Source organism: Teichococcus aestuarii (assembly GCF_003116135.1).
Lineage (GTDB): Bacteria > Pseudomonadota > Alphaproteobacteria > Acetobacterales > Acetobacteraceae > Pseudoroseomonas > Pseudoroseomonas aestuarii.
Window position 1 is genome coordinate 1 of the sequence record NZ_PDOA01000020.1, and the last position, 56,233, is coordinate 56,233.

Here is a 56,233-nt window from a genome sequence, read left to right on the forward strand (position 1 = left end):
TCGCCGATGAGTTCGACGACCTGGAGGCCATGGTGCAGGCCCCCGGCGATGCCTTCCGCCTGAGCGCCGGCGCGCTGCGCGAGGCGATGGACGAGGACCGCGACCTGCGGCATCTGCTGCTGCGCTATGCCCTGGTCCATCACGGGCAGGTGGCGCGGAGCGGAGCCTGCAACGGGCGCCACCATACCGAGGATCGCCTCGCCCGCTGGCTGCTGATGGCGCATGACCGGGCTGAGGGGGACGAGTTCCCCATGACGCATGAGTTCCTGTCGATGATGCTGGGGGTGCGGCGGGCCGGCGTGACCGTGGCGGCCCGCGTGCTGCAGAAGGCGCAGTTCATCCGCTACGAGCGCGGCTGCATGGAGGTGACGGACCGGCCGGGCCTCGAGAGCGCAAGCTGCGAATGCTACGGCATCCAGCGCCGTGCGCTTGACCGCCTGTTTGGCGGCAGCAAGATGCCCTATCGACGCTGAGCCAGCCGACCGGGCTATGGCTTTGATGCCCTGGACAGCGTTCTACCCGGCAGCAGAGGGCGGTACTGCCATACTCGCCTTCTGGTGATTGCCGTACGCTTGCGTACAGACAATGCGGCCTCTGCTCACATAGCTAAGCCATCGTCTGCAGTGGCCCCGGCGCAGACGGCTGAGAGAGGCCCGTGCTCTTGCCGACACCGCGTCGCAGGAGCCTGTCATAGGACCCTCAGCCCCCCCCGCGCCCCGCAACCGCCTGCTCGCCGCCCTGCCGCCGGACAGCCTCGCCCGCCTCTGGCCGAAGCTGGAGCGGGTGGAGATGCAGCTCCGCCAGGTGCTGCACAAGCCGGAAGTGGCCATCGAGAATGTCTATTTCCCGGAAAGCGGGTGGTGCTCCATGCTCGCCTATATGGAGCATGGAGAGGCGATGGAGGTCGGGCATATCGGGTTCGAAGGGGTGATCGGACTGCCGGTCGTGCTGGCCGACGAGTCCGATGACCTGGAGGCCATGGTGCAGGCCCCCGGCGATGCCTTCCGCCTGAGCGCCTGAGCGCCTGAGCGCCGGCGCGCTGCGCGAGGCGATGGACGAGGACCGCGACCTGCGGCATCTGCTGCTGCGCTACGCCCTGGTCCTTCACGGGCAGGTGGCGCGGACCGGAGCCTGCAACGGCCGGCACGGGATCAACGAGCGCCTCGCCCGCTGGCTGCTGATGGCACATGACCGGGCTGAGGGGGACGAGTTCCCCATGACGCATGAGTTCCTGTCGCTGATGCTGGGGGTGCGGCGGGCCGGCGTGACCGTGGCGGCCCGCATGCTGCAGAAGGCGCAGTTCATCCGCTACGAGCGCGGCCGCATGGAGGTGACGGACCGGCCGGGCCTCGAAGGCGCGGGTTGCGAATGCTACGGCATTCAGCGCCGTGCGCTTGAGCGGCTGTTTGGCAGGAGCAAGCTTCCTGGCCAGCACTGAGCCGTCCATAGAGCCAGGCCGGTACGCTGGGCGCAGTGGGCTCGTCAGGCTGCTGGCCAAGGCTTGCCGCGGCTGGCGGCCATGCGCCCGTTTCGGCCGCTGAGACGGCTCAGCGAGGTTCCGGAAAGCGGACAGGCCGGGAGCCCGCCTGCCTCAGGCTCGCTATCCGAGGTTACGCGACTCGTGAACAGCCGCCAGGCGGACTCTCACGCGCGGCATCCGGCCGATGCCGTCTCCTGCACCGGCGGCAATCCGAAGAAGCAACGCCACTCGCGCGTGGATTGCGGGACGCTCTCGCATCCGGCCAGGAAGGGCGCATGGCCGGGCGATGCGCCATCAGCCGGCACCAGGCGCCGCATCGGGGCCGCAGTGCGACAGCCCAGGCCTCCGCCACCATGTCCTCTTCGCCGAGGCTGACCCCGCACGCCGCCATCCGCTGTACCGCGCCTATCTCCGGCCCTGGCTCGACCGCCCGAACCTGACCGTGCTGACGGGCGCCCTCGTGCATCGCGTCGTGTTCGACGGGCGCCGGGCGACCGGCGTGGAAGTCCTTCACGCCGGGCAGGTCGTGACGGTGGGCGCCAGCTCGGAGGTGGTGCTGTCGCTCGGGGCGATCCAGACGCCGAAGGTGCTGATGCATTCCGGCATCGGCGACCGCGCAGAACTGGGGCGGCACGGCATTCCGGTGCTGCAGCACCTGGCCGGCGTCGGCCGGAACTTCCAGGACCATGTCGCCTTCGGCTGCACCTGGGAATACGCCGAGCCGATCGCGCCCCGGAGCAGCGGCAGCGAGGCCACCCTGTACTGGAAGAGCCGGCCCGCCCTCGATGCGCCGGACCTGCTGTTCTGCCAGGTCGGGTTTCCCGTCCCGAGCGACCGGACCGCGGCGCGCGGCGTGCCGGCGCATGGATGGACGATGTTCGCGGGCCTCGCGCAGCCAGCCAGCCGCGGCCGCCTCCGCCTGCGGAGCGTGGATCCCCTGGCGCCTCTCGCCGTCGAGGCGGGCTTCCTGTCCGATCCGGCGGACATGACGACCGCGAGGGCCTGCGTCGAGCTCTGCCGCGCTCTGGGCAACGCGCCGGCCTTCCGGCCTTTCGTGCGAGGCGAGGCCATGCCCGGCCCTCTGAAGGGCGACGCGCTCGACCTCTACATCCGCGACGCCGCCGTCACCTACTGGCACCAGAGCTGCACAGCCAGGATGGGACGGGACAAGATGTCGGTCGTGGACGCCACGCTCAAGGCCTATGGCGTGGACGGGCTCCGGGTGGCGGACGCCTCGATCATGCCGCGCGTCACGACCGGGAACACCCAGGCGCCCTGCGCCATCATCGGCGAGCGGGCTGCCGGGATGATCCGGCAGGAGCACGGCGCGTAGCTGTTCCTGGCACGCCGGGGCCCCGGGCATCGCGGCGGTTCCAATGGAAGCATCCGGGGCATCCACCCCGGGGCCGCTGGCCCTGTCCATCGAGACAACTCCCGGGCGGTTCGACAGCGTCGTCAGGCCGCGTGTTCGTCATCGAGGGCCGCGGTTGGCCATGCCCGGCGACCGGCCCGGGTCTCGCGCTCTTCGGGAGGGCGCGCGTCCAGGGCCCCACGGCCGGTTGCGCCCTGCTGGGCCAGGCCCGGGGCGCCGCCCCCGTGCGGCGGGCGGGGCTACACCGTCGGGATGGTTCCGCCGTCGATGACGTAGTCCGCACCGTGAATGGCCGAGGCCCGGTCGGAGGCGAGGAAGGCGATCAGCTCCGCCACCTCCTCGGGCCTTGCGGGGCGGCCGAGAGGGATGCCGCCAAGCGCCTCCAGGATGCCCTGACGCGCGGCGTCCGGCGTTCCTCCGCTGCTGGCCGCGAGCCGCTGCACCAGCGCATCCGCCGCTTCCGTATAGATCCAGCCGGGCGAGACGACGTTGACCCGCACCCCCTTCGGCCCGACCTCTTTCGAGAGAGCCTTGCTGTAGGTCGTCAGGGCGGCCTTCGCGGCGGCATAGGCGGTCGTGGAATCGTGCAATGGCAGCCGGCGCTGGATGGAGGCGACGTGGATCACCGCGCCCGAGCCGCGCGCGGCCATCTGCGGCAGGAGCAGCCGGTCGAGCCGCACCGCCGGCATCAGGTTCAGGTCGAGCTCGGCGCGCCAATGCTCCTCGGTCAGGGCCGCGAAGCCCCCGCCTGGTGCCCGGGAGCCGCCGAGAACGTGCACCAGCACGTCGACGCCGCCGAGGCGCTCCATGGCTGCTTCCGCGAGCACATGCGCTCCGTCCGGGCTTGTGAGATCGGCTTCGACGAAGTCGGCGCCCGTGAGATCCTCGGGCCGGCGTCTCGCCGCCGTCATCACGCGGGCCCCCGCATCCAGGAAGCGCTGGACGGTCGCCCGGCCGGTGCCCTTGCTGCCCGCGGTGATGAGAACGCGGCGTCCCTCGAACTCGGCAGGATGGCTGTAGGGCGGCATCAGGCGATCTCCAGCCCGGCAATCGCATCGTGCCGGAGCAGGAAGCTGAGGGTGAAGCGGATCGGGCTGCCAGGGAAATCCCCTGCGGTCAGGCCCTCCACGAGGATGCGGCCATCGCGTTCGCGCCATGTCTCCGGCGTGAAGACGGCGCGGCTGGCGATCGTCGCCGACTGGATCCAGGTCCTGATCTCGTCTCGGCCCGTATGGTGCCCGCCATCGTCGCGCACCACCGCGTCCCGGGCGAATGGCGCCGCCATGCCGTCTGCGTCGAGCCGGGCGTTGGCCGCGACATAGGCTGCAATGGGTGCCGGCAGTTCGTTGGTCATGGCATGACTCCGGAGATGTGTTGCCCTGGCCTGAAGCTGTTTCTAAGCTGCCCGAATGGCAAGAACGGACGAAAAAGTAAGGGACTTACCCCGAAGTAAGCGTGTGGAATACACGGCCGAAACGGCTGCGCAGGGCGTGCAGAACGTGATCAGGGTACTCGAGGGGCGCTGGAAGCTCGTGATCCTGTTTCAGCTCTTCGGCGGACAGGTGCGACGCTTCTCCGATCTCGAGCGGGCCATTCCCGGCGTGTCGCAGAAAATGCTGATCCAGCAGCTGCGTCAGTTGGAGGGCGACGGTGTTGTCGCACGCATCGTCCATCATCAGGTGCCCCCGAAGGTGGAGTACCACCTGACCGCGTGGGGACAGGCGCTATGCCCGGCGCTTGATGCACTGCTGATGTGGGCGGAAAGCACACCCTCCGGGCTTCGCTCGCGGCCTGTCGAGACAGTGCAGTCCGATTAGCGGGGTGCTCAAAAACACCGTCACTCCACATTGGCTTGTAAAGCGCCGCCTGGGCTTGCTTCGGAAAGGTGGAGGGGAGGGTTCCTGATGAGGCAAGAGGAACCCCATGACGCAGCAGAGACGGTTCACGAAGAAATCTGAGACGAGGCAATCCGCCTGGTCCAGACGAGCGGGCGGAGTCGGAACTCGTCTGGCGCACCATGTCTGAAACACGTCAGGATGCCGGCAGGCCGTCGGCCGCCACATCGATGGCCTCTACAGCCTGTCAGGCGCCATGCCGCGCTCGACTTCGCAGGCTTGGCTCAGTTCGAGAAGATGGACGCCAGGTTGATCCAACGCTCCTCCATCAGACGGGAGCAAGTCCAACTCCATCCTGGCAGGATCTGCACGGTTCGCCGGAATGGCGGCCGCTTCGAACGGGGAGCCAGACTGCGGCGCCGAAACCCATCCTTCGCTGCCCCGTTGTCCTACCGCCGCCTCCGAAAGAGGCAGGTCAGGCCATGGCCGCTTCACCGGGCCCGGCCGGATAAGAGGAGGCTCCGCCGTGGTTGCCATAACCAGCCCAAGATCCCCGAGGCCGCTTCACCCGCTGCATGCGATCCTGCTTGCCTTTCCGCTTCCCCTGTTTCTCGGCGCGCTGCTCAGCGACTTCGCCTATCGGGCAAGCTTCCAGATCCAGTGGGCCAATTTCTCCTCCTGGCTCATCGCGGGAGGCCTTCTCGTCGGCGGCTTTGCTCTGCTCTGGGCGCTGGTGGACCTGATACGGAGCGGCGCCGGACGCAGGAGGCGGGCGGCCATCTATTTCATCGTGCTGCTGGCGATGTGGGTGCTGGGCTTCATCAACGCGCTCGTTCACGCGAAGGACGCCTTCGCGATCATGCCGGAGGCGCTCTACCTTTCCGCCATCGCGACGATCCTCGCGCTTGTTGCGGCCTGGATGGGCTATTCCGGCTACCAGTCCCGGGAGGCAGTGTGATGCGCGCGATCTTGCTGATGGGTGTTGCGGCACTGGCCCTCTCCGCCTGCGATGGCGAGGGCAACTCTGGTCCGCAGCAGCGCGGCCCCAATCCGGAACTTCCGGAACCGAATCGCGGCCTGCTGCCCGACATGACGATCCCCCGGCCGACCTCCTGGGGCGATGACCGCCCGGCCGTGCCACAGGGCTACACGATCCAGGCCATCGCCACGGATCTCAGGATCCCGCGCCAGACCCTCATCCTGCCCAATGGCGATATCCTGGTCACGGAGGGAACCGGTGGCCAGGGCGCGCCTCGGCTCAACCCTAAGGCCTTCATCGCAAACATTATCAAGGGCTGGGGCAAGACGTCGGTGCCAGGCGGCAACCGGCTGACGCTGCTACGCGACGCCGATGGCGACGGCACCTACGAGAGCCGGGGCATCTTCGCGGAAAATCTGAACGGGCCTTATGGCCTCGCCCTGGTCAATGGCTCCCTCTACGTCGCCAACCAGGATGCGCTGGTGCGCTTCAGCTACCGCGACGGCCAGACCGAGGCGAGCGGGCCACCGGTGCATGTCGCGGATCTGCCCTCGGCAATCAACCACCACTGGACGAAGGCGATGACCGCCAGCGCCGATGGCCGCTTCCTCTATGTCGGCATCGGCTCCAACAGCAACATCACCGAGCGCGGCATGGAAGCCGAGGTCGGGCGGGCGATGGTGTGGCAGATCGATGCGCAGACGGGCGCGCACAGACCTTACGCCACCGGCCTCCGCAACCCCACGGCGCTCACGATTCAGCCGGGCACGGGCCAGCTCTGGGCGGTGGTGAACGAACGCGACGAGATCGGCCCCGACCTCGTGCCGGACTACCTGACCTCGGTCCGCGAGGGCGGCTTCTATGGCTGGCCCTACAGCTACTGGGGGCAGAACGTCGATATGCGGGTGCAGCCGCAGGACCCGGAAAAGGTCGCCGCGGCGATCCGCCCCGATTACAGCCTGGGCGCACATGTGGCCGCGCTGGGCGTCGCCTTCTCGAACCCCGCCATGGGCGAGGCCTTCGCGGACGGAGTCTTCGTCGGCGAGCATGGCAGCTGGAACCGCAATGTGCCCACCGGCTACAGGGTTGTTTTCGTACCCTTCCGTGATGGACAGCCGGCAGGTGCCCCGGTCGACTTCGTGTCCGGCTTCCTGAACGGCGAGGGCCAGGCGCGTGGCCGCCCGGTGGGTGTCTCGGTGGACCCGCGCGGCGCCCTGATCGTTGCCGACGATCTCTCGAACACGGTGTGGAGGATCACGCCAAGCCGCTGAGCCTGTCGCCCGGGGGATCGCCTCCGGGCGCTGAGCCAGCCCCGCTCCGGCACGCCTGGGCTTGCGCCATCTGCCATGCCGCGTGATGGCCGAAGCTGAGCCAACACTCACACATCCGCCGCGATGGCCGCCAGGTCTGCCAGCAGCTTCGCCACGGCATCCGGCTGCTCCTGCTGCACCCAATGACCCGCGCTAGGAATCAGGTGCAGGTCACGAAAATCAGCGCACGCGTCCTCTTGCATACGGGGCAGGGCAAGGGGAGTCTGGTGGATGCCCCAGTCGCTGGCGCCAGCGATGAAGATGGTTGGCACCTCGATCCGCCGGCCGCTGAACAGGGTAAGATCGGCGGCGTTCGCACCGCTCGTGCCGCAGCGATAGGATTGCAGCCCACCGGCGAAGCCCGTGCGGGAATACTCGGCGACATAAACGGCCAGCTCGGCATCTGTGAGCCAGGGCGCCCCGGTGGCCGGCATGTGCGGAGCCACTGCCTCAGGCATTGTCGCATGCAAGGGCATGACGTAGTAGTCCGGCAGCTTCGCCAACTCCTCCGCCGTCCAGCCGGCCAGCGGGAAGGGTCTGTTGCCGGGCCAGTCCGCACTCTTGTGGTGATAGTAGGCGCGCAGGAAAGCCTGTAGCCCCTGCCGCGGGTGATCCATATCTCCCGCTGCGCGACGCTCAGAATAATACCACTGGTAGTGCTTGCGCGGCACTTCCAGCCGGGCCAGGTCAGCGCTGATGTCTTGCCCTGAGGGTGCCCCGAAGCGTGGGGGACCGGCGAAGGGCGCGCTCATGAGTGCCAGGCGCCGGAAGACGTCCGGACGAATCAGCGCGGACCAGGCTGCGACCGGGGAACCATAGTCGTGGCCGACCAGCGCATGGACCTCCTTCAGCCCCAGCGCCTGGACCAAAGCCAGTTGGTCGCGCACCATGTTCAGCATCAGGAAAGGCGTCAGCGGCTCATCGTAGCCTGCGCTCCAGCCCGTGGTGCGGCCATATCCCCGGAGGTCTGGAGCGATGACGTGAAAGCCGGCATCAGCCAGGGCCGGCATCACCTTGCGCCATGAGAAGGCGAGCTCGGGAAAGCCATGCAGCAGCAGCATTGCGGGCTGTCCAGCCTTTCCGGCTTCCAGCACGTGTACGGAGAGCCCATTGACCCCGGGCAGGATGCGGCTGCGGATGCCGGCGGGCAGCAAGGCAGGATCGAAGGGTGTCACGCGGCATGGTCTCCATTGCTGGGGCTGGAGCATGATCCGACCTGACTGATCCGGACAGGGGTTTTCCGGGCGGCTGGAAACCTGATCCACCGCTCTTGGCGGTGCGTGCCGCAGAAGCGGTCCCACAGCGCAGGCCGCGTCGTGATGGCCTGATCCATCACAGGATCTCCGGCTATCCCTCGGCATCGTCCATTCCGCCACCAGGGCGGGCGCCACCCAGGCCGCAAAGCGCTGCGGGGCGCGCCAGAGGTGCAGCGGCACCCGCAGGATGTGTGGATAGGTCATGGAGCGGGCCGTCATCCAGCACCGGAGCCTGTGTATCGTACCGGGATATCCGCGCAGTATCGCCCCCGGGCGCCGGTCCGGCAGGGCGGCCCCGGCAACGGGCCTCTCGGCTACGGCGTTGTGCTCCGCAGAGCATGCAAGGAGCGACCATCATGAGCGGTTTATTCCCCGGGCAATCCGGCGGCGGTTCCATCGGTGGCCTCGGCGGCGGGGTCAAGGCCGCCGCGATGGCGCTGCTCATCCAGCAGTTGCTCAGGCACGCCCAGGGCGGGGGAGCACAGGCCGGCGGCCTGCACGGCGGCAGCCACGCCGCTCCGATGGGCGGCGGGCTGGGCGGTCTGCTCGGCGGGTTGCTCGGGAGCGGAGGCGCCCCGATGGCTGGCGGCGGTGGCCTTGGCGGAATCCTGGGCGGGCTTCTCGGCGGAGGGGCGCCGGCGACAGGTGGCACCGGCGGCGGGCTGGGCGGGATGGCCGGCCATGGCGCGGGCGGCGGGCTCGGCGGCCTGCTGGGCGGGCTGGGTGGCCTGCTCGGGAGCCTGCGGAGCCAGGGCCTCGACCGGCAGGTGGACTCCTGGGTGTCGCGCGACACGAACCAGCCGGTCTCGCCGCGGGACCTCGAGGGCAGCTTCGACCCCCGGGAGCTGGACGAGGCGGCGCAGCACGCCGGTACCGATCGCGCCGCCATCCTCGCCGAACTGAGCAACATCCTGCCGCACATGGTCGATCGGGCCACTCCCCAGGGCAACCTTCCCCAGCGCGAGGAGGAGCTGGGCCAGGGAGGCCTGGGCGGGCTGCTCGGAAACCTGATGGGCGGCGGGGGAAGCCACCGGTAGGGCGTTCCACTCTCGGGCCGGAAGCCGGGAGCACGATTGCCGCAGCCGGTGCTGTCCGCTGGTGCGGCAATTCCCCCGGCCCGGCCAGGGGGGATGGGGGAGGCTGGAGCGTCATGCGCGGGAAGGCGAGGCTCCCTCCACAGCAGCCCTTCCCGCCGGAGGCTCGGGAGGCGCCGGAACAGGCCCAAACCAGAGGATCGAAGTGACGTCTCCGGAGGCATGAGGGCTCAGCGGATGCCGGCCCGCATGAAGGACTGCACGAACTGCCGCTGGAACAGGAGGAAGGCGAGCAGCAGTGGCGCCGAGGTCAACAGCGTCGCCGCGCTGATGATGGCCCAGTCGATGCCCTGGTCGGTGGAGGCGAAGACGGCGAGGCCCACGGTCAGCGGCCGCGTCTCCACCGTGTTGGTGATGACCAGCGGCCAGAGGAAGTTGTTCCAGTGATAGGAGACGGAGGTAAGGCCGTAGGCCAGGTAGGTCGGGCGCGCCAGCGGCACATAGACCTTCCAGAGGATGCCGAAGGTGCCGCAGCCCTCGATGCGCGCCGCGTCCTCCAGCTCCTTCGGCACCTGCTTGAAGGTCTGTCGCAGCAGGAAGATGCCGAAGGCGGAGGCGACATAGGGCAGGCCGATGCCCACCACCGTGTCCACCAGGCCCAGCGCCCGCATGGTGCGGTAATTCTCGACGATCAGCATGTCCGGCATGATCATGAGCTGCACCAGCACGATGGCGAACAGCACGCCGGCCCAGCGCGAGCTGCTGCGGGCGAAGACGAACGCCGCCAGCGTGCCCAGCACGAACTGGCAGCCCGTGACGAAGGTGACCAGCAGAACGCTGTTCAGCATGTAGCGCGGAAAGGGCGCGGCGTTCCAGGCGGCCGTGAAATTGTCCAGCGTCAGCGGCGCGAACAGCTCGAAGCGCGTGGCGTAGCCGGTAGGGTGGATGGCGGCCCAGAGTGCGTAGAGCAGCGGCGCCGCCCAGGCCAGCGCCAGCGTCCAGGCCGCCAGCGTTTCCAGCCACAGCCCGAGGCGCAGGCGCGGCTGCGCCGCTGCGGTGGGCGTCAATGTCGTGGCGCTCATCGGTAATGCGTCCGCCGGCCAAGAAGGGTGAACTGCGCCAGGGCCACCAGCGCCAGGATCAGCAGCAGCACCATGGTCAGCGCCGATGCCTGCGCGGTGTCCCAGAAGCGGAAGCCCACCTCGTAGATGTAGGTCAGCAGCAGGGCGGTGGCATTGTCCGGCCCGCCATGCGTCATGACGATGATGTGGTCCACCAGCCGGAAGCCGTTGATGAGCGCGTTCACCGCGATGAACAGCGTGGTGGGGCCGAGCAGCGGCAGCGTCACGCGGCGGAACACCGTGAAGCGGGACGCGCCTTCCACCGATGCCGCCTCGTACAGCACGGGCGGGATGGCCTGCAGCGCGGCCAGGTAGAAGATCATGAAGAACCCGGCTTCCTTCCAGACTGCGATGGCCATCATCGCGCCCAGCGCCGTCTCCTGGCTGCCGATCCAGTTGGTGGGGCCCCAGCCGAACAGGAAGCCGGTGATGCGGTCCACCAGCCCGTAATCCGGCGTGTAGAAGAACAGCCACAGATTGGCGACCGCGATCATCGGCAGCACGGTCGGCGTGAAGTAGGCCACGCGGAGGGCGGCGCGGCCGGCGATGCGGCCGTTCACCCACAGCGCCATGGCCAGCGCCAGCCCGATGGAGAGCGGCACCGTGCCCAGCGCGTAGAGCAGGTTGTTGGACAGCGCCTGCCAGAACACCGGGTCGTCGGCCAGCGCCGCGTAGTTCTCCACGCCCACGAAGCGCGCGGGGCGCGCGCCGCGCGGGGTGGAGAACAGCGAGTGCCAGAGGGTCGCCACCACGGGATAGTGCGTGAAGGCGACCAGCAGCAGCATGGCCGGGCCCAGCATCAGCCAGGCGTGAAGAGTCGCGCGTCCGCGCATGGGCCCGGGCCGCCTCAGCCGCGATAGGCGCGCAGGATGCGATCGGCCTCCGCCTGCGCCTGCGCCATGGCGGGCACGGGCTGGGCGCGGCCGGTCAGCACGGCCTGCAGGCCGTCGTTCAGGGCCTTGGTCACGCGCTGGTTCTCATGCGTGGACAGCTCGGCCACCGCGTGCGGCAGCTGGTCGCGCGCCACGGCGGCGGCGGGGAAGCCGGCCACGTATTCCTTCATCTTCGGGGTCTCCCACGCGGCGGGGCTGGTGGCGACATAGCCCGTGTCGATGCCCCACTGCGCCGCGCGCTCCGGTTCGGTCAGGAAGCGGGCGAACTTCACCGCCGCCTCGCGCTGCGCCGGGCTGGCGGATTTGAAGACGTAGAGGTTGCCGCCGCCCGTCGGGCTGCCGCGGCGCCGGCCGGCCGGCAGCATGGCGACGCCGAAGGGGAAGGGCGCGTTGGCCTTGACGTTGGTCAGGTTGCCCGTGGTGGTCCACATCATCGCCACCTTGCGCTCGAAGAAGTCGCGCGGGGTGGTGCCCCATTCCACGATGCCGGAAGGCTGCACCTTGTGCCGGGCGGACAGGTCCGTCCAGTACTGCAGCGCCTCGGCCACCTTCGGGTCCGCGAAGAAGGTCCGGTTCCCCGCCTCGTTCATCAGGCGCACGTCGTTCTGCGTGGTCAGCGCCTGGAACAGCCAGTAGGGAAAGCCGGAAGAGGGGATCTGGATGCCCCACTGCGTCACGGAATCGCCCTGCCGCCTGGTCAGCTTCTGCGCAAAGGCCACCTGCTCCGCCCAGTCCTTCGGCGGGGTCTCCGGGTCCAGGCCGGCCGCCTTGAAGGCATCCTTGTTGTAGTACATGACGATGGTGGAGCGCTGGAACGGAATACCCCAGGTCTTGCCACCCGTGCGGCTGTTCTCCATGAAGCCGGGGTAGAAGCTGTCCATCCAGCCCTTCTCGGCGCCGGGCAGTTCGTCCCACGACACGACCACATCCTCATCGACCAGCGTGAACATGTCGGTGGACAGCAGGCAGGCCATCTGCGGCGCATCGCCGCCGCGCGCCGCCGTCAGCGCCTTGGTGATCGAGTCCTGGTAGGTGCCGGTATAGACCGGGCGGATGCGGATGCCCGGGTTGGCGCGCTCGAAATCCGCGCAATAGCCATCGATCACCTTGGTGATCGGGCCGCCCACGGCCACCGGGTAGTTGAAGGTGATCTGCACGGGCGCCTGGGCCCGCACCGCAGGGGCCGCGAGCATGGGCGAGGCGGCGAGCGCGCCGAGCGCGGCGCGACGGGTGATCAGCATGGTCTGGCTCCCTCAGGGGTTCAGGCGAAGGTTGGCGCGTGGGACGGCAGCGGCAGGCGCTGCCCCGTTGCGGAACTGAACAGGTGCGCCAGCGGCGGCAGGCGCAGCCGCACGGCGGTGCCGGCGGGCAGCGCGTGGTTGCCGGGGATGCGGGCCTGCAACGTCTCGCCGGCCGTGCCGACGGCGCAGCGCAGCACCGTCTCGGCGCCCAGGAACTCGGCGCCGCTGACAATGGCGGGCAGGCCGGGGCCGTCTGTGGGCGCCACATCCTCGGGCCGCAGGCCCAGCATCGCGCCGGCCGCCTCGGCAGGCGCCACCGGGTGCTCCGGCGCACCGGCAATGGCGGCGCCGCCCGGCGCGGCCTGCAGCCGCAGCAGCGACATGGGCGGCGTGCCGATGAAGCCGGCGGCGAAGGCCGTGGCGGGGCGGGCGTAAAGCTCGGCCGGCGTCGCGTCCTGCTCGACGCGCCCCTCGCGCATGAGCACGACCTGGTCGGCCATGCTCATGGCCTCCACCTGGTCGTGGGTGACATAGACCATGGTCAGGCCCAGGCGCTGCTGCAGGGCGCGGATCTCGGCCCGCATCTCGGCCCGCAGCTTGGCATCGAGGTTGGAGAGCGGCTCGTCCATCAGGCAGACCGGCGCTTCGGCCACGATGGCGCGGGCCAGCGCCACGCGCTGCTGCTGCCCGCCCGAAAGCTGTGCCGGCCGGCGTTCCAGCAGCGATGCCAGCCCCAGCATGGCGGCGGTGCGGGTGAGCCGCGCGTCGCGCTCCGCCCGCGGCACCTTCCGCGCCCGCAGGCCGAACAGGATGTTCTCGGCCACATCGAGATGCGGGAACAGCGCGTAGGACTGGAACACCATGGACACGCCGCGCGCCGCCGGCGGCAACGCGGTCACGTCCCGCCCGGCGAAGTGGACGCTGCCGGACGACGCCGCCTCCAGCCCCGCCAGCACGCGCAGCAGCGTCGACTTGCCGCAGCCGGAAGGGCCGAGCAGCACGATCAGGGATCCTGGCGCGGCGGTGATGTCGATGTTGTGCAGGGCCACCGTGTCGCCGAACTGCTTGCGCACGGCATCCAGCCGGATGGCGGCCCCGGGGCCGTCGGTGATGCTCATGGGAACGGCTGATAACCGCCCGGTGCTTCGGATGAATGTCGCTTTGATGGCGGTTTCGTGACTCCGCGCCTGCGGCGAAGCCAGCGCCAGGGCGGCGGATTAATCGCGTGAAATCATCAGCTTGTGGCATGGGCGAGGCAAGCCCGGCGCAACATCGAACCTTCTCTGCCCTGTCACGCGGTTGCAGCACTGGCCGTCTAGGAGCGTACACATGAACAGGCAGAATTTTCACCTGAACATCGCCGCCACGCCGTCCCGGAGCCGGCAGGCGATGATCGCCGAGATGCTGAAGACGCGCGACTTCCTGCGCGTGGACGAGCTCGCCCAGCATTTCGAGGTGACGACCCAGACCATCCGGCGCGACATCAACGGCCTCTGCGAGCAGGGCGTGGCCCGGCGCCGCCATGGCGGCATCACCTGCCCCGGCCATTGCGGCAACATGAGCTTCCGCGACCGTGAGGTGCTGAACCGCGCGGCCAAGCGGCAGATCGGCGCCGCCGTGGCACGGGAGGTGCCGGACGGCGCCTGCATCTCCCTCGGCATCGGCACCACGCCGCAGATCGTGGCGGAATGCCTGGGCAGGCATCGCGGGCTGAAGATCGTCACCAACAACCTGCCGCTCGCCCTGGCCGCGGCGCAGAACCCGGAATTCGAGGTGGCGATCGCGGGCGGCACCGTCCGCACCGGGGATCTCGATGTCTGCGGCCCGGCGGGGGAGGAGCTGTTCAGCGCCTATCTCGTCGACATCGCCATCTTCGGTGTCGGCGGTGTCGATGCGGACGGCTCGCTGCTCGACTACTCGCGCGAGGAAGTGCGCATCCGCGAGGTGATGATGCGCCATTCCCGACGGTCCTTCCTGGTGCTCGACGCCTCCAAGTTCAGCCGCGCGGCGCATGTGCGCGGCGGGCGGATCGAGGATGTCTCCGCCGTCTTCTGCGACGCCGCGCTGCCGCCCGCGATCCGCGAGCGGCTGGCGCAGTCCGGTACGGCGGTCGTGCCATGCCCCCCCATTCAGGCCGAAGGTCGGGACCACACCTGAACCCGCGCCCTGTCCCCTTCCATCGGCCCGTTCGGCCGCCGCGGGCGGCGCCTGGGCATTGAACCGTCAGACGATCCATGACCTCCTTCGAGATCTTCGGCCACCGCGGCACCAATCCCTATCCCGACCATTATTGGGGCGCCGACTGGGCCGAGCTGGACATCCAGATGACGGCCGACGGCGTGCTGGTGGTGGCCCACGACACCGGCACCGTTCCCCGCACCACCTACGCCAGCCTGCACGCCGCCAACCCCGCCGCCATGACGCTGGACGAGGCGCTGGACCTGATCGCCGCCAAGGCGGCCGAGACCGGCCGCGACGTCAAGATCAGCATCGAGATGAAGGGCGTGTCCACCCACGCCGCGCGCGGCCTGGACATGCCGCAGGCGCTGGTCGACCTGCTGGTGGAGCGGAGCCATCCGCATCCCGGGATGATCTCCATGGCGGCCATGCAAAGCCCTGGCGCCCCTGGAAAAGCGGGTGGCGCAAATCTTCGGCCGGAAGCGGCAGCCGGCATCCCCGCGCCCTTCGCGTCACTGGAAATCGCGGCTCTTCACCGGCAGCACCGGCCGGCGTGATCCTGGCTCGGGCCGGCGCACCTCATCCGCCCGCCCCAGCGCCGCGGCACCCCAGTCCTGCTCCTCCGCCGCGTTCAGGCCGCGCAGCAGGTCCGTCCGGTCGGTCAGCGCCTCGGCGATGATATGCGTCACCGGCACCTCCGCCTGCCTCGTCTCGCGCTCGATCCGGCCCTGGACCATCAGCAGCCGCGCGTTGATCAGCGCCGCGCGGTCCCGCGCCACCAGATCGGCGAAGACGACCAGGTTGGCGGTGCCGTGCTCATCCTCCACGGTGACGAACACCACGCCCTTCGAGGTGCCCGGGCGCTGGCGCATCAGCACCAGCCCGGCGAGCAGGATCCTTCTGCCGGAGGGCAGGGCGCCGATCTCCCGGATATCCTGGCAGCCCAGGGCTCTGAGCCGGTGCCTGAGCAGCGCCAGCGGGTGCCGCCCCAGCGTCAGGCCGGTGGCCAGGTAGTCCAGCACCACGCCCTGGCCCTCCTGCTCCCCGGGTAGGCTGGGGCTTGCTTCCGGCAGCAGCGGCGGCTCGCCGGCGGCCGCTTTCTGCGCCGCCAGCAGCAGGAGCGGCGGCACCGCCTTCTCGACGCCCCTTGCCGCCCAGATCGCCTGCCGGCGGGGGACGCCCATGCCCGCAAAGCCATCCGCCGCCGCCAGCGCCTCGGTGGCCTTGCGGCCAAGCCCGGCGCGGCGCACCACCTCCTCCACGCTGGCGAAGGGCGCGCCGTTGCCGGCCCGCCGCGCTTTGACGATCTGCTCGCCCTCCGCGCGGGCGAGGCCCGCCGCCATGCGCAGCCCCAGCCGCAGCGCCAGCCCCTCGGCGCTTCCGGGCTCCGGCTCCAGCGTGCAGTCCCAGCCGCTCCGGTTGACGTCGAGCGGGCGGACCTGGACGCCATGCTCCCTGGCATCGCGGACGATCTGCGCCGGGGCATAGAAGCCCATGGGCTGGCTGTTCAGCAGGGCGGCGGCGAACACCGCCGGGTGGTGGCACTTCAGCCAGGCCGAGGCATAGGCCAGATGCGCGAAGGAGGCCGCGTGGCTCTCCGGAAAGCCGTAGGAGCCGAACCCCTCCAGTTGCTGGAACACCCGCTCGGCGAGGCCGGGGTCGTAGCCGCGCCGCACCATGCCGCCCACCAGCCGCTCCCGGTACTCCGTCACGCCCTTTGTATGCTTGAAGGTCGCCATGGCGCGGCGGAGCTGGTCCGCCTCCTCTGGCGTGAAGCGCGCGGCGACCATGGCCACCCGCATCGCCTGCTCCTGGAACAGCGGCACCCCCAATGTCCGCTTGAGCACGTCCTTGAGCTCGTCGGGATGTCCATGCGCGGGGGAGGGGCTGGGATAGACCGGCCGCTCCAGTCCCCAGCGGCGGCGCAGATAGGGGTGCACCATGTCGCCCTGGATGGGGCCGGGGCGGATGATCGCCACCTGGATGACGAGGTCGTAGAACTTTTCCGGCCGCAGCCGGGGCAGCATGTTCATCTGCGCCCGGCTCTCCACCTGGAACACGCCAATGGAATCCGCCCGCCGCAGCATGGCGTAGGTGTCCGGGCAATCGCGCGGCAGGTCCGCCAGGCCAAGCTGCCTGCGGTGGTGCCGGCGCAGCAGCGCGAAGCCGCGGCGCAGCAGGGAGAGCATGCCGAGCGCCAGGATATCGACCTTGAGCAGGCCGAGCGCGTCGATGTCGTCCTTGTCCCATTCCAGCACCGTCCGCCCCGGCATGGCGGCGTTGCCGATCACCGCCAGCTCGGTCAGCGGCCCGCGGCTGATGACGAAGCCGCCCACATGGGTCGCCAGATGGCGGGGGAAGTCCTGGATCTCCTCGGCCAGCTGCAGCGTCCAGCGGAGCGCCGGGTCGGCGGGGTCGAGGCCGAGGCCGGCGGCCAGCTCGGGCAGGGTCTGCTCGCGCCCCGGCCCCCAGCTGGCCTTGGCCAGCTTCGCGGTGACATCCTCCGACAGGCCCATCGCCTTGCCGACCTCGCGCAGCGCGCTGCGCACCCGGTAGCGGATCACCGTGCCGGCGATCGCCGCCCGCTCGCGGCCATAGCGCTCGTAGATGTGCTGGATCACCTCCTCGCGCCGCTCATGCTCGAAATCGACGTCGATGTCGGGCGGCTCGCGGCGGTTGGCCGAGACGAAGCGCTCGAACAGCAGGTCGTGCCGGGCCGGGTCCACCGCGGTGATGCCAAGCACGTAGCAGCAGGTGGAGTTGGCGGCCGAGCCGCGCCCCTGGCAGAGGATCCCTTTCTGCCGCGCGAAGCGCACCACCTCGTGCACGGTGAGGAAGTAGGGCGCGTAGCCCAGGCTCTCGATCAGCCGCAGCTCATGGTCGATGCGGGCCTGGATGTCGGCCGGCACGCCCTCGGGCCAGCGCCCGGCGGCGGCGGCCTGCACGCGCGCCGCCAGGGTCTGCTGCGGCGTGCGGCCGGGCTCTAGGATCTCGTCCGGGTATTCGTGCCGCAGCTGGTCGAGCGAGAAGCCGCCCGTCGCCTCCAGCACCCGCAGCGTGCCGGTCAGCGCCTCCGGATGGCCGGCGAACAGCCGCGCCATGTCGCAGGGCCGCTTGAGCCGGCGCTCGGCATTCGGCTCGGCGTGCCGGCCCAGCGCCGCCACGGGGCAGCCGAGGCGGATGGCGGTGAGCAGGTCGGCCACGGGGCGGCGCCGGCGGTGGTGGTAGCGCACATCGTTCCAGGCCAGCAGCGCGGCACCGTGGCCGGCCTCCGTGGCCAGCTGGGCCAGCCAGGCCAGCCGCGCCCGGTCCTGGCCATCCATCCGGCAGGCGGCGGCGCAGAACAGCGGCAGCGCCAGAAGCGGCCAGAGCCGCTCGGCCAGCCCGGCGAAGCGGCGGGCAAACGCCGCATCCGGCTGGTGCGGCGGAATGGCCGCCAGGCACCAGCCCGCCGCATGCGCCAGCATCTCCTCCAGCCCGATCTGGCATTCGCCTTTCGGCGCGCGCAGCCGGCCGCGTGACAGCAGGGTGGTCAGCCGGCCATAGCCGCCGCGGTCCGTCGGCCAGGCGAGGAACTCCGACCCATCCTCGAGCGCGAGCCGCGCGCCGACGCGGAAGGGCAGCCCGGCCTCCCTGGCCGCCACATGGCCGCGCACCACGCCGGCCAGGCTGTTGCGGTCGCAGATCCCGAGCCCGGCATGGCCGAGCGCCCGGGCGGCCAGCACCAGCTCCGCCGGGTGCGAGGCACCGTCCAGCAGGGAGAAGTTGGAGCGGGCGCCAAGCTCCGCATAGCCTTCCACGGTTCAGGCCAGTTCCCCGTGCAGGAACCAGCGCGGCGCCGCGGCGCCCTCGCGCAGGCGGCAGACCCAGAGCCGCGGCCCCTCGGCGGTCTGCAGGCGGTAGTAGTCGCGCGCCGGGCGGTGCTGGTCCTCGCCCCACCATTCCGGCTCCAGCCGCTCGGGCCCGAGGGCGGCCAGCACCCGGTGCTGGCGCGTGCCCTGGAGGAGTTGCACCGGCACGCCCTCGGGCTCCTCCATCGTCACCGTGACCGGCAGCGGTTCCGCCAGCAGCCGCACCGGGCGGATCGGCCCGCCCCAGCCGGTTGGCACCACCGGCACCGCCTGCGGTGCGGCGGGGGCGGCGGCGTATTCCGGCCAGTGGCTGTCGAGCGGCAGCGGCCGGCTCAGCGCCACGCGCGGCGCGGCGCGGTCGAGCAACTCGGCCAGGGCGGTCAGATCCGCGCCCGCCTCCTCCGGGCCGGTGTGGAGCGGCGCCTGCCGGTGGGCCAGCGGCTCCGTGCCCGTGGCCTCCAGCACCATCCGCTCGAAGCCGAGCTCCGGCATCAGCCGGTCGAGTTTGAGAGCGAAGAGGCGCGCCAGATGCGCCGGGCTGTGCGAGGCGGTGCCGGTGCCGATCGCCAGCTCCTGCACCGCCCGGTCCACCCGGAAGGCGCGCAACACCCACCGCCGGGCGCCCTGGCCGGCGGCGGCCAGCGCCGCGCAGAGCTCGTCGAGCAGCACGGCCAGCACCCGGTCGATGGCCGGGCGGGTGGTGATGGGCTCCAGCAGGTCGCGCAGCGCCATGAAGTCGGGCAATGGGCGGAGGGGGCGGATCGGCCGCGGGCGGGCGCCGGTGGCATCGTCCAGCGCATCCAGCAGGGGGCGGCCGAAGCGGCGGGCCAGCGGCGCGCGCGGCTGGCGCAGCGCATCGCCCAGGCTGTGCAGGCCGAGCCGGGCCAGGCCCTGCAGCGTCGCCGGGGGCAGGCGCAGCGCGGCCAGCGGCAGGGCGGCCAGGATCTCGGGGCCGGCCTCGCCGGGCAGCAGGCACGGCGCCCCTGCGGTGCGGGCCAGGGCGGCGGCGGTGCCCGGCGCGCCGGCGATGGCGCCCCGCACCCGATAGCCACCCGCCGCGAAACTCTGCACCACCGCCGCCAGCAGCGCGGCCTCGCCACCGAACAGCCCGGCGACGCCGGTGACATCGAGCATCAGCCCATCCGTACCGTCCACGGCGGCCAGCGGCGTGAAGCGCATCGCCCACAGCGCCAGGCGGGTGAGCAGCGCGGCATCGGCCGCCGGGCTGGCCTCGAACAGAAGCAGCGCCGGATGGATGGCCTGGGCGTCCGCCACGGCCTGGCCGGGCTGCAGCCCTGTGGCGGCGACGGCGGTGAGCCAGCGGCGCGGGCCGCGGCTGGCCCAGGCCGCGAAGGGCTGCCCGACTAGGGCGGGGTGCTGCCGGCGCAGGCGGTCGAGGGTGAGGTCCGGCAGCGCCAGGGCAAGGTAGCGGCGGCTCACGGCAGAGCCTCCACCTGCAGCGTGCCGCCCTCGTGGCACACCAGCCAGGCGGCGGGCTGGCCGCCGCGGCAGCGCAGCAGCGCCAGCTGCCAGCAGGGGCGCAGGGCAGGGTCAGGGTGGGAGGCCACGCGCCAGCGGCTGGTGGCGCTCGACGGCCCGTGCTCGGCCGCCGCGCGCAGCAGCAGGCCGATGCGGGGGGAGCCCTCCACCGCCAGCTGCAGGCGGCGCGAGGCGGTGAGGTCCAGCACATCGAGCCGCAGCACGGCGCCGCCCAGCCCGGGCGTGCGCAGCGCCTCCTCCAGCAGCCACAGCCCATCGGCGGGTTGCCGGTAGCCGGCCAGCAGCAGCCGTTCGGGCGGCAGGCCGAGGCAATGCAGCCCGGGCGCCCAGGGGGTGTCGGCGGCGGGGGCGATCCACAGCACCGGCCCCGTGGAGCGGCCGAGGATCAGCGCGGCGAAGGCGAAGCCGGCATTGCGGTCGGCCATCTGGATCTCGTGCAGCGCGCCGCGCGCCAGGCCGCCCCCGGGCAGGTGCCGGTCGATGGCAGGGGCCAGGGGCAGGGGCGGGAAGGCCGCGCCGCCGCCGCCGCGCTCCATCCGGGCCAGCTGGTCCCGCAGCGCCTCGAGCCGGGCCTCGGAGGGAGCCACGGCACCCTCAGCCGGCGCTGTGCAGCCGGTCGGGCGGCCGTTTGAGGATCAGGAAGCCGGCACGCTCGAGGTGCTGCACCAGGTGCTCGGCGGCGAGGCTGGCGACCAGGGGCCCGCCCGAAGGCCTTGGCCGGCCGCGCTCGTCGTAGCGCAGCGCATAGGCCAAAGCCTCCGCCACCTCATCGGCAAGGGCAGGGGAGAAGCCCGAGGGCAGGGGCAGCGGACGCGCAGCGTCAGGATCAAGGTCAGCCATGAGGCGACGCTAAAGGCGAATCGCAGAACGAATCAAGAACAAAGACTTGATTGACAGCGGAAGCAGGGCTTTGGTGGGAGATAGCCCCTTGCTCCTGCTCCACAGTTCCGCCTCTGCACGGCCACGGGCCAGTGCTGGAAGACAGGGCGCACCGCCCCCTTCTGGGGCTCAGGCCGATCCCGGCGGACGGCTGACCAGCGGCACGATCGCCTCCAGCAGCGCCGGCATCTCGGTGGCCGGCAGCGGCAGGCGCTCCGCCTCCAGCGTGATCTCGTCCAGCAGCCGGCCCGAGCGGGTATAGAGCGTGAGATGCAACTGCCCTTCCTCGGCACGCGGCAGACAGACCACCTCCTCCTCCAGCGCTTCCTGCCGAGCGACCGCGACGAAGTCCTGGATTTCCCGCAATACGCTGCTCTGCTCTCCCGCCTCCTCCAGGAAGTCGGCGATCTCGGCCCCCGTCTCGGAGAGCGGCACCAGCGCCAGCGGCACGCAGCCGCCGAAGGCCTGGAAGGCCATGCCGCGCCAGCGGTCGAACGCCTCCGCCAGGGCCGCCTCCTCTGGCGTGGGCGGGGCGTCCTCGTCGGCGGGCTCGGGCAGCCCGGCCCCGGCGATCTCCTCCCAGAGCGGCACGTCCCAGTCGAGTTGCAGGCCCAGCAGCACGCCGAACCCACCCTGCGCCAGCGCCTCGGGAGCGGCCGGCGGCAGCGCGGCCGGCGCCTCGCCCGCCACCAGGGCCAGCAGCGTCTGGCGGGCCTCGACGGGGGTCAGCGCGGCAATGGCCTCCGGCACGTACCAGTGCGGCAGCAGGTGCAGGGAGGCCGCCTCCGGCAGCGCGCCGCAGGCCAGGAAGCTCTCCGCCAGCGCCGCCGGGTCGGGCAGCGCGTCGGGCGGGAGGGCCACGGGCAGCGACACCAGCCCGGCCCAGCCGGACGGGCCCACCGGCGCCGCCTCGGCCAGCGCCAGAAGCTCCAGCGAGAGATCCTCGGCCGCCTCCTCGCCATGGCGCTGCGCCACCTTGCGCACCGCCTGCTCCAGCACGCCGTCGCGCCCCTGGGCGATCAGGGCTTCGGCGCAGGCCTCGAAGGCGGCGCCATCCTCGCTGGCGAAGAGCCGCACCAGCCGGTCGGCCGGGGTGCCGGCACCCTTCTCCGGGCGCAATGGAGCCGGAGCCTCCACGCCGATCCGCCGCAGGGCCTCGGCGCCGTGCAGCAGGCGGCTGCGGTCGCGCCAGGCGGCAGGGCCACCGGCGCCGTCCTGCCACGCATCCCGCCAGCGCCGGGCGGCGGCCCGGTCGGCATGCTGCACCAGCACCACCACGCCCTGCCGCAGCATCTCGGCGGCCACGGCGCGGTTGGCCTCCTGCAGCACCGCCAGCGGCACCTCGCCGCCGGGCCGCATCAGGTCCAGCGTCTCGGCATCCGGGTAGTGGGTCAGCACCACGGACCGCAGCTCCGGCGCCAGGTCGCGGGCCCTGGAGCGGGCCGTCGTCACGACCTCACGCCAGGAATCATCGGCTGGTGCCATATTGCGGTCTCCGGAAATCTTCTTGTGGGTTGGCAGCCTTAACGCCGACAGCCCAGGCACACCATGGCTGCTGCGAATCATGGAGCCTGGAGAATCAGGGGGCCTGGGGTGGATCGTCATCCGGGCACCAAGGAATGCAGGCCGCGGCGCGGACCATCGCCTGCGAGACCTCCAGCCGTACAAAACTGCCTCAATGCCAGGCTCGCTCCCAGGCAGACGATCCTCCATCCCCGCTCTGGGAAGCGCTCCTGGTCAGTGAGACGCTGGCGGGGCAGTTCCATCTCCCGGCCATAGGTCTCTCGCCAAAGGAAGCCCAGTTCCGCCCGCTGCAGGGTTTCCGGTACGCCGGTGGACCGGGCGCGTGGCTGCCCTGCCGTGGCGTCCCCGTTCCAGCGGCAGCCGCGCGCCTTGAGGCGGTCCTTGGCCTCTCAAAAGGTGCCTCCACCGCCCAGATGCGCCAGGAGGCCTGGCGGGCGGCCCTCAGCAGGCGCGCAGCTCCGTCACGCCGGAAGTGGGGCAGCGGCCTTCAGGATCGCCAGCGTCGCGCGCAGTCATGCAGCGCCCTGTGCCCGCCGAAGAACAGCCCGCAGCGCATGGCGAGATAGCCGAGCCGCGTGCCCTCGAGCCTCCTGGCCGCCCAGTCCTCGGCGGCAGAGACGCTCGTATGAGATGCCGCCCCTGCTGCGGCTCCGGGGCGCGGTGCCGCCGTTGCTGCGCCATTCCCAGGGCGGCACCGGCGCGCTGGCGGTCAGGACCGACTGCCGCGCGACTTCAGCATGCGCCGTGCGATCGCCATGCGATGCACCTCCGTCGGGCCTTCATAGATCCGCATCAGCCGGACCTGCTGGTAGAAAAGCTGCAACGGCAGCTCCCGCGTCATTCCCATCGCGCCGTGGCACTGCATGGCCTGGTCCAGCACCTCCTGCGCCGTCTCCGTGGCGAAGACCTTGATCATGGAAGCTTCGTGGCGCACATCCCCGCCGGCATCCAGTGTCCTCGCAGCGGCCTGCACCATCAGCCGCAGGGCGTGCATGCGGATTCCCGCATCGGCGATCCACCACTGGATGGCCTGGCGGTCCGCCAGCTTCACGCCGAAGGTCGCGCGGTTGTTGGCCTGGTCGATCATCATCTCCAGCGCGCGGCCGATGATGCCCACGCAGCGCGCGCCCACCTGCAGGCGGCGGATGTTCAGCCGCAGCTGCATCGGCGCGTAGCCGCGCCCGAGCTCGCCCAGCACCTGGCTCTCCGGCACGCGGCAATCCTCGAAGACCAGCTCATAGGTCTTCTTGCCGCCGATCATCGCGATCTCGCGCTCGATGATGAAGCCCGGCGTGTCCTTCTCCACGATGAAGGCGGTGACGCCCTCCTCGCGCTTCCCCTCGCCGGTGCGCGCCATCAGGATGATGAAGTCGCAATAGGGCACGCGGCTGACCCAGATCTTGCGGCCGTTGATCACCCAGTCCGAGCCGTCCTTCACCGCGCGGGTGATCATGCCCGCCGGGTCGCCGCCCGCCCCGGGCTCGGAGATGGCGATGCAGGACTTCATGCGCCCCTCGGCATAGGGGACCATGTACTTCTCGCGCTGCTCCGGCGTCGCCACGGCCTTGAGCATGTGCAGGTTCGGGCTGTCCGGCGGGAACTCGAAGGGCGTGATGGTGCGGGAGACCTCCTCCTCCACCATCAGCCGGTCCAGCGCGGAGAGGTTCACGCCGCCCATCTCCTCCGGCACGTCGAGGCCCCAGAGGCCGAGCTCCCGGCATTTCTCCAGCAGCGGCGCCTCCTCCTCCGGCAGCAGCCGGTAGCTGCCGGTCTCCGCCTCGCGCTTCAGCACGGCGGCTTCCAGCGGCATCAGCTCGCGCTCGACGAAGCGCTGGACGAGATCCTGCAGCATGCGGCTCTCGTCGTTCATCATCATGTCCATGGGCGTTCCTCGTTTCCCTGCGGCGCGCTCAGCCCGGCACGACCAGGCCATCGACGGCGACGGCGCCCTGACCTTCGGGGCGCACGATGAGCGGGTTGATCTCCGCCTCGGCCACCATCTCCCGCGGCAGCGCGGCCAGCAGCGAGAGGGCGCGGATCGCCGCCGCCAGGGCCGGCACGTCGCCGCGCGGCAGGTTGCGGTAGCCCTCGATGGCGCGCAGCTCGGGGATGGCCGCGATCATCTCCTGTGCCGTCTCCGGCGAGACGGGCGCCAGCCGCACGGCGGTGCGGCGCGACAGCTCGGCGGTGACGCCGCCGAGGCCCAGCACCACCACGGGCCCCACCTCCGGGTCGTGCCGGTAGCCCAGGATCACCTCGGCGAGGCCCTGCTGCATCGGCGCCACCAGCACCCCCTCCAGCTTGGCAGCGGGAAAGGCCGCGCGGGCGCGTGCCAGGATCTCCGTCACGGCCGCCGCGATCTCCGGCCCGCGCAGGCCGAGCCGCACCAGCCCCGCATCGGTCTTGTGGGCGATGTCGGGCGAGACGATCTTCACCGCGGCCGGCCCCTCGATGCCGCGGGCCTCCGCCGCATCCGCCACGATCCGGCTGCCGGGGCCCTCTATGCCCAGCGCCACGAAGACGGCGCAAGCCTCCGCCTCGTTCAGCCGGCGCGGGCCATAGTCCTGCAGCAGCGCCCGCGCGCCAGCCGCCGCCGGGTCCGGCGCCTCCAGGCCGCGCGGCGCGCGCCAGGAGAGGTAGGCGTTCAGCGCGTCGGCGCAGGTCTCCGGCGTGCGGAAGCCGGCGACCCCGGCCGCGTCGCAGATCGCCAGCGCCGCATCGGCCTGCGGCGCGCAGAAGACGGCAAGCGGCTTGCTGCCGTCATAGACGGAGAGGATGTTCTCCTCCACCTGGGTGGGGCGCAGCCGCGCGGTGGAGCCGAGCACCGCCACCACGGCGTCGCAATGCTCGCCCGCCACGATCTCCTTCAGCACGGTGGTGTACTGCCCCTTGCCGCCGCCCATCGGCAGGTCAATCAGCGGCGAGTCCGACACCTCGATCCCCTGCCCCGCCAGCCGCGCCCGCATTGCCTCCGGCGGCGGCGCCACCTCAATGCCGAGAGAGCCCAGCCGGTCCACCACCATCGCGGCGCCGCCGCCCGTGCCGGTGAGCACGGCCACCCGGCGGCCCTTCGGCGGGCGCCGGCCCATCACCAGGCGCGGCAGCTCCACCAGCCCCTCCAGCGTGTCGACGCGCAGGATGCCGTTCTCGCGGAAGAAGGTGTCGGCCAGCTCGTCGCCGCCCACCATGGCGCCGGTGTGCGAGACGGCGATGCGCCGCCCGACCTCCGAGCGGCCGAGCTTGTAGGCGATCACCGGCTTGCCCAGCGCATGGGCGCGCCGCGCGGCGCGGGCCAGCGCCTCGGCGTCCCGCAGCGTCTCGAGGAACAGCAGCACCGCCTCGGTCGCCGCGTCCTCCACCATCAGCGATGCGATCTCGCCCACGCCAAGGTCGCATTCATTGCCGACGGAGACGAGCTTGGAGAAGGACAGGCCGCGCGTGCGGCAGCGTGACAGCAGGGCGCCCATCATGCTGCCGCTCTGCGAGATCAGGCCGAGCGGCCCCGGCTCCAGCGGCTCCGCCTCGACGGCGGCGTTGTTGGTGATGGGCACGCCATCGGTGACATTGACAAGGCCGAGGCAGTTGGGCCCGACCAGCCGCACGCCGCCCTCGCGGGCCAGCGCCACCAGCCGCTCCTGACGTTGCCGCCCGGCCTCCCCCATCTCGGCGAAGCCGGCGCTGTAGATGGTGGCCACCCGCACGCCCCGCTCCGCGCAGCCGGCGATGGCCTGCTCCACCGCCGGCGGCGGCACCATGAGGAAGGCATGGTCCACCGGCCCCGGCACGTCCCGGATGTCCGGATAGGCCGTCTCGCCGAAGATCTCGCGCCGGCCGGGGTTCACCGGCAGGATGCGGCCGCGGTAGCCGGCCTTCTGCAGCACGCGCTGGGCGCGCGAGGTGTTCTTCGCCGGGTCCGCCGAGGCGCCGATCAGCGCGATGCTGCGCGGGCGGAACAGGGCATCGGCCAGCGTCTGGCCGGGGGCGTGCGGTGGGGCATCCGCCGCGAGAGTCTGGTCCATCATCGGGTCTCCCTCAGCGTCCCTGGAAATCCGGCAGGCGGCGCTCGGCCATGGCGCGGCGGCCCTCGGCGAAATCCTCCATCCGGCGCTGCCACACCTGCTGCTCGAATTCGCGCTCGATGGCCTGGTCGAACAGGTCGGGCAGGCCGCGGCGCAGCGTGGCGCGCACGCTCTGCACCGCCTGCGGCTGCGAGTGGCCGATCTCCTCGGCCAGCGCCTGCGCCGCGCCCAGCACCTCGGCCTGCGGCACCAGCTCGTCCAGCAGCCCGATCCGCAGCGCCTCGGCGCCGTCGATGCGGCGGCCGGTGTAGAACAGCAGCGCCGCCTTCTGCGCGCCGATCAGCCGCGGCAGGGTGGCCGAGAGGCCAAAGCCCGGGTGGAAGCCGAGCCGGGTGAAATTGGCGGCGAAGCGCGCCTCGGCGCAGCCGATGCGGAAATCCGCCACCACCGCGAGGCCAAGCCCGGCGCCGATGGCCGCGCCCTGGATGGCGGCGACGACCGGCTTGCGGCCGCGCAGCAGCCGCGCCGCCTGACGGTAGAGCGTCTCGCCCGGCGCGTCGGGCGGCGTGTCGAGGCCGCCGGAATCGCCGCCCGAGAAATCGGCGCCGGCGCAGAAATGCCGGCCGGCGCCGGCCAGCACCACGGCCCGCACGCTGTCATCGGCATCGAGGGCCGCCATCGCCTCGGCCAGGAGCACGACCAGCGCGCGGTCGATGTGGTTGTTGGGCGGGCGGCTGAAGGTGAGCGTCGCCACACGGCCCTGACGTTCGATGGCCAGCGGCGGGGCGTCGCCCGCCCTCCGCGGCATATCCCGCTCCATGCTTCTCTCCCTCGCCGGCCGCCGGGGCGCCCGGCGGGGCGCTTGCGGCGGGCTTCGGGTTCTTATAGTGTTGTACGTACAACATGACAATGGCCCATCGGGGCCGGATGGGAGACGCCCGCATGGACCTCGACACCCCCCTCGCCCCCGCCACAGCCAGCCGGCCCGGCACCGCCGGCCCCACAGCGCGCCTGGCCGGCTTCGCCGCCGGGCTGCGCTACGCCGCGATCGACGAGGCCGCGCGCCAGGCCGCGCGGCGCCACCTCATCGACACGCTCGGCGCCATGATCGCCGGCGCCGGGCAGGAGGCCACCACATCCGGACGCAACGCCATGCGGGCAGCGGGCGTGGGTGCCGGCATGGTGCCGGTGCCGGGCCTCGGCGAGTGCTACGACGCCCTCAGCGCCGCCTGGCTGGGCGGCACCAGCGCGCATGGGCTGGAGCTGGATGACGGCCACCGGCCGGGCTCGGTGCATCCCGGCGCGGTGGTGGTGCCGGCCTCGGTCAGCCTCGCCTTCCTGCGCCACTCGACCGGTGAAGAACTGCTGACCGCCATTGTCGCGGGCTACGAGGCCTGCTGCCGCATCGCCGCCGCCAGCCATCCGCGCGCCCGCTGGCGCGGCTTCCACAACACCGGCACCGCCGGCGTCTTCGGCGCGGCGGTCGCCGGCGCCTCCCTCATGCGGATGGACGCCGCGGCGGTGGAGAACGCCATCGGCACCGCCGCCTCCTATGCCGCCGGCCTGTTCACCTTCCTCGGCGGCGGCGACGTCAAGCGCACCCATCCCGGCCATGCGGCGCGCGAGGGGCTGATGGCGGCGCTGCTCACCGAGGCCGGGCTGCCCGCCCCGCGCGGCGCGCTGGAGATGAAGGAAGGCTTCTTCCACGCCTATGCGGGCGGTGACACCGGCGCCTTCGACGGCGCGGCGATCGACCTGATGAGTGCTGGCGGCCATCACCCGGACAGCCTCCTCGCGGTCGCCAACTGCTACATCAAGCCCTATGCCTGCTGCCGCCACATCCATCCCGGCATCGATGCCGTGCTGGCCATCCTGCGGGAGGAGGGGATGACGGCGGAGGCGGTGGAGCGGGTCGAGATCGGCACCTACGCCATCGCCGCCACGCATGGCGCGGTGGGGTGGTCGGAGATGACCACGGCGCAGATGAGCTTCCCCTTCGTCATCGCCACGGCGCTGCGCGCGGGCCGCGTCAGCCTCGCCGATTTCAGCGCCGCGCACCGGGCCGACCCGGAGACGCTGGCCCTCGCCGGGCGCGTCTCGGTGGTCGTCGACCCGGGCTGCGAGGCCGACTATCCGTCTAAGCGCAGCGCCCATGTGACCGTGACCACCCGGGACGGCCGCCGGCTGCACCGCTACGTGCCCGAGCCCTTCGGCGGCGCCCGCAACCGCCTCTCCGATGATGGGATCAGCGCGAAGTTCCTGGACCTCGCCGCCCCCGTGCTCGGCGCCGCGGCGGCGGAGGCCGTGCTCGGCCGGCTCTGGCGGATCGACCAGGTCGATGATGTCGCGCCCATCCTCGAGGCCGCCGCGCTGGCCGGGGGCGGCGGCCGCAGCGTCTAGCGCCCCGTTCGCGCGAAGGCGACGGCCGGGCGGAGGAGGCCGCCCTAGCCTTCGCCCTCCGGCGCGCCGAGGCGGAGCGCGTAGGCGAAGCGGTCCGCGGCGGCGTGGTGGTTCTCGGTGGCCTCCAGCAGCCGGCCATCCGCCGCCAGGAAGCGCCGCCGGATATGCAGGCCGGGCGAGCCGGCCGGCACCGCCAGCAGCTCCGCCACAGGGGCCGGCAGGCTGATGGCGGTGATCTCCTGCAGCACCTCGGCCACCGCCACGCCCATCCGCTGCCCGATCAGCCGGTAGGCGGGCGTCGTCACCAGCTCGGGCAGCGTCGTCACGGCGGCGAACTCGGCCGCCACGTGCAGGTCCACCACGGAGATCGGCGGGCGGCTCCGGTCCTCCGGCCAGCGCAGGCCGCGCAGGTGCACCCAGCGGCTGCCAGCCTCGGCGCCGATCCGTGCGGCGTGGGCGGCATCCGCCGTCACCGTCTCGCGCGAGAGCAGTTCCAGCCGGGTGGGCGTCGCATAGCCCATCACGTCCGTGACGGAGCGCACCGCCAGCACGTAGTCGCTGCGCGGCTGGTCGGCGATGACGCGCGTGCCGACCCCCTGGGCACCGGCGACGAGGCCCAGCTCGCGCAGCCGCCGCAGCGCCTGCCGGATGGTGGACCGGCTGACGGCGAAGTGCTCGGCGAGTTCCTGCTCGGTGGGCAGCAGCGAGCCGACGGGCCGCCCCTTGTCCAGGATCTCGCCCGCCAGGGTGGCGGCCACGCTCGCATAGCGCGGCTGGGCGCTGGACAGCAGCTGGCTGACCGCGGGTGAGAGCGGGGCGGAGCGCGCTTCCCGGGCGGGAAGCGAGGGACGGATCGGGAGCTTGCTTCTCGACATGCTTGGTTGACTTGTCTCTCTAAGCCTAGATACGGTTGTTCGTACAAGAGCACAACAGGCCGGCACTGCCTGTCGAAGTGCCTTCAGCGGAGGATCTCCATGACAGTCTCCATCAGCCGCCGTGGCCTAATCGGCGGCCTCTCCGGCCTCGCCCTTCCTGCCCTGTGGGCCCGGCCCGCCCAGGCGAAATGGCCGGACCGGCCGATCCGCCTGGTGGTTCCCTACACGCCGGGCGGCAGCAATGACGCGCTGGCCCGGCCGCTGGCCGAGGCGCTGCAGGGCACGCTGGGCAAGCCGGTCATCGTCGAGAACCGCCCGGGCGCCGGCAGCACGCTCGGCGCCGGCTTCGTCGCAAATTCGCCGCCCGACGGCTACACGTTTCTCCTCGCCTCGACCTCTTTCGCGACCAGCTCCACCTATCTCAAGACCCCCTACGACGCGCTGGAGAGCTTCGATCCCGTGGCGCGCATCTGCCTGGCCCCCATGCTGATCGTGACCAAGCCGAACGGCTTCCCGGACATGCGCACCCTGGTGGGGGCGGCGCGGGAGGGTGCCGGGCGGGTGCAATACGCCATGGCCGGCATGGGGGCGGTGGGCCACTTCACCATGGAGGCGTTCAACGCCGCCGCCGGGCTGAGCATGGAGCCGGTGCCCTATTCCGGGATCTCGCCCGCGCAGGCGGACCTGCTGGCGGGGCGGGTGGACATCATGGTGACGACGCTGGCCTCCATCAGCAACCTCGTCACCAGCAACCAGGTCCCCGTGCTCGCCTATACCAGCAGCGAGAGGATGAGCTACGCGCCGCAGATCCCGACGGTGAAGGAGGCGACCGGCATCGACTTCGCCGTGGATGTCTGGTGGGGCGTGCTGGCGCCGAAGGGGACCCCGGCTCCCATCCGGGAGGAGTTGCACGGTGCCATCAACCAGATCATCGGGACTGAGCGCTACACGAAGTTCCTGGCGCTCGAAGGAGCGAAGCCCATGCCGCAGAGCATGGCGGAGTTCGGCTCCTTCGTCGCGGCTGATATCGCCCGCTGGCGGAAGCTGGCGCAGGATGCGCGCATAAAGGCCAGTTGACGCAACTCAACATTTACGGTGCCTTTCAAAACCTGGGCAGATGGCAGGGCCGCACAGATCTGAGTGGCAGGGCGAAGCCCCTGATCTCAGATGAACTCTGGCCGGTGATCGAGCCGCTGCTACCGCCGGAGGAATCCAAGCCACGAAAGGCGGGCGACCGGCGGTACCTCCCCGAGCCGCCTTGAGCGGCATCCCCTTTGTTCTCCGCTCGGCATATCGCGGGAGAGGGGCTGCGGATCTGGCATCACCTGCTGGCGGGGCTGGCAGGAGACTGGTGTGTGGGACCGGCTGCACCATGAGTTGCTGCTGCGGCGCTTGCGCCATGCGGACCGCATCGGCTGGAGCCGCGCAGCGCGTCCATTGCAGCCAAGAGGGAGCGCCGGAACAGGCCGCGAACCCGGTGGATCGCGGCCAGGCGGGCATCGAGCGCCACCTCGTCATCGGCCGGCGCCTGCCTGCTGCAGGAAACCCGGGCGACCCCGTCGCAGACCAGACAAGCTATACGCTACGAGCGCAGGATTGACATCCACCATGCCTTCGCCGCGCTCGCCTGCTTCCTTATCTGCCCCAAGGTACTGCAGGGCAGGTTTCGAAAAGCGATGTATGCCGCTGCGCAAGACAGTCAGTTTAAAATATGGCTGTCAGGCTAGAAATCGAAGGAAGCGGATACAATGAAAGTACGCGGGGACCCTACGGTGACGAAGTTACCGGTAGTGAGCCAGTAATTTTCTCCGAAGGCATTCTCCAGGTTGGCACGCAGCGTAACCGGCTTGTTGGAGATTTCCGTCGTATAGCGGGCGCCGAAATCCACGCGTGTCCAGCTGTCGAAGCGCAGCGTATTGGCGGTGTTCAGGTAGGCGCCCGAGGTGTAGATCAGGCGGCTGTTCAGGGCGAGGCCGGTCACCCCCGGCACGTCCCAGTCCAGGGCACCCGAGAAGGTCTTGTCCGGCACGCCTGCGGCGTCGTTGCCACGCTCGGCAGGGTTGGTGGGGTTGGTCAGCTCGGGCTTGAGGAAGGTCGCACTGGCCAGGGCGCGCAACCCCGGCACGACCTCGCCATAGGCGGAGAGTTCCACGCCCCTGTTCCGCTGCTCGCCGTCATAGGCGAGATTGTTCTCGGGCGTGCGGATCGAGTTTGGCCGGGCGATCTGGAACACCGAGGCGACGGTGGTGATACGGCCCCAATCCACCTTCACGCCGGCCTCGTACTGCTCGGACTTGTAGGGGGCGAGGACCTCGCCGGTGTTATCGTAGCCAGCCCCGACGATGGTTCCGCGCGTCAGGCCCTGCGCGTAGTTCGCGTAGAGGGAGACGTTCTGCCAGGGCTTCACCACCAGCCCGAAGAGCGGTGTCGTCGCATCCGCGTCGTACCGGCTTGTCCGCGCCTGGGTTGCGGTGTTGTAGCTGTTGACCTCCACGTTCTGGAAGCGGACGCCGCCGGTCAGCAGCACCCGGTCGTTCAGGAAGGACAGGGTGTCGGCCACCGCCAGGCTCGAGAATTCCGTCAGTGACGCCCGCCGCGGATCGGTGCGCGGGGCGGTGATGGGCGGCAGCGGCGCCGGGTTGTAGATGTTGGAGGGATAGCCGGTGGAGGAGGGGATGTAGGCGTTGCCCGCCTCCTGCCGTAGGCCCGAATAGCCGATGTTGAGGGTGTGGCCGATGCCCAGCGTGTTGAAGCGGACATTGGCGCCCACGGTGCCGCTCACGGTCTCGCTGTAGGAATCGTAGTAGGAATTGGTGAGCGGGAAGTTGCCGAGCGCATTGGCGCCGCCGGGGCGGGAGTCGGGGAAGGTCTGCTCATTCCACCCGTCGCGGTAGCCGATGGCGGCATAGGCGGTCACCGAGTCCGTCACATCGTACTCGACCCGGGTGGCTATGGTGCTGTCCTGCTGGCGCAGGCTGGTGCCGGGATACCAATTGCTGCGCGCGTCCGGCGGAGACGGGATGTAGGCGATGGTGGGCAGCAGGGTGAGCTGCGGGCGGAAGTTCTTCGTGTCGTCACGCTGGAAGATGCCGTCGACAGACCAGCGCAGCCGGTCGCCGCGGTAGTCCAGCCCCAACGCGGCGAGGCCGCTGCGCAGGTTGCCATCGTCGATCGAAGCCTCGCCATCGCGATACAGGCCGTTGAAGCGCACGCCCCACTCGTTGTTCGCCCCGTAGCGGCGGGCCACATCGGCCTGGATGCCGAAATTGCCGTCGCTCATGAAGGTCGGCGTCAGGCGGGTCAGGGGCTGATCGCCGGCACGCTTGGTGATGATGTTGATGCCGCCGCCGATGCTGCCGCCCGGCGAGATGCCGTTGATGAACGCGCCAGGCCCTCTGAGGAGCTCGATCCGCTCGATATACGCCGCCTGGGCGCGGTTGGAGGAGATCAGGCCGTACAGGCCGTTCAGGCCGACATCCTGGCTGCCGACCTGGAAGCCGCGGATCGAGAAGGTATCGTCGAAGCCGTTGCTGCCGGTCGTGAGGCGGACGGAGGAATCATTGATCAGCGTATCGGCCGCGGTCCGGCCTTGCTGGTTCTCGATCAGTTCGGATGTGTAGCTGGTGGTGCTGAAGGGCGAGTCCAGCACGCTCCTGGCACCCAGCAGGCCCAGCGATCCACCTTGCGCGACCTGGCCACCCGCATATAGCGGCGGCAACGCCGCCGGTGCAGCGTCAGTCGTGACATTCAAGGTTGGCAGCGTGATCACGCCAGGTGTAGAGCCGGTCTCCGCTGCCGGTGACGCTACATCAGGATTTGCTGCCTGTTGCGCATAGGCAGCCGGGACAACGGAAAGGCCAAGGAGCACCACGGCTCCGGCTGCCTGCCTGATGAGCGCATCAGGGCGGGTTCCAAACGATACTCCAGCCAGATCGTTAGCCACATCGCTTTGGCGGCTGCCATGACGGACAACCAGCCATGTGCTGGTCTGGTGGTTGGTTGGACTCATCGAGGCAGCCTCATGGCAATGCATTCAAATGTTGATAATGATTATCATTAGCATGGTTGGGTTACATTGGACAAGCTTCTCAGGCGCAGTCCTTGCTGTTGGATTTCGACATTCGATGCGCTTTCCAAACCGACCTCGAAATGCGTTGAGGCAGATGAAGGAGCGGGCGCAGGCGGTGGAGGCATGATGGATGTCGAGCCTGCGCTCGCAGCGGATGACGAGGCGGCGGAGGCGGTTCGTCCAGGCAAAAGCCGCGCTCGTCTCCTGAACCAGGCGCCGTACAGCCGGGATCGGCGGCTAGAGGCTGTTATGGACCTGCGGGTGGGTCACGATCAGGCTGCGGGGCATGAGTGCCCGCAAGCCCTACCCCTCTGACGTTTCCGACGACGGATGGGCGTTGGTGGCGCCCTACCTGACATTGCTGTCCGAGGATGCCCAACAGCGTGAGCACAGCTTGCGCGAGGTGTTCAACGGCCTGCGCTACGTGGTGAAGACCGGTGCACCCCGGCGCTGGATGCCGAACGACCTGCCGCCCTGGGCTGCGGTGTACCAGCAGGCCCAGCGCTGATTGGCGGCAGGCTGCTTCAAGGCTCTGGCCGAGGATCTGCGGACGGTGCTGCGCCTGGCGGCCGGGCGAAAGGCGCAGGCCAGCGCTGTCATTCTGGACAGTCGGACGCTGCGCTCCTCTCCTGAGAGCGGCGAGCGGGCGGGGTATGACGGCGCCAAGCGCAAGAATGGTTCCAAGCTTCACCTGGCAGTCGGCACGCTGGGCCATCTGTTGGCTCTCCATGTCACGCCCGCCAGCACGGATGACCGTGCTGAGGTCGGGCGGCTGGCCCGGGCGGTGCAGGCCTCCACCGGGCAGAGCGTCGAACTGGAGGTCGTGAAGTTGCCGGAGGCCAGGCGCGGCTTCGTGCTTCTGCCGCGGCGCTGGGTGGTCGAGCGGTCGTTTGCCTGGGCCAGCCGCTTTCGGCGGCTGGTGAAGGACTACGAGCGCTATGCCACCACTCTTGCCGATCTCCACCTCGTCGCCTTCGCCTGCATCATCCTCAAGCAAGCCGCTCGACTGGCCGCAGGTCCATGACAGCCTCTATGTCGGTCAAGATAGGCAGGCAGAGTATGCTGAAGCTTCAGCGAGTAGTGTTGCTCCCGCGGCCGAACCGGACCGCACAACTTCAGCCAGGGCCGCGAAGCGGCCGGCATCCATGCTGAGCGTGGTAGCGATCCATACCACCCGGCCATCAGCCTGCTCCACGGTCTCGGTGCGCCAGCCGTCGTTGCCACTCACGGGAGCGCCGCCACGAGGTCCGAGCCAGAGGCCGAGGCGGCAGCCGCGGGGGCCAACATAGCCCGCATAGGTTCCGCCGCCAGTTGGCTCGATCCAGCTCAGCCGCAGTCCAGCGGCGGATAAATCGGGCAGGCCGGGAGCAGCACTGGCTGTATCCGCGGTTGCGGCTAAGAAGCGGCGATGGGCAGCCAGGGAGGGTGTTTCCCGCCCCGGGAGCAGGACGAGACCAGCCGCAGCCAGCGAGAGGGCGATCAAGGTTCCGCCCACCAGCGCCGGCCTTCGCCAGAGCGGCTGCGCCGGTTCAACCGGCATGCCGGGCATCGGCAGGTTGGCGTCGATCGCCGTGGTCAATGCCCTCAGTCGCGCCAGATCCGCTAATCGGGCGGTCAGTGATGGGTCATCGCGCAGGGCACGGGCCGTGTCCGAAGCCTCCGCCGGCGACAACTCGCCGTCCAGCAGGCCGTTCAGGCGCTCGTCCATGCCACTCAACCCGACTTCCTCCGCAGTGGCGCCGCCCTGTTCTCGCTCAGCGCCTCCAGCATGGCAGCGCGGCCCCTGGCCAGCCGGCTCATGACCGTGCCCTTGGGCAATCCGAGCGTCGCCGCGACTTCCAGATAGGAGAAGCCCGCGAGATCCACCAGGGCTACCACCTCGCGTTGCGCTTCTGGCAACCGGGCCAGCATCTGGGCAACCGCAACTTGCGCGAAGGCAGCGTCACCGCCGGTCCAGCCCTGGCCAGCCAGCGCCTCTTCCTCCACCCGGTGATCCTGTGCCACCCGGTTGCGCCGGACAACGTCCAGGAAGGCATTGCGCAGGATGCGGAACAGCCACACCCGCGCTTCCGCCTCCGTGCCGCGTGGTGGGCGGGCCGCGAGGGCGCGCGCCGCGGCCTCCTGCCACAGATCGCGGGCAAGGTCGGGGTCACCCGCCAGCGCCCGGGCGTAGCGGTGCAGCGCCGTGCCATGGCGTGCGAGCAGGTCGCGCTGCTTGGACACGGCCGCAGGGTATCTGCAGCAGGCAGGGATTAAAACACCCTCCTCGCGCGTCCCTCTCTCAAGAGGCCGCCGCTTCGCGGCCCGGGGGAGGACAAGCGACCATGAAGACCGAGCGCAGCCTTGTGGAACTTTTTGCCAGCGATCCAGAACGTGCCGAGGCGCTGGCCTGGGGCCGGCGGGGCGCCCTGAAGGGCGTGTCCCTTGCCGCAGTGGGCATGGCCCTAGGCGCGGCAATGCCCTTCGGGACCCGGATGCCGGGCGGGCTGTTGCCCGCCGCCCTGGCACAGTCGGCCGGCGATACGCCGATCCTGCGGATGGACGGCAAGGTGGCGCTGATCCTGCTCGGCGAGCGGCCGCTGGTGGCCGAAACGCCCGAGATCATGCTCGACGACGATGTGACGCCGGCGGACAAGATGTTCATCCGCAACAACGGCCAGATTCCGGACCGCTTCGCCGCCGACCCGAAGACGTGGCGCTTCAGGCTCGATGGCGAGGTGAACAACCCCCTCGACCTCAGCCTCGGCGACCTTGAGTCCCGCTTCGAGGCGGTGACGATGCGGCTGCAGATGGAATGCGGTGGCAATGGCCGCGCAGCCTTCGTGCCGGAGACCCGCGGCAACCAGTGGAACAACGGCGCCATCAGCAATTGCGAGTGGACCGGTGTGCGGCTGCGCGACGTGATCCGCGCCGCAGGCCCCAAGGAGAGCGCCCGCTTCACCGGCCACTTCGGCGCCGACCCGCACCTGTCCGGTGCCACCGATCGTGCGGCCATCTCGCGCGGCATGCCGGTTGCCAAGGCGATGGAGGAGCACACGATCATCGCTACCCGCATGAACGGGCAGCCGATCCCGCAGATCCATGGCTATCCGCTGCGGCTGGTCGTGCCGGGCTGGCCGGGCTCTCTGTCCCAGAAGTGGCTGACACGGATTACCCTGCTGGCCGAGCCGCACCGGGGGCAGGGCATGGGCGGCACCTCCTACCGCCTGCCGGTGCGGCCGATCGTGCCGGGGTCGCAGAACGACGGCGCCACCTTCGCCGACATGACCTCGATGCCGGTACGCTCGGTGCTGACGAACCTGGCGCATGGAACGCGGCTTCCGGCCAACACCCGGCGTGTCGACCTGCGCGGCCATGCCTGGGCCGGCGATGACGAGGCGCGGGCGGTGCATGTGTCCGTCGATTTCGGCGCCACCTGGCACGAGATGGCGCTGTCGCCGCCGCCGAACCGCTACAGCTGGCAGCGCTGGGCCGGCGCGGTGGAGTTGCCCTCCGACGGCTATTTCGAGGTGTGGCACCGCGCCACGGATACCAAAGGCCGGATGCAGCCTCATGTGGCACCCAACTGGAACCCGCAGGGCTACGGCGCCAATGCCATCGGCCGTGCCGCCATCCTGGTGGGCTGAGACGCCGCCGTGACGATGAGCCGAATGGTTGCGGGCCTGCTGGTGCTGGTGGTGCTCGTCCTGGGCGGGCAGAAGGCCGGCTGGTGGGCCCAGCCCGAGACCCGTGCCCCCTATCCACCGACGCCGGCCGCCCTGGCCTTTGCCGAAATGCAGCGGGCAGAACAGGCGCGCGCGGCGGCGGCGGAGGCCGAGAACGCCCGTCTGGCGGCCGTGCAGACGCCCGCTGAAACCGAGGAGGTGCTGCCGGCCGGCCACGGCCGTGCCGAAACCTTCGCCAACTGCACCGCCTGCCATTCCACCGCGATCATCCGCCGCTCGGGGCTGACGCGGGAGCGGTGGGATGCGCTGATGGACTGGATGGTGGAGAAACAGAACATGACCCCGCTGGAGCCGGACATGCGGGTGCTGATTGTGGACTACCTCGCCAGCGCCTTTCCGGCCCGGCAATCCAATCCCCGGGCACGCAATCCGTTTCTGAGCAACTGACGACGCCTGGCTGTTCTGGCAGGCCGGATACCTTGCAAAGCCTCTTGCTGGCCTTGAACCGTGAGCCGGCTGACGAAAAGGGTAGGGGCATAAGGAGATCGCCCGGCAGCGGTCTCCTCACGGTCCTTCATCAAAGGCAACGCTTCGGAACGTCTCCAGCAGGGAGCCCACTGCTGGCAGTTCGACGTACTCGCGGCGGGCGACGAGCACGAGGTTCCGCCGGACCGGCGGATCGAGCGACAGCTCGTTGAGGCGATGATCTCGCCAACGTGCCATGGAGTGCTCGGGCAGGATCGCGATGCCGAGCCCGAGGTTGACCATGCCGAGGATGGCCTCGATGGAATCCAGCTCGAGGATGGCGTTTACCTTAACGTTTCTGGAATGGAGCGCCTCGTTCACGATCCGTCCTACGCCCATTGCCCCGCTGAACCGGATGAAGGGACGCTTCGCCAGCATGTCATCGACATCCGGCAGGACCAAATCGTCATGCGCGAAGAGCTTCAGCTCCTCCTGCCGGATCAGCTCGGTGGCCAAGCCGATATCCAGGCGATCCGGGGCGGTCACGACGGCGGCGTCGAGGCGTCCCTGGCCGACCTTGAACATGAGCTCAGCTGAAAGGCCGCTCTCCGCATGAATTGTCAGCCCCGGATGAACGTCCCGCAGCCGGAGCAGAACCCGGGGGAGGAGGTTCGCCGCGGCCGAGGGAACGACGCCGATGCGCAATGATCCGATTAGCTCTGAGGGTGCCGCGTGAACGGACGCCCTGAGCGCGTCGTACTGGTCGATCAGTGCCCTCGCGCGGTGGACCAGTGTCCAGCCGTGCCGGTTCAGCACCGGCGGTCGGGTGGTCCGGTCAAAGAGCGTGATCCGCCACTCCTCCTCCAAAGCCTTCATCTGCAGGCTCACTGCCGATTGCGTGATGAAGAGCCGCTCGGCCGCCGCGCTGAAGCCCCCGCTGTCGGCGATCATGGCAAGGGTTCTCAGATGCCGGATTCCCATAGCCTATCATGAGTTTAATTTATCTTAAGTGCAAAACCTTATCGCTTTACCTTGTGGTCGTGTGTGCCAATCTGGCCGAAATCCGCGATAACAAGGAAACGCTCCGATGCTGCTCAACCTGACGCCTGAGCAGGCACGCCTTCAGGGATTGGCCAGGGAAATTGCCGAGACCGTCGTGCGTGGCCGCGCTGCTGAGACCGATCGCGCCGAAGCTTATCCCTGGGACAATGTCCGGGCTCTCAACGAGGCCGGGCTGATCGGCTACACCATCCCCAAGGAATATGGCGGAGCAGGAGGCAGCTTCCTGGACGCCGTCCTCATCGTCGAGGAAATGGCGCGGGTCTGCGGCGTCACGGGCCGTATCGCCGTCGAGGCCAACATGGGCGCCATCTCCGCCGTGATGCGCTATGGCACGGAGGAGCAGAAGAGGCTGGCCGCCCGGATCGTGCTGGCCGGGGACAAGCCCGCGATCTGCATCACCGAGCCGGATGCCGGCTCCGCCGCGACGGAGATGACGACCTCCGCTGTTCAGCGTGGCAATGTCTACGTGCTGAACGGCAAGAAGCACTGGATCACCGGTGCGGGCGTCTCGAAGCTGCACCTCGTTTTCGCGCGCGTCTTCGACGAGGCCGGCCAGGAACAGGGTATCGGCGGCTTCCTGATCGTCCACGGCGACCCTGAGGTGCCGGACACCAGAGGCTTTCGGATCGGCAGGCGGGAGCCCACCATGGGCTTGCGCGGTATTCCCGAGAGCGAGGTGATCATGGAGGACGCCGAGGTCCCCGTGAGCATGGCATTGCAGCCACCCGGGGGCTGGCGCCGAGGCTTCGCCGAACTGATGAACGCCTATAACAGCCAGCGCGTCGGCGCCGGGACCGTGGCGCTCGGCCTCGCGCAAGGGGCCTTCGAACACGCCCTGGACTACGCCAAGTCGCGCCAGCAGTTCGGCCGCCCGATCGCCGAGTTCCAGGGCCTGCAATGGATGCTGGCGGACATGTCGGTGCAGCTCAATGCCGCCCGCCTGTCGCTCTACAACGCGGCCAACAGCGCCAACCCCTTTCCTGACCCCCTGCTGGCCGCGCAGGCCAAGGTGCTGGCCTCCGAGATGGCCATCAAGGTCACGAACGACGCGCTGCAGATCTTCGGCGCCCGGGGCTACTCGCGCAACCTGCCGCTGGAGCGCATGGTGCGGGACGCGCGTATGTTCACGATCGGCGGCGGCACGGCGCAGGTTCTGCGGACGCAGATCGCCGCCCGGCTCCTGGACCGCAAGCTGCCGCAGACACGGGATGGCTACCGGCGCGAAGCCCTGAAGGCTGCGGCCGAGTAGAGATCTACAACCTGGCCTTGGTTGAGGTTCAGGGTCTATCCGCAAGGCCCGGGTTTTGGTCTTGGCTCAGAGAATGAAGACGCCGCCGCGGCGTGATGAAAGGCAGGAGGGGCGACGTGAAGGACGCTCAGGGTTACCCGCTCACGACATCCAGCCAGGATGCTGCGCTACTCTACGGCGTTGCCCAGCAGAACCTGCTCGAGTATCGCCTGGCCACGATGCAGTCCATCAAGGACACGATCCAGGCGGACCCCCACTTCGCGATGGCTCACTGCCTGCGCGGCTACCAGTTCATGATGTACGGGTCCTTCTCCGTCCTGAACAACGCGAAGTCGGCGCTGCGTGCGGCGGCTGCCGAAGCGGCCGGAGCGACAGAGCGTGAGCGGATGCACATCGAGGCGTTGCGCGCCTGGACGGAGGGCCGGACCGGCAAGGCCATCACGGTCTGGGAACAGCTCCTCAGCGCCTATCCGCTCGACATCGTCGCGCTGCGGATGCACCACTTCAACTGCTTCTGGACGGGACGCCAGCACTCGCTCCGTGGTGGTGCGGCCTCCGTGCTTGACCGCTGGCCGCAGGAGATGCCCGGCTACGGCAATGTGCTGGGAATGCTGGCCTTCGGCTATGAGGAGTGCGGCCAGTACCGCGAGGCCGAGAGGTTCGGCCGGCTGGCCGTGCAGCACAACCCGAACGACCTATGGGCCCTGCACGCCGTCGCGCATGTGCTGGAGATGGAGGACCGGCAGCAGGAAGGCATCGACTGGCTGACGCGGCCGGAGAACCACTGGTCCGACCGCAACCCCTTCAAGGGCCATCTCTGGTGGCACCTCGCCCTGTTCCACCTGGAGAGCGGGCATTATGAGCAGGTGCTCGATCTCTATGACCGTTCCGTGCGGAACGACGGCTCGACCTTCTACCTCGACATCCAGAACGCTGCCTCGCTGCTGGCACGGCTGGAACTGCTCGGGATCGATGTTGGGAGCCGATGGGCGCAGCTGGCAGATTTCGCCGAGCAGAGCATCGGTGACCATGGTCTGATCTTTACCGATCTGCATTACATGATGGCCCTCGCGAAGGAGCACCGCTTCGAGGCGGCCGAACGTCTCCTTGCCTCGATGGAAGACTTCGCCGCACAGGACTCGGGCGACAGCGCCGCAGTGGTGCGGGCGATCGGCCTGCCACTCTGCCGTGGTATCCTCCGCTTCGAGCAGGGCGACTACCCCGGTGCCGTCGACGAGTTCGCGCCCTTGCACAACAATGACGCGCCGATCGGCGCCAGCCATGCTCAGCGCGACATCATTGACCAGTACCTCATCGAGGCAACCCGGCGCGCGAGCAATCTGCCACGGACACGGATGCTGCTGGCGGAGCGGGTCGCGCTGCGGCCGCGGAATAAAGCGGCCGTTGAGCGGCACATGGATGTCACGCGTCAGATCTATAGGACGGCCTGACATGCGGGAGGCGCGAGGCAGGGCCCATGTCTTGGCCGGCTCAGACAAGCGGGAGGAGATCGCCCTGTGATCGAACTTGACGCCATGGCCGCGAGTGTACCGGACGGTGCGCTGATCGCGATGCCGCCGGACAACTCCTTGCCCTCCGTCGCACTGGCCAAGGCACTGGTCCGACGCGGCGCGCGCGGGCTGCGCTGCTTGGCGTGCCGGTTTCTGGCTTCGCGACCGACCTGCTTATCGGCGCGGGATGTGTAACGGAGGTGGAGACCAGCGCGGTATCACTCGGTGAGGCCGGCCTTGCGCCGCGCTTCACAGCGGCACTGAAGGCCGGCACCATCACCGTCCGGGACGCAACCTGCCCAGCGATCCACACCATGCTGCAGGCCTCCGGGAAGGGTGTACCCTTCATGCCCCTGCGTGGGGTGATCGGCGGCGATATCCTCGAACGGGCCTGCGAGGGCGACGAGCGGACTGGCGTGCAGATCCTGAGGCGCGCGCTGGAAGCACCGGCCCGGCAGATCGCCAAGAACTCGGCCGCGGATGGCGGCGTGGTGGTGGCGCGCATGCGGGCGGGCGAGGGGGCATCGGCTTCGACGCCGCGAGGAACGCGTATGCCGACTTGGTCGCCGCCGGCATCCTCGGCCCGACCAAGGTTGTGCGCGTGGCCCTGGAGAATGCCGTCTCCGTGGCCGGCCTGCTGCTGCTGACCGAGGCTACCATGACCGAGCTTCCGGAGAAGAAGCCCGCCGCCGAGGACGCCGCCCTGGCGCTGTGAGGACAAGGCCGGGCGACGATGCCGCCCGGCCCCGCAGTGGCCTCAGATCTGGGGATACAGCGAGTAGTCGTGCAGGGGGCTGATCTCCATCCTGTCCTCGACCCCCCGCACGCCTTCGACGCGCTCGGCGGCGACGCAGATTGCCCGCCGCGCCGCCTCCGACCGGCAATATCCCTCCAGGCGGACGATGCCGTTCTCGACGATCACGCTGGTCAGATGCTCGGTGGCCCAGCTGTGACGACGCATCTCCTCCACCACCGCCTGCTGGATGCGCTGGTCAGGCCCGGCGGTGCCGACCCGGTCGCCCTCCGCGATGATCACGCGCAGCAGGTCCGCCCGGGACACGACCCCGACAAGGCGGCCGTCCCGCAGCACCGCGACCCGACGCACGTTCCGCTTCTGGATCACTTCCACGGCTTCGCCGACGGCGGCGTTCTCGTCCACCGCGGCGACATCGGGCGACATGATGTCCCGGACATGCCGGCCATGTGTCCTGACGTACTGCGTGGCAGCGCGGTCGCGGTTGATCATCTGCCGGGCCAGCCAGCCGAGCCCCGCCTCCTCGCCCGCCGGCGCCAGGCGGCGGATCAGGTCGCCCTCGCTCACGACGCCGATGGGCGTCCCGGAGCCATCCACCACGAAGGCCGCGGAGATGTGGCGTTGCGCCAGCAGCTGCGCAACGGCTTCGATGGCCATGTCGGGCGGCACGACCACAGGGTCGCGGGTCATGATCGATTGCACTTGCATGAGACAGCCTCCTTCTCCTGCACGGTTTCCTCGGTGCAGCAGTATCAGGCCCGTGCTCCGGGGGACCTTGATCTGGAGCAGCTTCCGCGGGCCTTCGGTCGCGCCGGCCGGCTGATGTCCGTCAGGGCAGGGGCCGTGCCTCCGGTGCCAGTCTTCCACACCGGCAGCGCATCCCGGCAGGGTCAGGTGGAGCGAGGTCATGCAGGGTCATTATATGGAAAGGGGCCAGGGACGCCTCGCCCAGGATCTCCAGCAGCTCCGGCTGATGATCGAGGAGATGGGAAGCCGGGCGATCCGCCAGGTCAGCGATGCGAGCACCGCCCTTCTGCAGCATGACAACGGCCTCGCCGAGGAGGTGCTCCGGCGTGACGTGCAGCTCGACGCCCTGGAGCGCGACGTGGATGCCGCATGCATCCGCCTGCTGGCGCTGCAGCAGCCTCTCGCCGCGGATCTCCGCCTCATCGTCGCGGTCCTCAAGACGAGCCATGATCTCGAGCGGATCGGCGACTATGCGGCGAACATCGCAAAGCGCAGCCGGGCCCTGCGCCGGATACCCGATTGGCTGCACCGGGCGACGCTGGGCGAGATGGCCTGGCTGCTGCAGCGGAACATCAAGGAGGCTGTCCGCTCCCTGGTCGAAGCCGACGCAGCGGGAGCCTGGGCGGTGTGCCAGTCCGATGACGATGTGGACGCGCTCTACGACCTGGCCTCCCAGGCCGTTCTCGAGCAGATGTCGGCGGGGCGGTGCGAGCCCGACACCGGCACGCACCTGATGTATGTCATCAAGGGCCTCGAGCGCATCGGCGATCATGCCGTGAACGTTGCCGAGATGGCCTACTATGCCGTTCGCGGCGCCAGCGCTCCGGTGCAGCGTCCCAGGAGGTGAGGTCCGGCGCCGGTGGCAGGGCCGCCGGTGCGCATGGCGCGGGCGAGTTCCGCGCGCAGGACCTCATGCAGCACCCCGCCGGCCGGCCCGCATGCGGCGAGCTCCCGGATGCCGGCGGCATCGCCCCCGACAGGCCGGTGGACTCCGCCAGGCAGGCCGCCATCAGGTGCGGCACCGGGACGTTGCTGCACAGCCCTGCGGGCTTGGCCGCGGCGGCAGCCGCGGTTGCCGGGTGGAGCGCCGCGCATTGCGCGCAATGCTCGTCAGCCTGACGCAGATCATCGCTCCGGAGCACGGAGACTGTAACCAGGGGCCGTGGCGGGCAGCGAGATTTGCTGCCGCTGCCATGGGACACAGGAGGAATCATCATGTCCGACAACACGGTAAGCACCCCGAAGGCCGTGCAGCCGGTGCAGCCGCCTGCACCGGCGATGCCGGAATGCTTCTGGCAGCCGCTGGCGGGCCTGCGGGACGAGATGGACCGCGTCTTCGACAATCTCTGGCGCGGCTTCGGCGGCAGTCCGCTCCGCCGCGGCGAAATGATGCCACCCTGGCGCAACGACATGCCGTTCACCGCCGCCCTGCCCGCGGTGGACGTCACCGAGAGCGACAAGGATTTCCGCATCACCGCCGAGCTGCCGGGGCTGGGGCGGGATGACGTGGAGATCAGCCTGTCCGGCAACATGCTCACCATCAAGGGCGAGAAGAAGGAACAGCGGGACGAGAAGACGGCGAACCACTACCTGTCCGAGCGCCGCTTCGGCAGCTTCCGCCGCTCCTTCGAGCTGCCCCAGAGCGTGCGGCGCGACGGCATCGAGGCCAGCTTCGACAAGGGCGTGCTGTCGGTCATCCTGCCCAAGACGGCGGAAGCGGCGCAGCAGACGCGCAGGATCGAGGTCAAATCGGCCTCCTGAGGCTGTCGCCGGGGGGCATGAGCGACACGCGTGATCCCGCCCCGGAATCGCCTGCCGCCATCGGCCTGCCGCTGGTACCGGCCCCGCCGCCATCGCGGGTCCGCCCGGGCCGCGATGGCGGCGGTGGCTGGGCCGTCATCACGCTGGCCGCCGGCCTCTCCCTGTGGCTGGTGCTGCGCGGGCTGCTCGGCATGCCAATCGCCGGGTCCGTCGCGCTGTTCCTCACCGGGGTGGCACTCTACCTGTTCTACGCCACGGCGGTCGGCCTGCTGTTCATCCTGATCGTGCAGCCCATGATCCTGCTCTCCGGCGGCAATACCCGTTTAGAGAGCATGCCGCGCGCCCTGCAGGCGGTGATGATCGTCTTTCCCTCCACCCACTTCGTGTCCTTCGCCCAGGCCATCCTGTATCGCGGGGCGGGGCTGGACACGGTCAAGGTCCGCCTTCGCGGCGGCGGCCGTGATCGGGCTGGCGGTGCTGGCGGCGGCCCTGCTGCGCTTCCGCGCCACCCTGGCCGCCGCCCTGTCATGAGCCGCGCGCCATCAGTGCGAGAGCAGCACCGGAATGGTCGAGCCATGCAGCAGGCTGCGGGTCACGCCGCCCAGCACCATCTCTCGCATGCGGCCATGGCCGTAGCCGCCCACCACCAGCAGCTCCGCGCCGAGATCGGCCGCAGCACTCAGCAGCACGTCCTCGACCTGCAGGTCGCCGCCGGCCATGGTGGTGGCAGCGGAGACGGTGGCCCCGTGCCGGGCCAGGTGGCGCGCGATGTCCTCGGTCTGCACCTGGCAGCTTGCCTGCTCCTCCGCCCGGGCGAACACCGAGAGGACCTGCACCGCCTCCGCCGCCTGGATCAGCGGCAGGGCATCCCCGACCGCGCGCGCAGCCTCACGCCGCCCGTTCCAGCCCACCAGCACGCGCCGGGCCGTGAAATCGCGCGGCGGGCTCGGCGGCAGCAGCAGCACCGGCCGGCCCGCATCGAACATGACCTCCTCGGCCAGATCGGCCTCGATGCCGTTCCGGTCGGAGCGGCCGAGGATCGTGACATCGGCGTAGCGGGCGTGCTGCACCAGAACCGAATCCACCATCCCCTCCACGAGGCGCCATTCCGCCGGGATGTCCTCGCGCCGGGTGGCTTTCTCGAACTGGGTGTGGATCTGCTCCGCCCGCTCCTTGGCGGCCTGCTCGGCTTCCTCCAGGACGAGCCGCCATGTGGCCGGGCTGACATAGCCATCAGCGGCAGCCATCATGGGCCAGTCGAGGCTGTAGACGTGCAAGGCGGCCAGGTGGGCGCCGTGGTGCTTCGCCAGCGAAATGGCGGGGTCCAGGATGCGGGGGGCCACCTCCGGGCTCGGCAGATACACGAGAATGTCTTTCAGCGACATCGCTCCGCTCCAGGTTCAGGCAGCCGGCATGCCGCGGGCGGCCTGTGTTGCGACGAGGGTGGTGCCGGCCGGAGGAGCCGCCAGCGGCCGGGAATCTGGAGGATCGTGGAAGGCCGGGGCTGGCTGGCCCGCTGGCGGAAAGCCGGGAGGGGCTCGCCGCGCATCCTTCTCAGGCCGGGACGCCGCTCAGGTCGGCGACCTCGGTCAGCCTCTCGCGCTCGAGGATGTGCAGGGTGTGGTTGTCCTCGATGGCGATCATGCCGGACTTGCGCAGCGCCGTGAGGACGCGGCTGACCGTCTCCGCCGTGAGGCCGAGATAGTCGGCGATGTCGTAGCGCGACATCGGCAGGTCCACCGACGGGCGGCCGGGGCAGCTGCGGGCCGCCAGGTCGAGCAGGAAGTGCGCCACGCGCTCCGTGGCGCTCCGGCAGCCCAGCAGGATCGAGCGGTCCTGCGCCGCCGCCAGCTTCTCCAGCGTGAAGGCCTGCCAGGACTGCGCCGCCAGCGGTTCCTCGTCCATGTAGGCGTCGATGTCCTTGCGTGCGAAGGCGATCAGCACGACCTCGGTTATCGCCTCGGCCGAGAAGCGGTGCTCCTCCACGCCGTCGAGGCCGAAGACCTCGCCCGGCAGGGCGAACTGCGCGATGAAGCGCCGCGCATCCGGCAGCACGCGGCACACGCGCACGGCGCCCGAGACCACCTTGTAGAACTGCCGGATCTTGGAGCCCTCGGCGTAGATCTCGGCGCCGCGCAGCAGCCGGCCTGGCCGGCCGGGGATGGCCCGGCCGCTGCGCTCCGGAGCGACCGTGAAAGGGAAAGGCAAGCGCATGCCGGTCAGCGCAACGCTCTGCATGGGTCGACTTCCTTCCGAAACGAGCGAGCGCAGTATCAGCGCCTTATCGTTTCGGTAACATTCCGGAAAATCACGTTCCGTAGAAGCACGTAGCGAAGTTCCGGCAAGTATTCACCTGCCGGCATTAAACTTTCTGGTTCATCCTGATCCGTGTCAGGGCAGGGCTGCCGCCGCAGGCTCAGGTTGCGGCTGGCTGGGCAGGACGCGGCAGGCACGGCGGCGCCCCCGGCTGCACCGACGATGACGGGACAGCATGCAGATGAGCCGGGAACCACCCCGCGAGCAGCCATGCCAGAGCGCAAGCGGGCAGGGCGACCCTCTGGCCGCCAAGCCCGGCCGCGTCCTCGTGCTCAGCGCCGATCCCGCGGCCCGGCGCGCCCTGATGCTGATGCTGGAATCGCACGGCTTCCTGGCCTACCCCTTCGCCAGCCTCGGCGCGCTGCTGCGGGTGGCCGACAGCCTGGGCGCGGAGAGTGCCGGATGGTGCTGCCTGCTGATGGCCGAGCGCCCACAGGCGGACCGCATCGGCCTGCAGGTGCTGCTGCCGCTGCGGCGCGCCGGAAGGGTCATCCCGGCTGTCATCCTGACATGGCCCGTGGCGGCGCAGGTGGAGCCGCCGGCTGGCCATTCCCTGGTCTGGTATGCCGACCCCCTGGTGCCAGAGGATGTGCTGCGCTCCGTGCGTGCCGCCCTCGGGGACGCCGAGCCGGGCTGAGGCGCTGCGGCGCCGGCGTCACCGCCCATACTGCGCCAGCACGGCCAGGCGCACCGCCTCGGCAAAGCTGCCGACGCCGAGCCGGGCCATCAGCTTTATCCGGTAGACCTCGACGGTTCTCGGGCTGATCCCCAGCTCGAAGCCGATGACTTTGCTGGGCTTGCCTTCCATGGCCAGCTCCAGCACCTCGCGCTCGCGCGGCGACAGCGTGGCCACCCGCTCGGCGGCCCGGGCTATGTCTGTCCTCTGGCTGGCGTTCCTGGGCGGGTCGTCCAGGGCGCCGGGTTCGCCGGGCGGCCCGGCCATGGCGGTGCGGAGGGTGGAGAGCAGAACCTCGTCATCGAAGGGCTTCTCGATGAAATCGGATGCGCCTGCCTTCATCGCCCGCACCGCCGTCGCGATGTCGCCATGGGCGGTCATGACGACCACCGGATGGCGGAAGCCCTGCCTCCTCAGGTCGTGCAGCAGGTCGAGCCCGTCCTTCCCGGGCATGCGGATGTCGGTCAGCACGCATCCCCCTGCCGACCATTCGAGGGATGGCAGGCACTCGAGGAACTCCCCGGCCGAGGCGTAGGTGCGGGCGGGTGTTCCGGCCGCTTCCAGCAGGGTTGCCACGGCCCAGGAGACATCCTCATCGTCGTCGATCACATGCACCATGGGCTGACCTGGGCGAGGGCCGGGTGCTGCCGCCGCTGTCATGGCTTCTCCTCCTGCAGCAGCCTGGCGTCCGATGGCACCAGCAGCGGCAGGGTGAAGCGGAACACCGCGCCCCCGCCGGGGTTCGGCTCGCTCCACAGCCGGCCGTCATGCGCTTCCACGATCGAGCGGCAGATGGACAGGCCAACCCCCATGCCGCCGCGCTTGGTGGTCACGAAAGGCTCGAACAGCCGGGCTTCCACGGCGGGGGAAAGGCCCGGCCCGGTGTCGCGCACCGCGACCTCCAGCATCCCGGCGCCGCGGCGCGTGGCGTTGATCGTCAGCCGGCACGGCTGGCCGCCTGCCTCGCTCATCGCTTCCACCGCGTTGCGGATCAGGTTCAGCACCACCTGCTGGATCTGCACCCGGTCCACCAGAACCGGCGGAAGGTCCTGGTCGAGCTGGATGGAAATCTCCACGCCATGATGGGCGACGCCCAGCAGCGCCAGCTCCCTGGCCTCGCCGATGATATCGGGCAGCAGGACGGGTTCCCTCTCGACTTCGCCCTTCATCACGAAGTCGCGCAGCCTCTGCACGATCTGCCCGGCGCGGAGCGACTGGCTGGCGGCGCGCTGCAAGGCTTCCAGCACGCGCGGCGGCAGCACCGCATGGCCGGGCGAGGCTTCCAGCAGGCGCAGCGCGGCCCTGGTGGAACTGGCGATCGCGGTCAGCGGCTGGTTGAGCTCATGCGCCAGGGCGGAGGCCATCTCGCCCGCCACGCTGAGGCGGGAGACGTGCAGCAGCTCCGTCTGCAGGTCGTTCAGGCGCCGCTGCGATGCCTCGTCCTGGCTCAGGTCGCGGAGGAAGCCCGTGAACAGGTGGCCTTCCTTGGTCCTGACCTCGCCGACCGTCAATTCCATCGGGAACACCGAGCCATCGCGGCGCTGGCCATGCACCCGCCGGCCGATGCCGATGATGCGGCGCTCCCCCGTCCGCAGGTAATGCGACAAGTAGCCGGCGTGCCGCGACCGGTCGGGCTCCGGCATGAGAACCGACACCTCCTGGCCCAGGACCTCCACTGCCTGCCACCCGAACAGGTGCTCCGCCGTGGCGCTGAAGGACACGATGCGGCCGCTCTCGTCGATCACCACCATCGCATCCGGTACCGTGGCCAGGATGGAGCGGAGCTGGCCCTCGCTTTCCTCCAGCGCCCAGCGGATGCGGCTCAGCTCCGTGACGTTGGTCCAGGAGGCATAGACCAGGTTCTCGCCGTCGATCTCCACCGGTTCGACGCGCACCAGCATGTCAAGCCTGTCGCCCGCGCGGTTGCGGAAGCGTGTCCTGATCTCGTCGCCCTTCGCCCCGAGCTGCGTGGCCGCGATGGCCAGGCTGTGCCCGGCGGTGCCGGCCATCTCCAGATCCGCGATCCGCAACGTGGTGAATTCCGCCATGCTGTAGCCGAGTTCCAGGCAGGCACGCTGGTTGGCCCGCAGCACGCGCAATGAGCCGGGCTCCAGCAGGGCGATACTGACCGGCGCAGCCTCCAGCAGCGCGCGCGAACGCCGCTCCGCCTTGCGCAACTCCTCATCCGCGCGCAGCCGCCGGCGCACAACCGCGACATGCTGCGCGATGGTGGCCAGGAACGCGACGTCCTCCTCCTGGAAGCGCTCCCGCGCGTGGCTGGCGAAGGCGAGCGCGCCCAGAACATCCTCCCCGGCCAGCAGCGGAAAGCAGACATAGGCCTGGATGCGCGGCGGAGCGGCGGCCTGTTCCTGCGGCGCCGCCGGATCCGGCTGCGCCGTCCAATGCACCGGCGCGCGGCTCCGCGCCACGGCATCGCAGATCGCCGGGCCGGAGGGCAGGAGGCTGAAGGCCGCGACCTGGCCGGGATCCGGGCCGATGCCCGCCGCCAGCCGCCACGCCTGGGCTTCCGGCAGGTAGCTGAACACCGCATCCACGCCCAGATCCGCCGAGAGCGTGGCGAAGAGCCCCCGCAGAACCTGCTCCGGATCGCCTGCGCCCAGCAGGTTCGCCGCGGCTTCGGACAACAGCGCCAGGCGGCGCGACCGCTCGCGCAGCGCGGTCTCGGCGCGCCGCTGCGGCGTGACGTCGACCACCGATTCCATCACCACGAGCGGCACCCCGTCGCTGCCGCGGCGCAGCGTCTTGCGCACGGCGATGCTGCGCGCTTCCCCGCTCCGCGTGTGCTGCACCAGCTCGCCCGACCACTCGCCCGATGCCAGCAGGGCCTGCTGGATCTGCGACACCGGAACGGGAAACACCGTGCGCAGAAGCTCGTGCAGCGGGTAGCCGACCGCTTCCGACGCCCTCCAGCCGAAGATCCGCTCGCAGCCGGCCGACCAGTAGGTGACCACGCCCTCCGGCGTGCGCGACATGAAGGCGCCGAGATCCAGCGTCTCCAGTGTCAGGCGAAGGTTTCTTTCGCTCTCCCGCAGGCTCTGCCGCGCCTTTTCTTCCGCCGTGCAGTCCCGGACGATGAGGACCTGCATCCTCTGGCGCCGGTAGGCAACCGGCGAGCCCTGGAACTCGGCCGAGAAGGTCGACCCATCGGCCCGCAGCCCCCGGCCGCGGTGAGGCCTGCCATTGCCGCAGGAGGCGCTGCGCAGTGCATCCTCGCGGAATTCGGGCGCCACGAAGTCCAGGGTCTCGCGGCCGATCACCTCCTGCAGCGCGGCATAGCCGAACATGCGCCAGAACGCCGCGTTCGCGTCCACGATGCGCCCGAGGTGGTGGATGGCAACGCCCTCGCGCGTCGCGTCGGAGAGGGTGCGGTAGCGCTCCTCGCTCTCCCCCAGGGCGATCTCCGCCTTACGCTGCAGCAGGTGATTCGGCATCCCGGCCTTGCCGGACCGGCCGCCGCCGGAAGGCCCGCCCCAGCAGCGTGCCCAAGGCGGCCAGGCCCGGAACACGCGGGGCCGTGCGCCCGGCAGTGCCGCGATCCTGCGTTGCGGGGCCAGGAGAGCGCGCCGGCGCAGGGGCCGCCGGACCAGCCCGGCGCCCGCCGCGCATCCATGTTCCCAGGCGGCCTGAAAATATCATGGTGCTGCGCCCGTTGCTGCGTCTCCGGTAAGCACGTGCCGATCATCTTCAGCACCTTGCAGGCATGCTGTCCACAAAGGCGTGCCCTCCGCGCCGGGCCGCAGAAACCAAGATCCGGGACTCCGTCCCGGAGGTGATCCAGATCAGTGCCGTTGCAGCGCGCGGCGCGGCAGCCTGCGGTGCCACCGATGGGGTGGCACCATGTGACAGGAGCAGGTCATGCCCCCCGATGATCAGGTTACCTCCGCGGGCCCCGATGCCAAGGCTCCTCCCTTCGGGTGGAGCGATGGTGCGGCCTGGCCGGATGCCATGCTGAACGTCCCATGGCAGACGTCCTACCGGACGATGCTGGAAGCGCAGAAGATCATGGGCGAAGCGTTCATTCGCGAGCTCGACGTGCTGGGCGCGGCGCAGACCGGCTACGGCAAGGGGCTGGAGGATATGCTGTCCTGCCGGCGTCCCCAGGATCTGCCGGCGGCCTATGCCTCGTTGATGACGGTGCTGCTCGAAGCCATGGCGCGCCATGCCGAGGTCAGCGCCGCCTATGCCAGCCGCCTCCGGCAGTGCTGCGGCACTCTGGCCGAGACAAGGGCGCGCAACTAGGCCCTGTCCTGGCCGCCCTCGGCGCCGCGTTCTTCGCGTGGAATTCTGGCATCTGCGCCGCCTTGCGAGCGGTCCGGTTGTGAGTTCTGGCTGAACCGCAACCAAGAATGCCTCGCTGCTGCCCTTGCCGCACCAGCCAGCCAACCGAACCGGGCATGAGGGATGGCGAACCGGCGCTGCCCCCCTGCGCGGCCGTCTCTCCGGCAGGCCGTGATGCGGGGGGCAGTGCCATGCCCGTGCTCCGCCAGGCCGACCCTCGCCTCCGTGGTGCCGGGCGCCTGTTCCGGTACCGATCCAGACTGAGGGGTCATCCTGATCTGTCGCAGTGTTCGAGCGGCGCGCACGGTGCAGCGTGCCGTCGCTGTTCCGGAAACGACGATGAGCGCTTCATCCAGGCCTGCCTCTCCGCCTTCCCCGGCCGGTGCGGCGTGGGCGACGGCGTGCGGCGCGACACGGACGGCCACGGCCGGATCATCGGCCGGGCGGGCCGGGAACACCTGTTTCCAGGAAAGCGGCTTTTCAGCCAGCACAACAGGAGATGATCTCATGGACAAGAATGAGCGACCGGAGACCTCGCATGAGCGGATCCTTCGCAGCCCGAACTTCCAGGCGCTCGTGCGTCAACGCTCGGGCTTCGCCTGGATCCTCTCGGCGCTCATGCTCGGGCTCTACTTCGGCTTCATCGTTCTTGTCGCCTTCGCCAAAGAGCTAATGGCGGTGCGGATCGGCGGCAGCGTCGTGACCCTTGGCATCCTCCTCGGCCTGGGCGTCATCGTCGCGGCCTTCGTGCTGACGGGCATCTACGTCGTCCGTGCGAACAGCCGGTTCGACGAGCTGACCCGCAGCCTGCAGGACGAGGTGCTGTCATGATGCCCCGCAGGATGCTTCCGCCCCTCCTGGCGGCCCTCCTCCTCTGTGCCGCCCCGGCAGCGGCATGGGCGCAGGGCGCGGCGGCTGCGGCCGGCCGTGGGTTGAACTGGCCCGCCATCGTCATGTTCTTCATCTTCGTGCTCTCGACGCTCGGGATCACCTATCGGGCCGCCAGGCAGACCAGGTCGGCGGCGGATTTCTACGCGGCCGGCGGCGGCATCACCGGATTCCAGAACGGCCTCGCGATCGCGGGCGACTACATGTCCGCCGCGTCCTTCCTCGGCATCTCCGGCCTTGTCTTCGCGAGCGGCTTCGATGGGCTGATCTACTCGATCGGCTTCCTGGCCGGCTGGCCGATCATTATGTTCCTGATAGCCGAGCGGCTGCGCAACCTGGGCAGCTTCACCTTCTCCGACGTGGCGTCCTTCCGGCTCGAGCAGACGCCCATCCGCATCCTCTCGGCGACCGGGACGATCGTCGTCGTCGCCTTCTACCTGATCGCCCAGATGGTGGGCGCCGGAAAGCTGATCGAGCTGCTCTTCGGCATGAAGTACCTCTACGCCGTCTTCATCGTCGGCATCCTGATGATCGTCTATGTCGCCTTCGGAGGGATGAAGGCCACGACCTGGGTTCAGATCATCAAGGCCTGCCTGCTGCTGGGCGGCGCGACCTTCATGGCCCTGGCCGTGCTGTGGCGCTACGGCTTCAGCCCGGCGGCGATGTTCGCCGATGCGGTCGCCATGCATCCCCGGCAGCAATCCATCATGGCGCCGGGCAACTTCGTGGCGGACCCGGTCTCGACCTTGTCGCTCGGCCTCGCGCTGATGTTCGGCACGGCAGGGCTGCCGCACATCCTCATGCGCTTCTTCACCGTGTCGGACGCCCAGGCTGCGCGCAAGTCGGTGTTCTACGCGACCGGGCTGATCGGCTACTTCTACATCCTGACATTCATCATCGGCTTCGGCGCCATCACCTTCCTGATGGACGACGCGGCCTATTTCCGGACCGGGCCCGGCGGCGGCTACAACCGCATCACCGACCTCATCGGCGGCACCAACATGGCGGCCATCCATCTGGCCGATGCCGTTGGCGGCTCGCTCTTCATGGGCTTCATCTCCGCCGTCGCCTTCGCCACCATCCTCGCGGTGGTGGCGGGCCTGACGCTCGCCGGCGCATCGGCCGTGAGCCACGATCTCTACGCCTCCGTCATCGCCCGCGGCCGGGCCAATGAGCAGCGGGAGGTCCGGATCTCGAAGGGGACAGCGATCGTGATCGGACTGGTCGCGATCTTCCTCGGTTACGTCTTCGAGAACCAGAACGTGGCGTTCATGGTGGGGCTGGCCTTCTCGGTTGCCACCAGCTGCAACTTCCCCGTCCTGCTCATGTCCATCTTCTGGCGCGGGACCACCACCCAGGGTGCCTTCATCGGCGGCTTCCTCGGGCTGATCAGCGCGGTCCTGATGGTCGTGTTCAGCCGCGCCGTGTGGGTGAACACCTTCGGCTACGCCGCGCCGCTTTTCCCCTACGACAACCCGGCGCTGTTCTCCATGACCATCGCCTTCGCCGGGATCTGGCTGTTCTCCAAGATGGACAGCGGCGAGCGGGCCCGGCGGGAGCAGGCCGCGTTCAACATGCAGTATGTGCGGTCGGAGACCGGGCTGGGAGCGGCAGGCGCCAGCGTGCATTGACGCCAACCCGGCGCCGCCGTCCGCCGGGACACAGCCCGGGCCACAGGCGGCCCGGGCCCTGGAAATGCAGCACCGGGGGAGCAATGCAGGTGGCCGAGAGCTTCGATGCCGGCAATCCGCCCTTCGACCGCCTGACCCAGCAGGAGGTCGAGGACATCAGGGCGGGCGCCGATATCGGCTATTTCGCGCCGGGTGATGTCATCGTGGCCGCGGGCAAGCCATCCGGGCAGCTCCACGTCATCATCAAGGGCGTGGTGGAGGTTCGGCAGGACGGTGCCATGACAGCCCTCCTGCGCGCGGGCGACAGTTTCGACTCGCGCGCCCTGGTGCATGGCGCGGCCGGGGAGGACTTCATCGCCGCGGAAGAGACGCTGTGCCATCTGGTCCCCCGCCCTGCCGTCACGAGGCTGATCAGCCGCAATGCGGGCTTCGCCGCCTTCTTCTATGCTGAGGTCTCGCGCAAGCTCGATGCTCTGGCCGGGGCGCGCCGGCCGGATGGATTCGAATCTGTGCTGCGCGCGCGCGTGCGCGACGCCCAGCGCGGGGATTCGAACGTCATCGACGGCGGCGAGACGATCGAGGCAGCAGGCCACCGCATGAGGAGGGTCAATGCGAACGCCCTCTTCGTCCGCGATGGGGACCGCACCGGGGTCGTGACGGGCATGAACCTCTCGAAGGCGGTCGTCCTGCGGCGCCTGCCGCTCGAAACCCCCGTCCGCGATGTCACGCATTTCGATGTCGTCTCCATAGAGGCCGGGGATTTCCTCTACGAGGCCATCCTGCTGATGACACGGCACGACAAGCGGCGCCTCGCGGTGCGGCGGGAAGGCCGCTATGTCGGCTTTCTCGAGGACATCGATATCCTGGGCCTGGTCGCCGGCAACTCGCAGCTGATCCCGGGCCGGATTGACCGCGCCCGCGGCGTGGAGGACCTCACGGTGGCCGCGCGCGACATCCAGGCGCAGGTCCTGCGGCTGCACGGGCAAGGCGTGCGGATCGAGGCGATCGCCGAGATCACCTCCGACCTCAACCGCCGGCTGCTCGCGCGCCTCTTCGAACTGGTCGCCCCGCCATCGGTGCAGAGCGGGGGATGCCTGCTGCTGATGGGTTCCGAAGGCCGTGGCGAGCAGACCCTCCGGACGGACCAGGATAACGGCCTTCTCCTGGCAACGCCGGTGCCGGAGCCGGATCTGGCCGCGTTCCGGGAGGCCTTCACCCGGGCGCTGGACGATTTCGGCTTCCCGCGCTGCCCGGGTGGGGTGATGGTCCGCAACCCCTTGTGGTCGCAGACCCTCGACGGCTTCCAGCGCCAGCTCAGGGGCTGGGTTGTGGACCGCAGCCCCGAGGCGGCGATGAACCTGGCCATCTTCTGGGACGCGGCCGCCGTTTCCGG

Annotated in this window: 50 protein-coding genes and 2 pseudogenes (1 of these 52 cut by a window edge); 27 read left to right on the forward strand and 25 right to left on the reverse strand. The window is 70.0% G+C overall.

Going from position 1 to position 56,233, the window contains the following annotated elements; all coding sequences use genetic code 11:
* The 4 genes from CR165_RS20040 to CR165_RS20050 all read left to right on the forward strand — a co-directional run.
* Positions 1-473: Crp/Fnr family transcriptional regulator (locus tag CR165_RS20040; RefSeq protein ID WP_146201949.1), on the forward strand; the 473-nt coding region annotated here is incomplete at its 5' end.
* A gap of 316 nt (positions 474-789) precedes the next feature.
* Positions 790-1,020: a cyclic nucleotide-binding domain-containing protein gene (locus CR165_RS25750; protein ID WP_245906611.1), complete on the forward strand. Its 231-nt coding sequence runs from the start codon at positions 790-792 to the stop codon at positions 1,018-1,020.
* A 31-nt stretch (positions 1,021-1,051) separates the two neighbouring features.
* Positions 1,052-1,438, forward strand: a complete 387-nt coding sequence (locus CR165_RS25755) for a Crp/Fnr family transcriptional regulator (RefSeq protein WP_245906612.1) — start codon at positions 1,052-1,054, stop codon at positions 1,436-1,438.
* Between the two features lie 328 nt (positions 1,439-1,766).
* Positions 1,767-2,813 (forward strand): GMC family oxidoreductase, encoded by a 1,047-nt coding sequence (locus CR165_RS20050; protein ID WP_219929799.1) that lies wholly within the window; start codon positions 1,767-1,769, stop codon positions 2,811-2,813.
* Positions 2,814-3,091: 278 nt separating this feature from the next.
* Here CR165_RS20050 and CR165_RS20055 read toward each other — a convergent pair whose 3' ends face one another.
* Entirely contained in the window at positions 3,092-3,880 is a 789-nt protein-coding gene (locus CR165_RS20055) for an SDR family oxidoreductase (RefSeq protein ID WP_109518723.1), read from the reverse strand.
* Positions 3,880-4,206, reverse strand: a complete 327-nt coding sequence (locus CR165_RS20060; RefSeq protein WP_109518724.1) for a nuclear transport factor 2 family protein — start codon at positions 4,204-4,206, stop codon at positions 3,880-3,882. Before CR165_RS20060 ends, CR165_RS20055 begins: the two co-directional genes overlap by 1 nt.
* A gap of 103 nt (positions 4,207-4,309) precedes the next feature.
* Here CR165_RS20060 and CR165_RS20065 point away from each other — a divergent pair, with 103 nt between their 5' ends.
* From CR165_RS20065 to CR165_RS20075, 3 genes are all read left to right on the forward strand, one after another.
* Complete coding sequence (locus CR165_RS20065; RefSeq protein WP_245906613.1) at positions 4,310-4,669, forward strand: winged helix-turn-helix transcriptional regulator; 360 nt, start codon at positions 4,310-4,312, stop codon at positions 4,667-4,669.
* A gap of 544 nt (positions 4,670-5,213) precedes the next feature.
* Positions 5,214-5,645, forward strand: a complete 432-nt coding sequence (locus tag CR165_RS20070; RefSeq protein ID WP_109518726.1) for a DUF2231 domain-containing protein — start codon at positions 5,214-5,216, stop codon at positions 5,643-5,645.
* A complete protein-coding gene (locus CR165_RS20075) occupies positions 5,645-6,937 on the forward strand; it encodes a PQQ-dependent sugar dehydrogenase (protein WP_109518727.1) in 1,293 nt (430 codons plus the stop codon). The genes CR165_RS20070 and CR165_RS20075 overlap by 1 nt, the downstream gene beginning before the upstream one ends.
* A 107-nt stretch (positions 6,938-7,044) precedes the next feature.
* Here the strand turns inward: CR165_RS20075 and CR165_RS20080 are convergent, their stop codons facing one another.
* The gene (locus tag CR165_RS20080) at positions 7,045-8,151 is read right to left on the reverse strand and encodes an alpha/beta hydrolase (RefSeq protein WP_219929801.1); all 1,107 of its coding nucleotides are present in this window, start codon (positions 8,149-8,151) and stop codon (positions 7,045-7,047) included.
* Positions 8,152-8,588: 437 nt separating this feature from the next.
* On the opposite strand from CR165_RS20080, the gene CR165_RS20085 reads away from it, so the two are divergent.
* Entirely contained in the window at positions 8,589-9,269 is a 681-nt protein-coding gene (locus tag CR165_RS20085; protein ID WP_181378253.1) for a YidB family protein, read from the forward strand.
* 227 nt (positions 9,270-9,496) lie between these two features.
* Here the strand turns inward: CR165_RS20085 and CR165_RS20090 are convergent, their stop codons facing one another.
* The 4 genes from CR165_RS20090 to CR165_RS20105 are packed head-to-tail and all read right to left on the reverse strand — an operon-like array spanning position 9,497 to position 13,639.
* Positions 9,497-10,348 (reverse strand): carbohydrate ABC transporter permease, encoded by an 852-nt coding sequence (locus CR165_RS20090; RefSeq protein ID WP_109518730.1) that lies wholly within the window; start codon positions 10,346-10,348, stop codon positions 9,497-9,499.
* Positions 10,345-11,220: a carbohydrate ABC transporter permease gene (locus tag CR165_RS20095; RefSeq protein WP_109518731.1), complete on the reverse strand. Its 876-nt coding sequence runs from the start codon at positions 11,218-11,220 to the stop codon at positions 10,345-10,347. Before CR165_RS20095 ends, CR165_RS20090 begins: the two co-directional genes overlap by 4 nt.
* Before the next feature lie 14 nt (positions 11,221-11,234).
* Positions 11,235-12,521 (reverse strand): ABC transporter substrate-binding protein, encoded by a 1,287-nt coding sequence (locus CR165_RS20100; RefSeq protein WP_109518732.1) that lies wholly within the window; start codon positions 12,519-12,521, stop codon positions 11,235-11,237.
* 20 nt (positions 12,522-12,541) lie between these two features.
* Positions 12,542-13,639: an ABC transporter ATP-binding protein gene (locus tag CR165_RS20105; RefSeq protein WP_109518733.1), complete on the reverse strand. Its 1,098-nt coding sequence runs from the start codon at positions 13,637-13,639 to the stop codon at positions 12,542-12,544.
* Between the two features lie 211 nt (positions 13,640-13,850).
* Between CR165_RS20105 and CR165_RS20110 the strand changes: the two genes are divergently transcribed.
* The gene (locus CR165_RS20110; RefSeq protein WP_109518734.1) at positions 13,851-14,678 is read left to right on the forward strand and encodes a DeoR/GlpR family DNA-binding transcription regulator; all 828 of its coding nucleotides are present in this window, start codon (positions 13,851-13,853) and stop codon (positions 14,676-14,678) included.
* Positions 14,679-14,755: 77 nt separating this feature from the next.
* Positions 14,756-15,256 carry a glycerophosphodiester phosphodiesterase family protein gene (locus CR165_RS20115; protein ID WP_109518735.1) on the forward strand — a complete coding sequence of 167 codons (501 nt, stop codon included), beginning with the start codon at positions 14,756-14,758 and terminating at the stop codon, positions 15,254-15,256.
* Here CR165_RS20115 and CR165_RS20120 read toward each other — a convergent pair.
* From CR165_RS20120 to CR165_RS20150, 8 genes are all read right to left on the reverse strand, one after another.
* The gene (locus CR165_RS20120; protein ID WP_109518736.1) at positions 15,212-18,499 is read right to left on the reverse strand and encodes an error-prone DNA polymerase; all 3,288 of its coding nucleotides are present in this window, start codon (positions 18,497-18,499) and stop codon (positions 15,212-15,214) included. The two genes, CR165_RS20115 and CR165_RS20120, sit on opposite strands and share 45 nt — an antisense overlap.
* A 3-nt stretch (positions 18,500-18,502) precedes the next feature.
* Entirely contained in the window at positions 18,503-19,990 is a 1,488-nt protein-coding gene (locus CR165_RS20125; RefSeq protein WP_109518737.1) for a Y-family DNA polymerase, read from the reverse strand.
* Positions 19,987-20,637 (reverse strand): ImuA family protein, encoded by a 651-nt coding sequence (locus tag CR165_RS20130; RefSeq protein WP_109518738.1) that lies wholly within the window; start codon positions 20,635-20,637, stop codon positions 19,987-19,989. Before CR165_RS20130 ends, CR165_RS20125 begins: the two co-directional genes overlap by 4 nt.
* 7 nt (positions 20,638-20,644) lie before the next feature.
* The gene (locus CR165_RS24585; protein WP_146201950.1) at positions 20,645-20,890 is read right to left on the reverse strand and encodes a hypothetical protein; all 246 of its coding nucleotides are present in this window, start codon (positions 20,888-20,890) and stop codon (positions 20,645-20,647) included.
* A gap of 168 nt (positions 20,891-21,058) precedes the next feature.
* Positions 21,059-22,414 (reverse strand): hypothetical protein, encoded by a 1,356-nt coding sequence (locus CR165_RS20135; RefSeq protein ID WP_109518739.1) that lies wholly within the window; start codon positions 22,412-22,414, stop codon positions 21,059-21,061.
* 748 nt (positions 22,415-23,162) lie between these two features.
* On the reverse strand, positions 23,163-24,335 hold the full coding sequence (locus tag CR165_RS20140) for an acyl-CoA dehydrogenase family protein (RefSeq protein WP_109518740.1): 1,173 nt from the start codon (positions 24,333-24,335) through the stop codon (positions 23,163-23,165).
* A gap of 28 nt (positions 24,336-24,363) precedes the next feature.
* A complete protein-coding gene (locus tag CR165_RS20145; protein ID WP_109518769.1) occupies positions 24,364-26,472 on the reverse strand; it encodes an acetate--CoA ligase family protein in 2,109 nt (702 codons plus the stop codon).
* A 13-nt stretch (positions 26,473-26,485) separates the two neighbouring features.
* Complete coding sequence (locus tag CR165_RS20150) at positions 26,486-27,292, reverse strand: enoyl-CoA hydratase/isomerase family protein (protein WP_219929802.1); 807 nt, start codon at positions 27,290-27,292, stop codon at positions 26,486-26,488.
* A 122-nt stretch (positions 27,293-27,414) separates the two neighbouring features.
* On the opposite strand from CR165_RS20150, the gene CR165_RS20155 reads away from it, so the two are divergent.
* Positions 27,415-28,872 carry an MmgE/PrpD family protein gene (locus CR165_RS20155; protein ID WP_181378254.1) on the forward strand — a complete coding sequence of 486 codons (1,458 nt, stop codon included), beginning with the start codon at positions 27,415-27,417 and terminating at the stop codon, positions 28,870-28,872.
* A 44-nt stretch (positions 28,873-28,916) separates the two neighbouring features.
* On the opposite strand, the gene CR165_RS20160 is transcribed toward CR165_RS20155, so the two are convergent.
* Positions 28,917-29,747, reverse strand: coding sequence for a GntR family transcriptional regulator (locus CR165_RS20160; protein WP_109518742.1), 831 nt, complete (start codon positions 29,745-29,747; stop codon positions 28,917-28,919).
* Positions 29,748-29,846: 99 nt separating this feature from the next.
* On the opposite strand from CR165_RS20160, the gene CR165_RS20165 reads away from it, so the two are divergent.
* On the forward strand, positions 29,847-30,824 hold the full coding sequence (locus tag CR165_RS20165; RefSeq protein WP_109518743.1) for a Bug family tripartite tricarboxylate transporter substrate binding protein: 978 nt from the start codon (positions 29,847-29,849) through the stop codon (positions 30,822-30,824).
* A gap of 59 nt (positions 30,825-30,883) precedes the next feature.
* A pseudogene (locus CR165_RS26295) lies at positions 30,884-31,178 on the forward strand (transposase); the annotation flags it as partial.
* A gap of 292 nt (positions 31,179-31,470) precedes the next feature.
* Here CR165_RS26295 and CR165_RS20170 read toward each other — a convergent pair.
* Positions 31,471-33,396, reverse strand: a complete 1,926-nt coding sequence (locus CR165_RS20170; protein WP_245906614.1) for a TonB-dependent receptor — start codon at positions 33,394-33,396, stop codon at positions 31,471-31,473.
* Between the two features lie 706 nt (positions 33,397-34,102).
* Here CR165_RS20170 and CR165_RS20175 point away from each other — a divergent pair.
* A pseudogene (locus tag CR165_RS20175) lies at positions 34,103-34,840 on the forward strand (transposase).
* 15 nt (positions 34,841-34,855) lie between these two features.
* Here the strand turns inward: CR165_RS20175 and CR165_RS24590 are convergent.
* Positions 34,856-35,524, reverse strand: coding sequence for an anti-sigma factor family protein (locus CR165_RS24590; protein ID WP_146201951.1), 669 nt, complete (start codon positions 35,522-35,524; stop codon positions 34,856-34,858).
* A gap of 5 nt (positions 35,525-35,529) precedes the next feature.
* Complete coding sequence (locus tag CR165_RS20180; RefSeq protein WP_181378255.1) at positions 35,530-36,039, reverse strand: RNA polymerase sigma factor; 510 nt, start codon at positions 36,037-36,039, stop codon at positions 35,530-35,532.
* Between the two features lie 233 nt (positions 36,040-36,272).
* Between CR165_RS20180 and CR165_RS20185 the strand changes: the two genes are divergently transcribed.
* Positions 36,273-37,442, forward strand: coding sequence for a sulfite oxidase (locus CR165_RS20185; RefSeq protein ID WP_245906615.1), 1,170 nt, complete (start codon positions 36,273-36,275; stop codon positions 37,440-37,442).
* A gap of 9 nt (positions 37,443-37,451) precedes the next feature.
* Positions 37,452-37,928, forward strand: a complete 477-nt coding sequence (locus tag CR165_RS20190; RefSeq protein ID WP_146201953.1) for a hypothetical protein — start codon at positions 37,452-37,454, stop codon at positions 37,926-37,928.
* 117 nt (positions 37,929-38,045) lie between these two features.
* Here the strand turns inward: CR165_RS20190 and CR165_RS20195 are convergent, their stop codons facing one another.
* On the reverse strand, positions 38,046-38,927 hold the full coding sequence (locus CR165_RS20195; protein ID WP_109518747.1) for a LysR family transcriptional regulator: 882 nt from the start codon (positions 38,925-38,927) through the stop codon (positions 38,046-38,048).
* A 106-nt stretch (positions 38,928-39,033) separates the two neighbouring features.
* Between CR165_RS20195 and acdA the strand changes: the two genes are divergently transcribed.
* The 4 genes from acdA to CR165_RS25155 all read left to right on the forward strand — a co-directional run bounded on the left by acdA (position 39,034) and on the right by CR165_RS25155 (position 42,483).
* Entirely contained in the window at positions 39,034-40,257 is a 1,224-nt protein-coding gene (gene acdA / locus CR165_RS20200; RefSeq protein WP_109518748.1) for a 3-sulfinopropanoyl-CoA desulfinase, read from the forward strand.
* Positions 40,258-40,373: 116 nt separating this feature from the next.
* Positions 40,374-41,708: a tetratricopeptide repeat protein gene (locus CR165_RS20205; protein WP_146201954.1), complete on the forward strand. Its 1,335-nt coding sequence runs from the start codon at positions 40,374-40,376 to the stop codon at positions 41,706-41,708.
* Between the two features lie 66 nt (positions 41,709-41,774).
* Positions 41,775-41,963: a hypothetical protein gene (locus CR165_RS25760; protein ID WP_245906617.1), complete on the forward strand. Its 189-nt coding sequence runs from the start codon at positions 41,775-41,777 to the stop codon at positions 41,961-41,963.
* 364 nt (positions 41,964-42,327) lie between these two features.
* Positions 42,328-42,483 (forward strand): hypothetical protein, encoded by a 156-nt coding sequence (locus tag CR165_RS25155; RefSeq protein WP_219929806.1) that lies wholly within the window; start codon positions 42,328-42,330, stop codon positions 42,481-42,483.
* A 42-nt stretch (positions 42,484-42,525) separates the two neighbouring features.
* Here the strand turns inward: CR165_RS25155 and CR165_RS20220 are convergent, their stop codons facing one another.
* Positions 42,526-43,230 (reverse strand): CBS domain-containing protein, encoded by a 705-nt coding sequence (locus tag CR165_RS20220; protein WP_181378257.1) that lies wholly within the window; start codon positions 43,228-43,230, stop codon positions 42,526-42,528.
* 214 nt (positions 43,231-43,444) lie between these two features.
* Between CR165_RS20220 and phoU the strand changes: the two genes are divergently transcribed.
* Positions 43,445-44,116, forward strand: coding sequence for a phosphate signaling complex protein PhoU (phoU, locus tag CR165_RS20225; protein ID WP_281262114.1), 672 nt, complete (start codon positions 43,445-43,447; stop codon positions 44,114-44,116).
* Positions 44,117-44,484: 368 nt separating this feature from the next.
* Positions 44,485-45,030, forward strand: coding sequence for an Hsp20/alpha crystallin family protein (locus tag CR165_RS20235; RefSeq protein WP_109518753.1), 546 nt, complete (start codon positions 44,485-44,487; stop codon positions 45,028-45,030).
* A 542-nt stretch (positions 45,031-45,572) separates the two neighbouring features.
* Here CR165_RS20235 and CR165_RS20240 read toward each other — a convergent pair.
* Positions 45,573-46,415 (reverse strand): universal stress protein, encoded by an 843-nt coding sequence (locus CR165_RS20240; RefSeq protein ID WP_109518754.1) that lies wholly within the window; start codon positions 46,413-46,415, stop codon positions 45,573-45,575.
* A 169-nt stretch (positions 46,416-46,584) separates the two neighbouring features.
* Positions 46,585-47,268 carry a helix-turn-helix domain-containing protein gene (locus CR165_RS20245; protein ID WP_109518755.1) on the reverse strand — a complete coding sequence of 228 codons (684 nt, stop codon included), beginning with the start codon at positions 47,266-47,268 and terminating at the stop codon, positions 46,585-46,587.
* Positions 47,269-47,527: 259 nt separating this feature from the next.
* On the opposite strand from CR165_RS20245, the gene CR165_RS20250 reads away from it, so the two are divergent.
* Complete coding sequence (locus CR165_RS20250; protein ID WP_146201955.1) at positions 47,528-47,983, forward strand: response regulator transcription factor; 456 nt, start codon at positions 47,528-47,530, stop codon at positions 47,981-47,983.
* Between the two features lie 18 nt (positions 47,984-48,001).
* Here CR165_RS20250 and CR165_RS20255 read toward each other — a convergent pair whose 3' ends face one another.
* Together CR165_RS20255 and CR165_RS20260 are read right to left on the reverse strand one after the other, a co-directional pair.
* Positions 48,002-48,640: a response regulator transcription factor gene (locus CR165_RS20255; protein ID WP_245906619.1), complete on the reverse strand. Its 639-nt coding sequence runs from the start codon at positions 48,638-48,640 to the stop codon at positions 48,002-48,004.
* 38 nt (positions 48,641-48,678) lie between these two features.
* On the reverse strand, positions 48,679-51,474 hold the full coding sequence (locus tag CR165_RS20260) for a PAS domain S-box protein (protein ID WP_109518758.1): 2,796 nt from the start codon (positions 51,472-51,474) through the stop codon (positions 48,679-48,681).
* Positions 51,475-51,898: 424 nt separating this feature from the next.
* On the opposite strand from CR165_RS20260, the gene CR165_RS20265 reads away from it, so the two are divergent.
* The 4 genes from CR165_RS20265 to CR165_RS20280 all read left to right on the forward strand — a co-directional run.
* Complete coding sequence (locus CR165_RS20265) at positions 51,899-52,282, forward strand: hypothetical protein (protein ID WP_146201956.1); 384 nt, start codon at positions 51,899-51,901, stop codon at positions 52,280-52,282.
* A gap of 546 nt (positions 52,283-52,828) precedes the next feature.
* Positions 52,829-53,152 (forward strand): DUF485 domain-containing protein, encoded by a 324-nt coding sequence (locus CR165_RS20270; protein WP_109518760.1) that lies wholly within the window; start codon positions 52,829-52,831, stop codon positions 53,150-53,152.
* A gap of 11 nt (positions 53,153-53,163) precedes the next feature.
* A complete protein-coding gene (locus CR165_RS20275) occupies positions 53,164-54,840 on the forward strand; it encodes a cation acetate symporter (protein ID WP_245906621.1) in 1,677 nt (558 codons plus the stop codon).
* Positions 54,841-54,929: 89 nt separating this feature from the next.
* Positions 54,930-56,233, forward strand: partial view of a DUF294 nucleotidyltransferase-like domain-containing protein gene (locus CR165_RS20280; protein ID WP_219929804.1) — the 5' portion only. It continues 514 nt past the right edge of the window; the window shows 1,304 of its 1,818 coding nt (coding positions 1-1,304); it begins with the start codon at positions 54,930-54,932; the stop codon falls past the right edge of the window.

Excerpts from the sequence above, each read along its gene's own strand:
- CR165_RS25750 (WP_245906611.1), top strand. The coding sequence starts at position 790 with ATGCAGCTCCGCCAGGTGCTGCACAAGCCGGAAGTGGCCATCGAGAAT.
- CR165_RS25755 (WP_245906612.1), top strand. The coding sequence starts at position 1,052 with ATGGACGAGGACCGCGACCTGCGGCATCTGCTGCTGCGCTACGCCCTG.
- CR165_RS20050 (WP_219929799.1), top strand. The coding sequence starts at position 1,767 with ATGCGCCATCAGCCGGCACCAGGCGCCGCATCGGGGCCGCAGTGCGAC.
- CR165_RS20055 (WP_109518723.1), bottom strand. The coding sequence starts at position 3,880 with ATGCCGCCCTACAGCCATCCTGCCGAGTTCGAGGGACGCCGCGTTCTC.
- CR165_RS20060 (WP_109518724.1), bottom strand. The coding sequence starts at position 4,206 with ATGACCAACGAACTGCCGGCACCCATTGCAGCCTATGTCGCGGCCAAC.
- CR165_RS20075 (WP_109518727.1), top strand. The coding sequence starts at position 5,645 with ATGCGCGCGATCTTGCTGATGGGTGTTGCGGCACTGGCCCTCTCCGCC.
- CR165_RS20085 (WP_181378253.1), top strand. The coding sequence starts at position 8,589 with ATGAGCGGTTTATTCCCCGGGCAATCCGGCGGCGGTTCCATCGGTGGC.
- CR165_RS20090 (WP_109518730.1), bottom strand. The coding sequence starts at position 10,348 with ATGAGCGCCACGACATTGACGCCCACCGCAGCGGCGCAGCCGCGCCTG.
- CR165_RS20095 (WP_109518731.1), bottom strand. The coding sequence starts at position 11,220 with ATGCGCGGACGCGCGACTCTTCACGCCTGGCTGATGCTGGGCCCGGCC.
- CR165_RS20100 (WP_109518732.1), bottom strand. The coding sequence starts at position 12,521 with ATGCTGATCACCCGTCGCGCCGCGCTCGGCGCGCTCGCCGCCTCGCCC.
- CR165_RS20105 (WP_109518733.1), bottom strand. The coding sequence starts at position 13,639 with ATGAGCATCACCGACGGCCCCGGGGCCGCCATCCGGCTGGATGCCGTG.
- CR165_RS20110 (WP_109518734.1), top strand. The coding sequence starts at position 13,851 with ATGAACAGGCAGAATTTTCACCTGAACATCGCCGCCACGCCGTCCCGG.
- CR165_RS20115 (WP_109518735.1), top strand. The coding sequence starts at position 14,756 with ATGACCTCCTTCGAGATCTTCGGCCACCGCGGCACCAATCCCTATCCC.
- CR165_RS24585 (WP_146201950.1), bottom strand. The coding sequence starts at position 20,890 with ATGGCTGACCTTGATCCTGACGCTGCGCGTCCGCTGCCCCTGCCCTCG.
- CR165_RS20135 (WP_109518739.1), bottom strand. The coding sequence starts at position 22,414 with ATGGCACCAGCCGATGATTCCTGGCGTGAGGTCGTGACGACGGCCCGC.
- CR165_RS20140 (WP_109518740.1), bottom strand. The coding sequence starts at position 24,335 with ATGGACATGATGATGAACGACGAGAGCCGCATGCTGCAGGATCTCGTC.
- CR165_RS20145 (WP_109518769.1), bottom strand. The coding sequence starts at position 26,472 with ATGGACCAGACTCTCGCGGCGGATGCCCCACCGCACGCCCCCGGCCAG.
- CR165_RS20150 (WP_219929802.1), bottom strand. The coding sequence starts at position 27,292 with ATGGAGCGGGATATGCCGCGGAGGGCGGGCGACGCCCCGCCGCTGGCC.
- CR165_RS20155 (WP_181378254.1), top strand. The coding sequence starts at position 27,415 with ATGGACCTCGACACCCCCCTCGCCCCCGCCACAGCCAGCCGGCCCGGC.
- CR165_RS20160 (WP_109518742.1), bottom strand. The coding sequence starts at position 29,747 with ATGTCGAGAAGCAAGCTCCCGATCCGTCCCTCGCTTCCCGCCCGGGAA.
- CR165_RS20165 (WP_109518743.1), top strand. The coding sequence starts at position 29,847 with ATGACAGTCTCCATCAGCCGCCGTGGCCTAATCGGCGGCCTCTCCGGC.
- CR165_RS24590 (WP_146201951.1), bottom strand. The coding sequence starts at position 35,524 with ATGGACGAGCGCCTGAACGGCCTGCTGGACGGCGAGTTGTCGCCGGCG.
- CR165_RS20185 (WP_245906615.1), top strand. The coding sequence starts at position 36,273 with ATGCCCTTCGGGACCCGGATGCCGGGCGGGCTGTTGCCCGCCGCCCTG.
- CR165_RS20195 (WP_109518747.1), bottom strand. The coding sequence starts at position 38,927 with ATGGGAATCCGGCATCTGAGAACCCTTGCCATGATCGCCGACAGCGGG.
- acdA (WP_109518748.1), top strand. The coding sequence starts at position 39,034 with ATGCTGCTCAACCTGACGCCTGAGCAGGCACGCCTTCAGGGATTGGCC.
- CR165_RS20220 (WP_181378257.1), bottom strand. The coding sequence starts at position 43,230 with ATGCAAGTGCAATCGATCATGACCCGCGACCCTGTGGTCGTGCCGCCC.
- phoU (WP_281262114.1), top strand. The coding sequence starts at position 43,445 with ATGGAAAGGGGCCAGGGACGCCTCGCCCAGGATCTCCAGCAGCTCCGG.
- CR165_RS20235 (WP_109518753.1), top strand. The coding sequence starts at position 44,485 with ATGTCCGACAACACGGTAAGCACCCCGAAGGCCGTGCAGCCGGTGCAG.
- CR165_RS20240 (WP_109518754.1), bottom strand. The coding sequence starts at position 46,415 with ATGTCGCTGAAAGACATTCTCGTGTATCTGCCGAGCCCGGAGGTGGCC.
- CR165_RS20245 (WP_109518755.1), bottom strand. The coding sequence starts at position 47,268 with ATGCAGAGCGTTGCGCTGACCGGCATGCGCTTGCCTTTCCCTTTCACG.
- CR165_RS20250 (WP_146201955.1), top strand. The coding sequence starts at position 47,528 with ATGAGCCGGGAACCACCCCGCGAGCAGCCATGCCAGAGCGCAAGCGGG.
- CR165_RS20255 (WP_245906619.1), bottom strand. The coding sequence starts at position 48,640 with ATGGTGCATGTGATCGACGACGATGAGGATGTCTCCTGGGCCGTGGCA.
- CR165_RS20260 (WP_109518758.1), bottom strand. The coding sequence starts at position 51,474 with ATGCCGAATCACCTGCTGCAGCGTAAGGCGGAGATCGCCCTGGGGGAG.
- CR165_RS20265 (WP_146201956.1), top strand. The coding sequence starts at position 51,899 with ATGCCCCCCGATGATCAGGTTACCTCCGCGGGCCCCGATGCCAAGGCT.
- CR165_RS20270 (WP_109518760.1), top strand. The coding sequence starts at position 52,829 with ATGGACAAGAATGAGCGACCGGAGACCTCGCATGAGCGGATCCTTCGC.
- CR165_RS20275 (WP_245906621.1), top strand. The coding sequence starts at position 53,164 with ATGCTTCCGCCCCTCCTGGCGGCCCTCCTCCTCTGTGCCGCCCCGGCA.